The sequence below is a fragment of the Methylobacterium sp. Leaf102 genome, assembly GCF_001422425.1.
Taxonomy (GTDB): domain Bacteria; phylum Pseudomonadota; class Alphaproteobacteria; order Rhizobiales; family Beijerinckiaceae; genus Methylobacterium.
In genome coordinates this window covers 331,764-388,331 of record NZ_LMMX01000037.1, presented here as the reverse complement: position 1 = coordinate 388,331, position 56,568 = coordinate 331,764, and the positions used below count along the sequence as shown (strand labels likewise).

At 64.2% G+C, this 56,568-nt stretch carries 51 protein-coding genes and 1 tRNA gene (1 of these 52 cut by a window edge); 17 read left to right on the top strand and 35 right to left on the bottom strand.

Going from position 1 to position 56,568, the window contains the following annotated elements; all coding sequences use genetic code 11:
• The first annotated feature begins 385 nt into the window (after positions 1-385).
• Positions 386-1,306: a LysR family transcriptional regulator gene (locus ASF27_RS17890; protein ID WP_056266262.1), complete on the top strand. Its 921-nt coding sequence runs from the start codon at positions 386-388 to the stop codon at positions 1,304-1,306.
• Here ASF27_RS17890 and ASF27_RS17885 read toward each other — a convergent pair.
• The 6 genes from ASF27_RS17885 to ASF27_RS17860 form a co-directional block, all read right to left on the bottom strand.
• Positions 1,291-1,542, bottom strand: coding sequence for an SDR family oxidoreductase (locus tag ASF27_RS17885; RefSeq protein WP_056362164.1), 252 nt, complete (start codon positions 1,540-1,542; stop codon positions 1,291-1,293). The genes ASF27_RS17890 and ASF27_RS17885 overlap by 16 nt on opposite strands.
• Positions 1,543-1,588: 46 nt before the next feature.
• A complete protein-coding gene (locus ASF27_RS17880) occupies positions 1,589-4,018 on the bottom strand; it encodes a membrane-bound PQQ-dependent dehydrogenase, glucose/quinate/shikimate family (protein WP_082479278.1) in 2,430 nt (809 codons plus the stop codon).
• Positions 4,019-4,053: 35 nt separating this feature from the next.
• A complete protein-coding gene (locus tag ASF27_RS17875; protein WP_082479276.1) occupies positions 4,054-5,097 on the bottom strand; it encodes an SMP-30/gluconolactonase/LRE family protein in 1,044 nt (347 codons plus the stop codon).
• A complete protein-coding gene (locus ASF27_RS17870) occupies positions 5,094-5,447 on the bottom strand; it encodes a cyclophilin-like fold protein (protein ID WP_056362237.1) in 354 nt (117 codons plus the stop codon). The genes ASF27_RS17875 and ASF27_RS17870 overlap by 4 nt, the downstream gene beginning before the upstream one ends.
• 190 nt (positions 5,448-5,637) lie before the next feature.
• Positions 5,638-6,849: an MFS transporter gene (locus tag ASF27_RS17865; protein ID WP_056362234.1), complete on the bottom strand. Its 1,212-nt coding sequence runs from the start codon at positions 6,847-6,849 to the stop codon at positions 5,638-5,640.
• A 109-nt stretch (positions 6,850-6,958) separates the two neighbouring features.
• Positions 6,959-7,354 carry a cupin domain-containing protein gene (locus ASF27_RS17860; protein ID WP_056266273.1) on the bottom strand — a complete coding sequence of 132 codons (396 nt, stop codon included), beginning with the start codon at positions 7,352-7,354 and terminating at the stop codon, positions 6,959-6,961.
• A gap of 134 nt (positions 7,355-7,488) precedes the next feature.
• Between ASF27_RS17860 and ASF27_RS17855 the strand changes: the two genes are divergently transcribed.
• A complete protein-coding gene (locus ASF27_RS17855; protein ID WP_056362162.1) occupies positions 7,489-8,382 on the top strand; it encodes a LysR family transcriptional regulator in 894 nt (297 codons plus the stop codon).
• Positions 8,383-8,738: 356 nt separating this feature from the next.
• Here the strand turns inward: ASF27_RS17855 and ASF27_RS17850 are convergent, their stop codons facing one another.
• From ASF27_RS17850 to mobV, 10 genes are all read right to left on the bottom strand, one after another.
• On the bottom strand, positions 8,739-9,209 hold the full coding sequence (locus ASF27_RS17850; RefSeq protein WP_056362231.1) for a very short patch repair endonuclease: 471 nt from the start codon (positions 9,207-9,209) through the stop codon (positions 8,739-8,741).
• A complete protein-coding gene (locus ASF27_RS17845) occupies positions 9,202-9,759 on the bottom strand; it encodes a hypothetical protein (RefSeq protein WP_244481041.1) in 558 nt (185 codons plus the stop codon). The genes ASF27_RS17850 and ASF27_RS17845 overlap by 8 nt, the downstream gene beginning before the upstream one ends.
• 20 nt (positions 9,760-9,779) lie before the next feature.
• Positions 9,780-11,279, bottom strand: a complete 1,500-nt coding sequence (locus ASF27_RS17840) for a DNA cytosine methyltransferase (RefSeq protein ID WP_244481040.1) — start codon at positions 11,277-11,279, stop codon at positions 9,780-9,782.
• Positions 11,280-11,833: 554 nt separating this feature from the next.
• Positions 11,834-13,651: an AIPR family protein gene (locus tag ASF27_RS17835; RefSeq protein ID WP_056362157.1), complete on the bottom strand. Its 1,818-nt coding sequence runs from the start codon at positions 13,649-13,651 to the stop codon at positions 11,834-11,836.
• Positions 13,651-14,652 carry a PD-(D/E)XK motif protein gene (locus tag ASF27_RS17830; RefSeq protein WP_210166283.1) on the bottom strand — a complete coding sequence of 334 codons (1,002 nt, stop codon included), beginning with the start codon at positions 14,650-14,652 and terminating at the stop codon, positions 13,651-13,653. The genes ASF27_RS17835 and ASF27_RS17830 overlap by 1 nt, the downstream gene beginning before the upstream one ends.
• Before the next feature lies 1 nt (position 14,653).
• A complete protein-coding gene (locus ASF27_RS17825; protein WP_244481039.1) occupies positions 14,654-17,482 on the bottom strand; it encodes a Z1 domain-containing protein in 2,829 nt (942 codons plus the stop codon).
• The gene (locus tag ASF27_RS21795; protein WP_244481038.1) at positions 17,442-18,875 is read right to left on the bottom strand and encodes an ATP-binding protein; all 1,434 of its coding nucleotides are present in this window, start codon (positions 18,873-18,875) and stop codon (positions 17,442-17,444) included. Before ASF27_RS21795 ends, ASF27_RS17825 begins: the two co-directional genes overlap by 41 nt.
• A gap of 97 nt (positions 18,876-18,972) precedes the next feature.
• Positions 18,973-21,078 (bottom strand): sigma-70 family RNA polymerase sigma factor, encoded by a 2,106-nt coding sequence (locus ASF27_RS21790; protein WP_162238652.1) that lies wholly within the window; start codon positions 21,076-21,078, stop codon positions 18,973-18,975.
• 526 nt (positions 21,079-21,604) lie between these two features.
• Positions 21,605-22,198 (bottom strand): hypothetical protein, encoded by a 594-nt coding sequence (locus ASF27_RS22470; RefSeq protein WP_156467573.1) that lies wholly within the window; start codon positions 22,196-22,198, stop codon positions 21,605-21,607.
• A 162-nt stretch (positions 22,199-22,360) separates the two neighbouring features.
• Positions 22,361-24,226, bottom strand: a complete 1,866-nt coding sequence (gene mobV / locus ASF27_RS17805) for a MobV family relaxase (RefSeq protein WP_056362138.1) — start codon at positions 24,224-24,226, stop codon at positions 22,361-22,363.
• 326 nt (positions 24,227-24,552) lie between these two features.
• On the opposite strand from mobV, the gene ASF27_RS22465 reads away from it, so the two are divergent.
• From ASF27_RS22465 to ASF27_RS21785, 5 genes are all read left to right on the top strand, one after another.
• Positions 24,553-24,846 (top strand): hypothetical protein, encoded by a 294-nt coding sequence (locus ASF27_RS22465; RefSeq protein WP_156467572.1) that lies wholly within the window; start codon positions 24,553-24,555, stop codon positions 24,844-24,846.
• 761 nt (positions 24,847-25,607) lie between these two features.
• On the top strand, positions 25,608-26,525 hold the full coding sequence (locus ASF27_RS17800; protein ID WP_056362135.1) for a hypothetical protein: 918 nt from the start codon (positions 25,608-25,610) through the stop codon (positions 26,523-26,525).
• A 275-nt stretch (positions 26,526-26,800) separates the two neighbouring features.
• Positions 26,801-28,078 (top strand): exodeoxyribonuclease VII large subunit, encoded by a 1,278-nt coding sequence (locus tag ASF27_RS17795; protein ID WP_244481037.1) that lies wholly within the window; start codon positions 26,801-26,803, stop codon positions 28,076-28,078.
• 20 nt (positions 28,079-28,098) lie between these two features.
• The gene (locus tag ASF27_RS17790) at positions 28,099-28,287 is read left to right on the top strand and encodes a hypothetical protein (RefSeq protein ID WP_056362128.1); all 189 of its coding nucleotides are present in this window, start codon (positions 28,099-28,101) and stop codon (positions 28,285-28,287) included.
• 195 nt (positions 28,288-28,482) lie between these two features.
• On the top strand, positions 28,483-28,854 hold the full coding sequence (locus tag ASF27_RS21785; RefSeq protein ID WP_200918881.1) for a DUF3732 domain-containing protein: 372 nt from the start codon (positions 28,483-28,485) through the stop codon (positions 28,852-28,854).
• Positions 28,855-28,943: 89 nt separating this feature from the next.
• Here the strand turns inward: ASF27_RS21785 and ASF27_RS22460 are convergent, their stop codons facing one another.
• Positions 28,944-29,654: a hypothetical protein gene (locus tag ASF27_RS22460; protein ID WP_156467571.1), complete on the bottom strand. Its 711-nt coding sequence runs from the start codon at positions 29,652-29,654 to the stop codon at positions 28,944-28,946.
• 618 nt (positions 29,655-30,272) lie between these two features.
• Between ASF27_RS22460 and ASF27_RS21780 the strand changes: the two genes are divergently transcribed.
• Positions 30,273-31,424, top strand: a complete 1,152-nt coding sequence (locus ASF27_RS21780; RefSeq protein WP_082479266.1) for a site-specific integrase — start codon at positions 30,273-30,275, stop codon at positions 31,422-31,424.
• A gap of 53 nt (positions 31,425-31,477) precedes the next feature.
• Here the strand turns inward: ASF27_RS21780 and ASF27_RS17785 are convergent.
• The 3 genes from ASF27_RS17785 to ASF27_RS17775 form a co-directional block, all read right to left on the bottom strand.
• Positions 31,478-31,553, bottom strand: a tRNA-Ile gene (locus ASF27_RS17785).
• Positions 31,554-31,713: 160 nt separating this feature from the next.
• Positions 31,714-32,598 (bottom strand): NAD(P)H-hydrate dehydratase, encoded by an 885-nt coding sequence (locus tag ASF27_RS17780; protein ID WP_056362126.1) that lies wholly within the window; start codon positions 32,596-32,598, stop codon positions 31,714-31,716.
• A 29-nt stretch (positions 32,599-32,627) separates the two neighbouring features.
• Complete coding sequence (locus ASF27_RS17775; RefSeq protein WP_056174028.1) at positions 32,628-33,389, bottom strand: histidine phosphatase family protein; 762 nt, start codon at positions 33,387-33,389, stop codon at positions 32,628-32,630.
• 348 nt (positions 33,390-33,737) lie between these two features.
• Here ASF27_RS17775 and ASF27_RS17770 point away from each other — a divergent pair, with 348 nt between their 5' ends.
• Positions 33,738-34,247, top strand: a complete 510-nt coding sequence (locus ASF27_RS17770) for a ferritin-like domain-containing protein (protein ID WP_056362122.1) — start codon at positions 33,738-33,740, stop codon at positions 34,245-34,247.
• 307 nt (positions 34,248-34,554) lie between these two features.
• Here the strand turns inward: ASF27_RS17770 and ASF27_RS17765 are convergent, their stop codons facing one another.
• The 4 genes from ASF27_RS17765 to gntA form a co-directional block, all read right to left on the bottom strand.
• Positions 34,555-35,511, bottom strand: a complete 957-nt coding sequence (locus ASF27_RS17765; protein ID WP_082479264.1) for an alpha/beta hydrolase — start codon at positions 35,509-35,511, stop codon at positions 34,555-34,557.
• Between the two features lies 1 nt (position 35,512).
• On the bottom strand, positions 35,513-36,526 hold the full coding sequence (locus ASF27_RS17760) for an SDR family oxidoreductase (RefSeq protein WP_056362119.1): 1,014 nt from the start codon (positions 36,524-36,526) through the stop codon (positions 35,513-35,515).
• 131 nt (positions 36,527-36,657) lie between these two features.
• Positions 36,658-37,269 (bottom strand): urea carboxylase-associated family protein, encoded by a 612-nt coding sequence (locus ASF27_RS17755; protein WP_056362117.1) that lies wholly within the window; start codon positions 37,267-37,269, stop codon positions 36,658-36,660.
• The gene (gntA, locus tag ASF27_RS17750) at positions 37,262-37,963 is read right to left on the bottom strand and encodes a guanitoxin biosynthesis heme-dependent pre-guanitoxin N-hydroxylase GntA (protein ID WP_056362114.1); all 702 of its coding nucleotides are present in this window, start codon (positions 37,961-37,963) and stop codon (positions 37,262-37,264) included. Before gntA ends, ASF27_RS17755 begins: the two co-directional genes overlap by 8 nt.
• 284 nt (positions 37,964-38,247) lie before the next feature.
• Between gntA and ASF27_RS17745 the strand changes: the two genes are divergently transcribed.
• Positions 38,248-38,616 carry a hypothetical protein gene (locus tag ASF27_RS17745; RefSeq protein ID WP_056362111.1) on the top strand — a complete coding sequence of 123 codons (369 nt, stop codon included), beginning with the start codon at positions 38,248-38,250 and terminating at the stop codon, positions 38,614-38,616.
• Positions 38,617-38,762: 146 nt separating this feature from the next.
• Entirely contained in the window at positions 38,763-39,320 is a 558-nt protein-coding gene (locus tag ASF27_RS17740; protein WP_056174015.1) for a metallophosphoesterase, read from the top strand.
• Between the two features lie 65 nt (positions 39,321-39,385).
• Here the strand turns inward: ASF27_RS17740 and ASF27_RS17735 are convergent, their stop codons facing one another.
• The 3 genes from ASF27_RS17735 to ASF27_RS17725 form a co-directional block, all read right to left on the bottom strand.
• On the bottom strand, positions 39,386-39,781 hold the full coding sequence (locus tag ASF27_RS17735) for a hypothetical protein (RefSeq protein ID WP_056174012.1): 396 nt from the start codon (positions 39,779-39,781) through the stop codon (positions 39,386-39,388).
• Positions 39,782-39,922: 141 nt separating this feature from the next.
• Complete coding sequence (locus ASF27_RS17730; RefSeq protein WP_056174007.1) at positions 39,923-40,582, bottom strand: 3-oxoacid CoA-transferase subunit B; 660 nt, start codon at positions 40,580-40,582, stop codon at positions 39,923-39,925.
• A gap of 22 nt (positions 40,583-40,604) precedes the next feature.
• Positions 40,605-41,333, bottom strand: coding sequence for a CoA transferase subunit A (locus ASF27_RS17725; RefSeq protein WP_056174004.1), 729 nt, complete (start codon positions 41,331-41,333; stop codon positions 40,605-40,607).
• Positions 41,334-41,582: 249 nt separating this feature from the next.
• On the opposite strand from ASF27_RS17725, the gene ASF27_RS17720 reads away from it, so the two are divergent.
• Complete coding sequence (locus ASF27_RS17720; RefSeq protein ID WP_244481035.1) at positions 41,583-43,532, top strand: AsmA family protein; 1,950 nt, start codon at positions 41,583-41,585, stop codon at positions 43,530-43,532.
• 60 nt (positions 43,533-43,592) lie between these two features.
• Here the strand turns inward: ASF27_RS17720 and ASF27_RS17715 are convergent, their stop codons facing one another.
• From ASF27_RS17715 to ASF27_RS17700, 4 genes are read right to left on the bottom strand one after another with little or no spacing between them, the layout of a single operon-like run.
• Positions 43,593-44,381 carry an ABC transporter permease subunit gene (locus tag ASF27_RS17715; protein WP_056362107.1) on the bottom strand — a complete coding sequence of 263 codons (789 nt, stop codon included), beginning with the start codon at positions 44,379-44,381 and terminating at the stop codon, positions 43,593-43,595.
• Positions 44,378-45,274 (bottom strand): ABC transporter permease subunit, encoded by an 897-nt coding sequence (locus ASF27_RS17710; protein ID WP_056362103.1) that lies wholly within the window; start codon positions 45,272-45,274, stop codon positions 44,378-44,380. Before ASF27_RS17710 ends, ASF27_RS17715 begins: the two co-directional genes overlap by 4 nt.
• A gap of 13 nt (positions 45,275-45,287) precedes the next feature.
• Positions 45,288-46,376, bottom strand: a complete 1,089-nt coding sequence (locus tag ASF27_RS17705; RefSeq protein WP_056362100.1) for an ABC transporter ATP-binding protein — start codon at positions 46,374-46,376, stop codon at positions 45,288-45,290.
• Between the two features lie 3 nt (positions 46,377-46,379).
• Positions 46,380-47,066, bottom strand: coding sequence for a Crp/Fnr family transcriptional regulator (locus ASF27_RS17700; protein WP_056092281.1), 687 nt, complete (start codon positions 47,064-47,066; stop codon positions 46,380-46,382).
• Positions 47,067-47,360: 294 nt separating this feature from the next.
• Here ASF27_RS17700 and ASF27_RS17695 point away from each other — a divergent pair, with 294 nt between their 5' ends.
• The 3 genes from ASF27_RS17695 to ASF27_RS17685 all read left to right on the top strand — a co-directional run bounded on the left by ASF27_RS17695 (position 47,361) and on the right by ASF27_RS17685 (position 50,825).
• Positions 47,361-49,235 (top strand): ABC-F family ATP-binding cassette domain-containing protein, encoded by a 1,875-nt coding sequence (locus ASF27_RS17695; protein ID WP_056173992.1) that lies wholly within the window; start codon positions 47,361-47,363, stop codon positions 49,233-49,235.
• A 265-nt stretch (positions 49,236-49,500) separates the two neighbouring features.
• Positions 49,501-50,370 carry a tetratricopeptide repeat protein gene (locus ASF27_RS17690; protein WP_056173988.1) on the top strand — a complete coding sequence of 290 codons (870 nt, stop codon included), beginning with the start codon at positions 49,501-49,503 and terminating at the stop codon, positions 50,368-50,370.
• A gap of 188 nt (positions 50,371-50,558) precedes the next feature.
• Positions 50,559-50,825, top strand: a complete 267-nt coding sequence (locus tag ASF27_RS17685) for a YARHG domain-containing protein (protein WP_056173985.1) — start codon at positions 50,559-50,561, stop codon at positions 50,823-50,825.
• A 19-nt stretch (positions 50,826-50,844) separates the two neighbouring features.
• Here the strand turns inward: ASF27_RS17685 and glpX are convergent, their stop codons facing one another.
• From glpX to ASF27_RS17670, 3 genes are all read right to left on the bottom strand, one after another.
• Entirely contained in the window at positions 50,845-51,837 is a 993-nt protein-coding gene (gene glpX / locus ASF27_RS17680) for a class II fructose-bisphosphatase (RefSeq protein ID WP_056173982.1), read from the bottom strand.
• Between the two features lie 113 nt (positions 51,838-51,950).
• Entirely contained in the window at positions 51,951-53,273 is a 1,323-nt protein-coding gene (locus ASF27_RS17675; RefSeq protein WP_056173980.1) for a homoserine dehydrogenase, read from the bottom strand.
• Between the two features lie 151 nt (positions 53,274-53,424).
• Positions 53,425-54,129, bottom strand: coding sequence for a ceramidase domain-containing protein (locus ASF27_RS17670; RefSeq protein ID WP_056173977.1), 705 nt, complete (start codon positions 54,127-54,129; stop codon positions 53,425-53,427).
• 107 nt (positions 54,130-54,236) lie between these two features.
• Here ASF27_RS17670 and xth point away from each other — a divergent pair, with 107 nt between their 5' ends.
• Entirely contained in the window at positions 54,237-55,025 is a 789-nt protein-coding gene (gene xth, locus ASF27_RS17665) for an exodeoxyribonuclease III (RefSeq protein ID WP_056362097.1), read from the top strand.
• A gap of 90 nt (positions 55,026-55,115) precedes the next feature.
• Positions 55,116-55,742: a glutathione S-transferase family protein gene (locus ASF27_RS17660; protein WP_056362094.1), complete on the top strand. Its 627-nt coding sequence runs from the start codon at positions 55,116-55,118 to the stop codon at positions 55,740-55,742.
• Positions 55,743-55,772: 30 nt separating this feature from the next.
• Here the strand turns inward: ASF27_RS17660 and ASF27_RS17655 are convergent, their stop codons facing one another.
• Positions 55,773-56,568, bottom strand: the 3' portion of a protein-coding gene (locus ASF27_RS17655) for a tetratricopeptide repeat protein (RefSeq protein WP_056362091.1). 101 nt of this gene lie beyond the right edge of the window; 796 of the gene's 897 nt are visible here — the last part of the coding sequence; its start codon lies beyond the right edge, outside the window — the gene reads right to left on this strand; the stop codon is at positions 55,773-55,775.

The window sequence follows — 56,568 nt, the reverse complement described above, 5'->3', positions numbered from 1 at the left end:
CGCTGGCCGTTCACCGTCAGCGACACCTTCGCCAGAACGGGCTTGTCGGCGCCAGCGGGTGCGGCGCCCGCCGTAGAGGGAACGGCCGCCAGGGCCGCGGTGGCGGATGCGCCCGCCATCAGATCTCTCCGGTTCAACGCGTAATCTGAAGGACTTCCCATCTCGGTCTCCGAACGGGCTGCAGGGGGACGGCGCGACGGCCGCCCATCGAGGGTGGGATGCCCAGGGCGAGCGGGCACATTTGATCAAATCCAAGGTAGGGATTCCGACCTCGTTGATTAGTGCCGTCCATCGACATAGGGTCATGAGCAGAGCTTATGGATTCGGCCGTTCCGCCACCCCGGCGCCTGTCCGGCTCATCGGACATGCGACGCGGAGACCATCGATGGCGCGTGCGGACCTGACCGACCTGCTGTCCTTCGTGACGGTGTCGCAGGAGGGCAGCTTCACCCGCGCCGCGGTACGCCTGGGCATCACGCAATCGGCCCTGAGCCATGCCCTGAAGGGACTCGAGGCACGACTGGGTGTGCAGCTGCTGAATCGCTCCACCCGGGCGGTCTCGCCGACCGAGGCGGGGCAGCGTCTGTTGCGGAGCGTGGGGCCGCAATTCGAGCAGATCCAGGTCGAGCTCGCCGCCCTGACCGAGTTGCGGGACAAGCCGGCCGGCACCGTTCGCATCACGGCGAGCGAGGACGCGGCGGCGACGGTTCTGTGGCCTGTCCTGACGCGCCTGCTCCCGAGTTACCCCGACATCACGGTCGAGGTCGTCACGGAGCAGGCCCTCATCGATATCGTGGCCGAGCGCTTCGATGCGGGCATACGCATCGGCGAACACGTCGAGAAGGACATGGTCGCGGTGCGGATCGGGCCGGACATGCGCATGGCCGTGGTCGGGGCACCGGGCTACTTCGCCGGCCGACGGAAGCCCAGGCATCCGGCGGACCTCACGGCACACCTGTGCATCAACCTGCGCCGGCCGACGCGCGGCGGGTTCTACCCCTGGGAATTCGAGCGCAAGGGCGAGGCTCTCGACGTGCGCGTCGAAGGCCGGCTCGTGTTCACCAGCCTGCGCCTGATCCGGGAAGGCGCGCTCGCCGGGCTCGGGTTGGCCTACCTGCCGGAGGAGCACGTCGAGCGGGACCTGGCCGAGGGGCGGCTGGTCCGGGTGCTGGAGGGGTGGTGCGAGCCCTTCCCGGGGTACCACCTCTACTATCCGAGCCGCCGTCAGCCCGCCCCCGCCTTCACGGTGCTGGTGGAGGCGCTGCGCCAGCGCGGGGCGGGCGGTGGACGTCAGCCCACCGTCTGACCGCCATCGACCACCATGGCATGCCCGACGACGAAGGCCGCCAGATCCGAGCAAAGGGAGAGCACGGCAGCCGCGATCTCCTCGAGTTCCCGGACACCGTCCTCGGAGATGTCGGCGACCGCGACGGCGGCACCGGCACCGGCTCGGGCGAACGCCAGGGCGGTGGCGCGGCCGATGCCGCTCGTCGCGCCCGTGACGAAGGCGATTTTGCCGGTCAAATCATGCGTCTGCGTCATCGGTCACTCCAGGTCGGATCGTCGGCGGGTTTCAGGAGGACGAGGCTCAACGCGGCAGCGCGTAGGCGACCAGCTTGGTCCCGAGGCTGATCGCCAGCGGCGGCTTTCCACCGGCCGCCACCACCACGAACTGGCGTCCGCTCACCGGGCTGCGGTAGGTCATCGGCGTGGCGTTGCCGCCGCCGGGAAGCCGGGCCTGCCAGAGTTCGCGGCCCGTTGCCGCGTCGAGCGCCCGGAAGGTCCGGTCCATGCTCGCGCCGACGAAGACCAAGCCGCCACGCGTGACCACCGAGCCACCCGAGACCGGGGTCCCAACGGTCAGCGGCAGCATCGACGGGATGCCGAAGGGGCCGGTGTCGCGCGCGGTCCCGAGGGGCTTCGACCACAGCAGGCGGCCGCTCGACAGGTCGACGGCCGCGATCAACCCCCAGGGCGGCGCCGTGCAGGGAATGCCGAGGGGGGACATGAACAGGCCGCCAAAGGCGCCGTAGGGCGTGTTCAGCATCGGCCGGTCGGCGTCGCCGCCGGGGCCTTTCCCGTCGGCGAGCTTGAGCTTGCGCCGCTCCGCCTCGGCGCGGGTGAGGAGCTCGACCCGGTCGGGAAACCGCATCCAGTTCGCCACCATGATCCCGCGGTCGATATCGACGGAGGCGCTGCCCCAGTTCACACCGCCCACCGAGCCCGGATCGATGAGGACCGGCTTGTCCAGGGTGATCGGGGTCAGGTGCCCTTCGTAGCGCGACCGGCGGAACAGGATGCGGCAGACCATCTGGTCGATGGGCGTGGCGCCCCACATGTCGGACTCGCGCAGGGTCGCGCCGCGCAGGGCCGGTAGATCGAGCGAGGCGGGCTGGGTCGGCGCCAGGCGTTCGCCGGCGGCGGTGCCGTCCTGCGGCGCCGACACTTCGGTGACGGGCTTGATCGGCTGGCCGGTCTCGCGGTCGAGCACGAAGATCTCGCCGCGCTTCGTCGGCTGGATCAGGGCCGGCCGAATCCCGTTCGCCGTCGGCATGTCGAGCAGGGTCGGCTGCGAGGGGGTGTCGTAGTCCCAGATGTCGTGGTGCGTCGCCTGGAAGCGCCAGCGCAGGCGGCCCGTCTCGGCGTCGAGGGCGATGACGGCGCTGGAGACCGCCTCGTCGAACGGACGTCGCTGGCCGCCGAAATTGTCCGGCGTGGCATTGCCCATCGGAAGGTAGACCAGCCCCAGCGCTTCGTCGGCACTGATGGGCGCCCAGCTGTTGGGAGAGGACGGGGTGTAGGTCTCCCCCGGCGGCGGTGGGCCGGCCCGGTCGGGCTGGCCAGCATCGAAGGCCCAAGCGAGTTCGCCGGTGCGCGCATCGAAGGCGCGAATCACGCCGGAGGGGCCGCCCCAGAACTGGCCGTCGGGAATGCCGCCTCCGACGACCGCCTTCCCGCGGATGATCTGCGGGGCCGAACTGACGTAGTACTGGCCTTCCGGATACGCGCTGAGGCCTTCGCGCAGGTCGACGCGGCCGGCTTTGCCGAAGTCGGTGCAGGGCGCGCCGGTCGCGGCGTCGAGGGCGATCAGCTCCGGTGTCTGGCTGGCTGCGATGATGCGGGCGGCACAAAGGCCGCTCGCATCCGGCACGCGATAATGGGCGACGCCCCGGCACGGCTTGCCGGAGGGCGGCACGCCGTAGGAGAGGTCGTGGCGCCAGCGCTCGCGCCCGGTCTCGGCTTCCAGGGCGAAGACGCGGTTGTGGCCGTCGCAGAGGTAGAGGGCGTCGCCGACCATGATGGGCGTCGCCTCGAGGGCAGTCGCCGGGCCGGGCGTGTCGGGGCCGGTCTCGGCCTCCCACGCCACCGCGAGCTTGCCGACATTCGCCGGAGTGAGGTCGGCGAGCGGGCTGAAGCGCGTACCGCCCTGGTCGTTGCCGAAGGCCGGCCAATCCTCGTGCGTCACCCGCGCGAGCGGCTGCGCCAGGGGACTCGGAACGCCGTCGGCCATACCGCGGCGCAGGATGGGCTCGGCCGGCGCGCCGGGGCCGGCCGCATGCAGCAGGCCGCCGACGAAGAGGGCCGCCGCCATGATGCCGGTGACGGCCGGCCCTGCCGCGGCACGTGCGGGAGAGGCGTGCCGACCGATCCGGAAGACCGGCGGGAGCAGCAGAGCGAAGCCGAGGACGAAGGGAGCCAGCAGGCGCGGAAGCAACTGCCAGGCGTCGAAGCCGACTTCCCAGATCGCCCACGCCGTCGTCGCGGCCAGCACCGCGACGTAGAGCGCAAGACCACGTTCGTCGCGCCGCCAGATCAGGGCGCCGCTCGCCACGACGGCCAAGCCGGTCAAGAGGTAGTAGGGCGAGCCGCCGTACCAGACGAGCGCCGTTCCGCCGGTGGCGAGCCCGAGGCCGACGAGGAAGAGGAGTGTTGCGACGGCGCGCCGGGTCCAGATCGCCCCGCGGCCGCCCTGCCCGGCGGGTGGGGCGGATCGGGGCATCGAATCGATGCGTGTCATGACGAGACTTTCGCTGTCCGGAGCTGGGCCGGGCGTTACTGGTGCGAGAAGAGGCGCAGTGCCTTCGCGAAGGCGTGCGCTTCGAAGATCGTGGAGCCCCGGCCGCCTGAGCCGTCGTTGGCGACGATGAGCAGGTCTCCGGTGCCGGGCCGCAACGCCATGCTGGTGGACCGGAGGTTGTGGCCCTCGTCCCGACCCGGCAGCAGGACCTGCCCGATGGGGATGCCGTTGCGGTTGAACACGAGCACGCGGCCCTGGCCGTACAGGGCGACGTAGAGGTTTCCGTCGGCATCGGCCCGCATCGAGTCGGGCGCCGGACCGGTGAAGTGGTAGGCCACCGTCGTGCCGAGCGGCGTCGGCGTGGTCGCGTCGGCGAGGTCGACCCTGTGCAGGAGGTTGCGACCGAACTCGGTGACCCACAGGGTCTTGCCGTCCGGACTGAGGGCGACACCGTTGGCCAGCGCGAGGTTCGGCAGGACCGGCGTGACGGTCGTGAGGTCGGGCGCGACGTAGTAGGCACCGCCCTTCGGGTCGGTGGAAGTGCCCCGGAAGTCGGTGAAGTAGAAGCCGCCCTGCGCGTCGAAGACGAGGTCGTTGACCACGTACCCCGCCTCGGCGGGGACGATGGTTCGCAGATCCGAACCGTCCGCCCGCACCGAGACGATGGAGCCAAGCCGGAAGCCGCCGGTGCCGGCGGCGAAGATGCGCCCGTCCTTGTGGATCGCGAGCCCACCGAGGTTCAGGGCATTCGCGGGCACGATTGTGGAGAGGCGCCTGTCCGGCGTGAGGCGGAGAACGCGGCCGGTGCCGGCATCGGTGAACAGCAGGTCGCCCGCCCGGTCGAAGGACGGTCCTTCCAGGGGAACCCCTTCGTCCGAGACCTTGAACCAGGGCTGCGCGACCACGGTCTGAAGGTCTCGTTCCCCCGGTGGGATGGGGACCGGCCCATGGGTCCGCACGTCGTAGGCGAGCGCGCCGGGTGCCGCGTGGGCCAAGGTGCCGCCGGCCGTCCCCGTCAGGCAGGCCAGGATCGGGAATGCCCGGGCGAGGCTTCGCAATCTCGGACGCTGCGTTGTCATGGGGCCGGCTCGATGGTCACCGTGATCGGTCCGGGCTGGCGGAACGCGTCGGGGATGCGGCTCAGCCGACCCAGGCGGACGAGCCCGCGCGAGTACCCGAAATCCTTGTAGAAGATCGCGAGATTGCCCCAGGGTGCGTAGTAGGTGATGTCGCCCGGCTCCGGGTCGATGCCTGCCGGCTCGCCCTGGATCGAGAGCTTCCCGGGCAGGTCGCCGATCTTTTCGGTGGCGTTGTAGTCGGTCAGGTTGAGAGTGAGGGGCAGGAGCGCCCGGAAGGCCCGGGCGGCCTCGCCGGATTCCAGGGTCGCGGTGACGGTTTCGCCGACGAGCCGGATTCGGATACTTTCCATCGCGGGCGTCTTTCTGCCGGGGGATGCGGAGGAGCCCCGCTCCGGGGCCGGTTCGCCGTGGAGCCCGGCAACGCCACCGAGGACGAGGACCATTGCCGCCGCCAGTGATGTCGCGGCGTGTCGTGCGTGCTTCATGGATCGTGTCCTTGATCGGTCACCGGGACGGGGAATGTGGCTGGCGGGATCGTGATCACGCTCGCGAGGTCTGCCGCGAAGCCATGATGGCGACGACCGCGCACGCGACGAGGGCGACCGCGCTGACCGCGAAGGTGCTGCGGTAGCCGCTCGCGTCGTAGGCAAGGCCGCCCAGGGTGGCGCCGAGCGCGATGGCGAGCTGGACGACCGCGACCATGAGCCCGCCACCGGCCTCGGCTTCGTCGGGCAAGACCCGGCTCAGCCACGTCCACCAGGCGACGGGCGCCGCCGTGCCGATCAGCCCCCAGGCGGCCAGCAGCAGCGCCACCGCGACGGGTGTGCCGCCCAACGCCATGAGCGAGACCGCAATGGCCGCCATCCCGAGGGGCATCGCAACCAGGAGGCTGTGGAGCCGCGACCGGAGGAGGAAGCCGATGAGGTAGGTTCCGAGCACGCCGGCGCCGCCGATGAGCATCAGGATCAGGGACAAAGTCGGGACGTCGAGTTTCGTCACCGTCTCGAGGAACGGTCGCAGGTAGGTGTAGAGGGCGAACTGCCCGAGGAAGAACAGCGAGATGGCGAGCATTCCGAGGGGGACTTGGCGGCGCCGAAGGACCCGGAACACCGTGCCGCCACCGGCCGTGCGCGCGGACGGCATCGCCGGAAGGCTCGCGAGGAACCAAGCGAGCGTCAACGCCCCGAGCGGCACGACGAGGAAGAACGCCCCGCGCCAGCCGATGTAGTGTCCGAGGAAGCTGCCCAGGGGCGCGGCCACCGTGGTGGCCAACGCGTTGCCGCCGTTCAACATCCCGAGGCCCCGGGGAACCTGCTCCGCCGGGACCAGGCGCATGACGATGGCGGCGGACATCGACCAGAACCCGCCGATGACCACCCCCACCAGAGCGCGTCCGGCCATGAACACCGCCGCGTTCGGGGCGAGGGCCACCATCAGCCCCGATCCCATCATCAGGATCGTCAGGGCCACCAGGACGGTACGGCGGTCGATGCCGCGCGTGGCGGACGCGATGACGAGGCTCGTCAGGAGCGCGAAGAGCCCCGAGACGGCGATGGCCTGCCCCGCGTGCCCCTCGGTGATGTTGAGGTCGGCGGCGATGGGCGTCAGCAGGCTGACGGGCATGAACTCCGAGGCCACGAGCGTCGTGGAGCAGAGGGTCATGGCGAGCACCGCACCCCATCCGCGCGACGCCCCGACCCCCGTCTCTGGGGCGAGCGATCCACGTTCGATGCAGACTTCCTTCGGATTCATGGGCATCCCGCGCCTTCCCTGTGATTTGTGCTCGCCTGTGATTCATGCGCGCGCAGCCCCGCCCCGGGTCGGGCCCGCGAGAGCTCCGGCAGGGTCCGCGTCGTCGGTGTCAGGCTCCGTATTGTCGGTCGGAGACCTTCTCCATCCAATCGACGGCGCCGCCGTTCAGCGCCTCCTGGATGGCCATGTGGCTCATGGCGGTGGTCGGCCCGGCACCGTGCCAGTGCTTTTCACCCGGTGGGAACCAGACCACGTCGCCGGGGCGGACGTCTTCGATGGGACCGCCGTCGCGCTGGACCCGCCCGCAACCCGCCGTGACGATGAGCGTCTGGCCGAGTGGATGAGTGTGCCACGCCGTGCGGGCGCCGGGCTCGAAGGTCACCAGAGCACCGCTCGCGCGGGCCGGCTCCGTCGCGCCGAACAGCGGGTCGATGCGGACGGTGCCGCTGAACCAGGCGTCCGGCCCCTTGGCCGACGGCTGCGAGCCGACGCGCTTGATCTCCATGAACCATGCTCCAGCGAGAATGACGGCCCGATGCGCTGCGAGCACGCCGAGCCGGGGCGTGTGCGTAACTAGCCCCCGGGATCGGATCGGATTAGGGGCTCGTACCGACATGGGGTCATGAGCGAGGCTTATGGATGCTGCGGGAAAGCCTGAATGACCTCACCGCCTTCCTCGCGGTGGCCCGCCTGGGCAGCTTCACGAAAGCGGCGGCGCAGCTGGGGGTTTCGCAGCCGGCGCTCAGTCAGACCGTGCGAGCCCTCGAGGCACGCCTCGGCATCCGGTTGCTGGCCCGGACGACTCGCAGCGTGTCGGCGACGGAGGCCGGCGAGCGCCTCCTGAAGGCCGTCGGGCCGCGCTTCGACGAAATCGAAGCCGGACTCGTCGCCTTGGCCGAGATGCGCGGCCGGCCTGCGGGGACGCTGCGCATCACCGCCGACGAGCACGCGGCCAAGACGGTCCTCTGGCCGGCCCTCCGGCGTCTCCTGCCGGTCTACCCCGACATCAAGGTCGAGACGAGCATCGATTCCGGCCTGACCGACATCGTCGCCGAGGGGTTCGATGCCGGCATCCGGCTCGGCGGGATGGTGGCCCGGGACATGACCGCGGTCCGGATCGGGCCCGACATGCGCATGGCCGCGGTCGGCGCGCCGGCCTACTTCGCCACGCGTCCGCCCCCGCGCCGGCCGGAGGACCTCACCGAACACGCCTGCATCAACCTACGGCTGCCGACCCTGGGGGCGCTCTACGCCTGGGAGTTCGAGAACGAGGGGCGCGCCCTGCATGTGCGGGTGGAGGGGCAACTCGTCTTCAACTCGGTCACGCTGATCCTCGAAGCGGCGTTGGACGGTTTTGGCATCGCATACCTGCCCCAGGATCAGGTGCAGGGGCATGTCGCGACGGGACGCCTGGTGCCGGTGCTCGCACCGTGGTGTGAGCCGTTCTCCGGCTATCACCTCTATCACGCCAGCCGCCCCCCCCTCACACCGGCCCTCGCCGTGCTCGTGGAGGCGCTTCGGTACGGCGACTAGGACGAAAGTCAGAGGCATTGGTTGAACCGGAAGGCACACGATCCCTTGCGGTTCTCCTGACGAAGGTGGTGGGCCCGGCAGGACGCGAACCTGCAACCAGACCGTTATGAGCGGCGATATCTCACGTAAAAAGTGAACAAAATCAACGACGCCCCTGAATCTCGGCACTGTTTGTTCGTTCTTGGTTCCGCCGTTCCTGTGGGAATTCAGTGGGCGTGATAGCAAGCATGCTCGCTTGCGGATAAAGGTTTCGGGTGGCTGATATATTGTCACGCCGTCTGAAGCCCGAAGGGATCGCGAAATGCGGCGTGAAAATCAAAAACTGTGCTACGGATGTTCGTCGATCAGAAATCCACCTATATTTCAGAGAAACTCAGAGTTCCGACGATATCGCTGTCTTTAGTAGATCCACTAAGAAAGGCGGTGATTGCCAGCCCTAGTTCCTCCTCTGAGATGCGGCCCCGACCGCGGACAGCGCACTCCCAAATGCACATCGTTCTCCAGCCATCAGAGATTAAGCTGGTCTTAGCAATGGCATCACGACGGCGGTTGGTCTCGATCTTCGTTGTCCAGAACTTCGTTCTGGTAGCTGGAACACGGAACAACTGGCATTGGTGACCGTGCCAAAAGCAGCCGTGGACAAAAACTGCCACCCGATGTCGCGGGAGGACAATGTCTGGTGTGCCCGGCAGGTCTCGGCGGTGCAGCCGAAATCGATACCCAAGAGAGTGCAAAATTCGCCTTACAGCTATCTCGGGTGATGTTCCCTTAGAACGCACGCGGCTCATATTGAGCCTTCGTTGCTCGACAGTCAGCCTATCAACCATCGCCACCAACGGCTCGCGCTGGAACTTTGTCCGATTCCGAGATGCAAGAAGGCAGGCCGACCGCGAGGCCAGAAGGAACAGGCGGGAAGGCATCGGCCAGCGCCTCGAACCGGTCGGTGCCGCGCTCAATTATTGCCGTGCTATCGGTAAAGCGTTGGTCGAGGCTGGCGACGATACCGGCATGCAGGAGCCGTTCGCGCTGACGCCCAACGAAGGTCATCAACAAGGGGAGATCACCATCATTCCGGACTACGGTACGGATGAGAACAAAATCTTTGCTATCAAGAAACGCACAAGCCCCTTCTTCGATCCTTCGCCCCCCAAGCCGCCAGTTTTTGCCCACCTTACCTATATGACGCAGCTCTCTGTTCCCATGCAGTCCATAAACGCAGATAACGTCCATTCTGGCATCTTCCGCCGAATAAATTCGCGAGCTGAGCAGTATTCGAGCAGCGGGAGTTGTGAGTGCTATAGCTCGCTGCTTGCTTGTCGCGTATGCGCGATGTGCGGAAAAAATACCAAGATCAGACTCGGCGAGCGAGCGGACCACGATAACTTCTCCGCGGCCGCTCATCGCCTTGCACTCGACGCAAACAGCGGCAAACCCTCTAACTGGCGATTACCGCAAAGCTGGGACATCACAGATGTCGCAACCGCCTTTGCCAGTAGAGGCGGCACCGCGTTACCAATTTGCCGGAATGCGGGGTTCATTGTGCCTGCGAATCGGAATCCATCAGGGAACGACTGCAGTCGTGCTGCCTCTCGCACCGAGATTGGTCTTGCCTGCTCACTATCATAATGGATGTGGCTATAACCATCTTTGCCAAGATGCGCGAGCAGGGTACGCGCAGGCATCGATGATTCCATCTTGCGCCACTTGTTGGGGAATTTACTGTCGTCATATGGCGGCACAAACCGCGCCTCGAGGTCCCTCCACTGCGGTGAGTCAGCCAAAGGGCGCTTTCCAACCTGTGCAAGACGACGAAGTTCGTCCTCGAATAGCTGTCTGGCGTAGCGGCTTGCTTCCGGGTATTGGTCTCCAGGCTTCAACCCGGCGAATATTCGGTAATCCCGCGGCAGGTAGCGGATGACATGATCCCAAACAGTAGCAGTGCCTTCGTAGCCCGGCCACTGACGCATTGCACGGACGTATTCGCTCTGTAGATTATGTCCAGTGTAAGGGATCGCAACGTCCAACTTACGGGCACCCCGACGAAGTTCGCCTGCGGCTAGCAGCTCACGCGCCAGGATCTCTGGCAGATCGCCGATCGCTTGCTCGGCGGTCACCGCGCTCGGAAGATCGCCATCCGGTTTGGGCGCTGCCCTGTACCCTGACAATGTGCCGGCTGGAGCCAGGGCGAGCTTCAATGCGACCGCACGTGAGCCAGTGTATCCAGACGGCAGATCGATCCAGTGTGACGGTTCGGGAAATTCTATATCGTCGGCGACTTCCGACCGGATTGCAATAAGGATCATGCGTTCGCGCATTTGCGGAACGCCATAGAATGCAGCGTTTAGCAGCGTGTAACGTGCCACGTACCCTCTCGTAGTGAGGATATCAGCAATTTCCTCAGCAAGGTTGTGACCGCCATGGTTTAGCATGTCTGGGACGTTCTCTATGACGACTGCCAATGGGGCGCAGGCTTCGACATAGTTCAAATATTCAATGTAGAGACGTGAACGCGGATCGTGACGAAACGCTTCTGGATGCTCGGCCACCTCACGCAGCTTTGACCGGCCAACCCGGGCAAACGCCTGGCAGGGCGGTCCGCCGACAAGAATGTCAAAAGCGCCTGCCGCATCGCCAAGCCCGAGGCCCGCAGTAAGATCTGACGGCGATGTTTTGGTAATGTCATGCGATTTACAGTAGCGTTCGTCGCCGCCATGAAAGTTGATTCCGTGGGACCGCGCCGCGTCAGCCTCGCACTCGACCGCTCCTGCGATCTTGAACCCTGCTGCTTTGAAACCGAGGGAGAGGCCGCCGCATCCAGAGAACAGATCTAGAACTCTCGGACAACCGCCAGCACGCAATCTCTGCAATTTATGCTTGAAGATACGGGAATCGATCACGTGCGACTCGATCCTAACAGTAACTCGATTCGGCCGCACCGCTTGGGCAAATGTTTTATTAATGCCTGCCGGATGGCACAGGCAAACGAGACATCGCTTGCTACACTGAAAGCCTGCATCTGATGGTGAACAAGCCCTGGTAGCACCACCGTCGCTCGGACACATTTCGCGTTCGTTAACATATGCAACTCCCAAACGAAGCCTACACCACCTTTGACCCCTTTGCATCATGCTTACGCATTAAAATTGAATCCCAGCCTACATCTAAGGTAGGCCCCGCATGAGAGGCAAACAACTATGCGACTTTGGTCAAAGATTCGCACAAGTTATAAGCAGGGACATGCCGCTGATCATTATCTGTAAATATCTTGAGTTTTATAGAAATGCTTGATGCAAACGGGCAACAGTATTAATCAAATCGATTTATACTTGCTTAATCGCAATTATTTTCGTAAAGATTTCATTCTAATCCTCACCGCGAAAATTATAAAAAAGATATTTAAGCTTATTTTTAAGGAGGCATGTAAAATTGCATCCATTTTTATAGAACACAATTATACTGTTTCGCGAACGATCGGTGCGCCTGTCCTAATTTCCGGAATTCCGCCGATTGCCTTTGTCACACCCCGTTGGCGCACGGCCATCCAGCACTCTTCCTTCTTAGCCCACTCCGAGACCATGCGCCCATCTGAGGTTGCGTGTAGAGCATTATTTATTTCCGTAGCCCAATCTCGAATCTGCTCCTGCAGCTTCACTGACAGGCTTTGCTCCTGCCAGATCCGATCAAAATCAAGCTCGCTTCGGAGTTCCTCTGCGAGGGTGGCGACAGTGTATGCGGTGACATTGGCCTGGAAGGCGACGAACATCGGGCGGATCAATTTTGTGGCGGTTTTGAAGATCAGGGCTGTCACGATAAAACGTTTGTATTCGACTACGTCTGGAAGCGCACGCGGCGGCTGCCCATTGTCCTCAGCAAATTCAGCCATGAATTTTTCGAAATTTTTCTGCGCACCGAAACTCACTAGATGTGGCTTGCGCTCCCAGGCATTTAGAAATTTTGCGAGGTCTGTTTTTGTTATCTTGCGGGACGCTGGAATATCATTCTTAAGTTTTTTCTGCTTGGCCGGCGTGCCCTCACGAGCAATCATCGTGTTATAGCTGCCAGCTGCCCGCTCGTAGAACCATCGACTAACGCCGTCAGGGCAATAGGTCGATAAGGATAATTGTTCAATCTTGATGTGGAAAGGTTTGTTCGCGGACAAATCAGACATCTTCACGGCATTCTGACTGTTCGCGTATTTTGAGATATCGGCGATGAGGCCCTCCTCATCGGCGGCATCAGCGTTTCGCAAAATGATTACCTTCGCAGGCACTCGAACGCGTGAAAGGCTGGTTAGCGGAAATTTCTTCTTGGTAAAAAATAGAGAGGCCGTTGTCTGGCCACCGTTTACGATCTGCATGCCTTTCAACCAGGAGATCCCAGGTGACCCATCCTGGGTCTGTCCGAGGTGCATTTCGTCCGCGACGAGGACGATGCCATTATTATAAGCCATGAAACGTTCGGGCGCAGTTCTGAGAGTTTCAGCGATACCTTTGTTTACCTTGCCGGCACCGCTCAAAAATGATCGAACGTTTGCTTCCAGAAGACGTGCGCCGAATTTTTCATATAGAAATCTAAGCGCCTCGCCGGGGATAGTGGTGAGCGCGTAATCGTACTCGGTATTCTCGCCTGGAACGAAAATGCAAGGAATGGCTCCGCCGGCAACCTCTTCGAAGTTGACAACCAGTTCGTCGCGCGGTTTTCCCTCGGACAGGTGCCGCCAAAGCCGCTCGATGTCCATTACCTCAAGCTTTACAGTTTTGCCCTGAATTTCGCGCGCCTTGAAACTCTTAGCTTTGGCGACTTTGTCCGTCAGCACGTAAACTCGGATTTGTTCAAGCCCGGAATAGACTTCTGGTATTAATGAGGCCAACTTGTAGGCCTCCATTGTCTTATCCATACTTTTGGCTAGCCGACCCTCAGCGCACCGTTGAAGGAAGCGGAGGCATTGTTCGACGGCCATTTTCGTTTCGGTGTCCGAGACCGGCGTTAGAATGTCTACGTCTCCAAAGAGACTAACAAAGAGGTCGAGCTGGTCAGCTTCTTCAGAAACAGCGTATCCGCTCAGACGGAGGCGGGCATTCCCGGAAGTAGTTTCGTAATGACAGGGCTCTGGATCGAAGGTCATTCCGACGGAGGCCATATGGTCCATCACGACCTCCGCAAATACCACCTCGGCGAACGGGTAGGCGACGCCCGGATCAGCCATGCGGTCGCTAATTGATTCCAGAACTTCAGCTCTTGTCTGAACGAGGAATTCAGCAAGTTCCATCAGATTGTTCCCAGACTTTGAAGAGCGCGCTCTAGTCCAATATCGACGAAGTGCGTTAGGTCGAGTTCGATTTCGTACCGAGCCTTGCCGATGGCTGGATGGACTGACCGGCGAGTGAGGCGAGGGAAGATATCGGATACGGCCAGAACCACGGTTGAGCGGCGCAGGAAACGACGCGTGTAGCGCTGCACCGCCTTCGGCAGCAGGCCTGCCTGAAGCAATCGGATGTCGAAAAGATCTTGAACGCCCCCCTGCTCAGCTAGGCGTGACTTAATACTATCTGCGCGCTCCGGGAGTGTAACGCCGGTGGGATCCAGCGATAATCTGACCGCTGCCAAAAATAAGGGCTGTCTTATGCTGTCGTCGAGCTGTTCAAGCGACGCGATTGACGCAGGAAAGCCGCTTGTTGCGAGCGTCGATTTCACCTCCAGTGCGCCCGTGCCGGGAATAAAGTCTTGGTTGCCGCCAAGAGGCCCCTGCCATGCCTCAACGATCAATCGTGGGTCTGCACCAAGCTCGATTATGTCCCCCAGGATCGTCAGCTCGCCGAAGAGGCCCAGCTCAGCCTCGATCGAGAGCAAACCCTCCCGATGGCGCTCCATAAAGTCCTGCCAAGCTGAAACCCGCGCAAGCAGGCGTGCAACCAGTGCACCGTCAGCAAGATGGGTACTGCCCTCAAGCAGACGGACAAGATCCTCAGACATCATAGCGAAGAGCTCAGGGCTCGCGCCGGCGCGCTTGGCGAGAGCGATCCAGCTTCGTCCGGTCCCGCCCGGGTCGGATAAGAGGCGTAGCACCTCGAAGCCTTGTCCTTGCGGCAAGCGACCCGCGGGTAAAGCACTGAGGCTGCCAAACCCGACCAGCAGAGCCTCCTCATCACTTGGAAGTCGGCGTCCTGCCTGTACGAGACAGCTGGACTTGGTCGCAATGGGAATCGCCTTCCAACCTTCGCGGTCGGTGCCGCCCGCCAGTGCCCGCCAAGCAGCCTGCAGGTCGGCCATCTCAGAAGCCGCCATACTCCTGCTCCCAGTAAACATTGTTAACGCGGTACTTGACTCGCACGCCTGCAGAGCTTGACGGGAAACTTACTCCGAAGCCGATCAGCGGCGGCGCTTCGGCAGGAAGTTTCGCTTTTTCGTCGGCCTTGACTGTATATAAGAGCAGAACCCCTCGCTCCTTCGGCCGAACCAGCCGGATTGCCGGCCCATTTGGTGAATTGGGCTCGCTCCCATCGCTGTTACGGCCTGCGTCTGCGCGGAATGCTTCCTGCGTTTTCTCCAGGGCTCGAACCCAGTCCGCCTCGTCGAGATCCACGGCTTCATCGCGCGGCGACATTAGACGACGGATCGAGTACCGATCGGTGTGCTGGCCATGTTCAGCACGCTTCAGCATCTTTACCGAGTGTCCGGTCTCGAAAGTGTGTTGTTCGTCGCCGCCGCCAATCAGCCCGACACTCCATTGCGTCAGCTCACCCTCCCGATTCAGAGCCGTGACGAACTGCGAGAGCAGTTGGCTGTTAGCTTTCTTAGCCTCGGAATGGCTTTTGTAGTTGTCCAGAAAATTAATTATTGCGTCAGCGGAGACTTCATTCCAATAAAATCCTTGCCAAGTATGGTCCCCGCCCGGACGTGAGCGGATGATGGGACTTTGCTCTGACGTTCCCAGAGAGGATAGCAGGCGCTCAATGGCGCGTATGTTGTGCTGTATAGCCGGCAGATCTTTGCGGAATGTCACAGTTTCGGAAAGGCTACCGCTGAACGAAAGCTCGAGCTCACGAGCGGTCCGCATTTTGATGCTTGACGTGACCATTAGCGTGGGATGCGACTGAACCTTCAATCCGTAATCACGCGGCGTACCGTTGCTGGCCGCCATAAAATCAAACTCCTCTCGGAGTTCTTCAGATGCGTCGGCAATGTGTTCGAACCATTCTGTAAGTTCCCGGGTCGTGTAGAGCCTACAAAGGTCAATGTATCCGGGTCGATACCCGAACCAGCGACCCATTTGCATGAGGGTGTCATACATTTTGGAAGCTCGTAGAAAGTAGCTAATCGTTAAGCCTTCCAGAGTGAGCCCACGGGACAACTTCTCACCACCAATGGCGATTACCTTGAGGCCAGTCTGAGCATTTTCAGCATAGTCAAGCGCATCCTTCGCGCTTCCGTTGATCATACGGACTTGGATGTCCGTCGCCGCGTCTGCAAGTGCGTTGTCGATATCGCTCCAGGGAATTTCTATGTGATTTGAGAGATCTTCGACCTGGACCTCTACCATTTGCTTCGTCGTTGCAACGAAATCGGCCTCCCAAAGATCGCGCAGCGCTGCCAGGATCTCCTCGTGCCCGCCAGTACGACGAAGCAGGCGCTGTCTCGATTGACGCACAAACTCGTCGACTTGGCTGTGGACGTACCGCTGAACGGACGTGAACCGGGTGACGTGGATGAGCATTGAGCAATGCTCCGCCTCCTGGCCACGGACGCGCCGGACCGCACACGCCAAAATAAAAGAGAGGACCGCGTTCTGAAGAGATGGCGGAAGCCTGTCTTCGCCATGGTGACTGGGAACGTGCCCATTCTTGTGACGTGAGGGCATCCAGCTGTCGAAGTCGGAGATGTGACGGACAAGCGGCAGCCCGGCGTCTCGTCCGGATTCGCCGCGGAGCCCGAACACGCGCGCTGGGCCGATGTAATTGGATGGCGCAGCAAGGCTTATGATGAACGAGGAAGGAAATAGATCGGGTCCTTCCTCTTTTGTTGTATTCTGTTCGTGGATAAATATGTTAGCAAATGGGGTTGCTGTGTAACCGACATAAGCCGATCGAGAAAAACTGATTAATAGGCGCCGGATGAGCCTATTAATTGCTGTCGGCTCGTGCTCTTCATCGGGTTTACCATTTTCGTCGAACTCTATTTCTTTAGTATCAACGCTTGCATGGTCGGCTTCGTCGTCGATCAGCAAAAAGGGCAGATTTGTGACTAGCGGGCGACCGGTTTCCTGATCTCGGCCGTTGGCAACATGGTTTTTAATCCAACCCAGGAGGCGCGTTAGAACCGTCTTATTCTTTTTTACTACAAATAGCCACGGGCGCTTCTCGGGTGTAATGCCGAAATTTTTTGCGACACCAGAGTTGAAGTCACCTTTTTCGCTCCGTGTAGTCGCAAAATTGGGGCGGATAGCCGGGTCCGCATCGATTTCTCCCACGCCGATTACAGTGTAGGCTTCTTCGTTAAACGCGGTTGTTTTGTAGCCAAGGAATGCCTCGTCTAGGCGCATTTGGGTCTGGGATCTCAAATTATTGTGCAGACCGGCGAGCACGATAACAATCTTGTAACCCGCATCGGCGGCTTTGCAGACGATCCCGCTGTAGTGCCCCGTCTTGCCGGATTGCACATGCCCGACCACTAGGCCGCGTCGACTCCAGAAGCCATCGCGTTCGGGATCCTCTAAAAGGGCAAGAACCGAATCTGTGGACGCATCAAGTGCGTCCACAGCATCCAACGGCAGGCGTCTTTCGATCCACTCCCGGTAGCGCTGCCAGTATCTCCAGTCCTTCTTTCGTGATGCCGTCAGCCAAGCTTCATGTCCGTTATCGTTCCGAAGCGTCGCGTCTTGACCGATCCAGAAGGCCTCGCGTCTGATGATCTCATCCAGAATGGACCTGATATCGACGCTGTCTCGCCACTTCGGATGCATGCCGAGAACGAGATCGATCTTTTCTGAGATCAGGCCGGGAGTCCTGCTCGTCCTCTCTTCCTCGTCGAGAAGCTCCGAGACAATTTTCACCACCTTCTGTTCAGTTGCTGTCGGCATGTTCACCCCCTGCCGACGGATCATCGGGCAGCGCTGCGACTAGATCCGGAAAGTTGTTAAAAGGCTCCGTTCCCAGAAGCGCCTGCCGTGCCCACTCAGGTGACGCACCTTTGCGTACGACCATGTTGCGGTACATGACGGCTAGCACCTTGCGAACCTCATCCGAGGGCTCGCCTGCGAAGTTTGTTCGCGGTGTCTCCTTGGACTCGGTTGTGTCGAGCCATATCCTCTGCACTGGTACTGTTTCTTCGATGACGCGGAGCATCGCTCGTATCGAAGCGGCCAAGGTGCCGGCGTCCTCAAGCACACCTCGCACCGCCGGGTGGGAGCGATCGATTCGGTATCGGACGCCGCTGGCGAGATGCTCCGCGCGCCACGCCTGAACGACCGGCGGCCCCCCGCTGGCTGCCATGGGCTGTCCTCGGTGCGCAAACACGCGTCTCGCCCGTGCGCGAGTTCCCTCGGCAAGCTTGGTCAACTGGGGGCGAATGCCGACGGGGGGACTCGCCGTCGACTTGCGGATATCGATTTTCCAGGTGGCATCGGCGCTATTTGGAATGTCGAGACGAATGCGGGCGAGCCGATGCGCCTCCTCCTTCGTCCAGGATCGCCCTTGCCCGAGGCCAAGCCAGCTTGCAGCAAGCAGCAGGCGGCGGTTACGGTAAACGTAGAAGCCCTGTTGCGCCGTCCAACCGTGAGGACCCGCAGCCGATGCTTCATTCTGGGCGGCGAGGTGGTCCCGGTGGGGAAGCACGTGGCACTGGACAGCGACGCCTCCCGGGAGACCCTGCACAGGAGAGGACCATGTCGCGGGATTGTTCTTAAGGAAAGGATCCCAAGCCGCTACCGGTCTACCGTTGATTGTAATGCGGAAGGAGGCGGTCTCAGCAAGATAGCGGTGAAACACCATAGCGAGGTGGCTTTCGACCTCATCAACGAGATCGAGGAAATTCTGCTCTGTCGAGCCTGGCGTGACTATCCTATCCAGGAGTTCCCAGAGTATTATTGTTCCACTAGCTACATCGATAAGTGGCTCTAGAAGATGCTCGGATCCTGGGTTGGGACCTTCGAGAAGGTGCCACCCGTCGTTCAAATTCTGGGCGAGAACGTTGAGGTCCCACCTTAGACAGCCGGTGACCGAATTGCGCGCAGAGGCCACAGTGAGCCGTCGGCACTGAGAAAAGGAAGCGGTCTTGAGGCCCAGGCCAAATCGCCCCAGATCGTGCTCCGCACGTGCATCAAGTGGGTTCTTGTCGCCCAGCCGCATCGCGGAATCGAGCTGCGCTTCGTCCATGCCGGAGCCATCATCGAGAACGGACACGAAGCTGCGATCACCTTCCCAGTGGAAGCGGAGCGCGACTGATTTGGCACCGGCTGAGATGCTGTTGTCGATGATGTCGGCGAGGGCAGTCGCCATCGTGTATCCAAGTCCTCGAAGCGCTTCGATCATGGAGGCGGCGCGCGGAGGAGCAGATCTGAAACCGGCAGGGGAGGATGGCATCGTTAGCACTGGCTTAATACGCTCCGCGCAGGTGCTTGCAACGTCCTGGTGATCCAAGCTTCTTCAGCGCTTTCGCTTCGATCTGCCGTATACGCTCGCGCGTCACGTCGTACATCTGGCCTATCTCCTCAAGGGTGTGCTCCTCGCAACCGATCCCGAAGCGAAGACGGACAACACGTTCCGATCGCGGATCCAGCGTCGATAGGAGGCCTGCAGCCGCGCGACGGAGATCGTCCTTATTGCAGTTGTCTTCTGGTCCAAGAGCGGGATCGAGGATCTCGAAAAACTCATCCTCGACATCGGCGGAGCTGATCGGCTCGCGCGTGAGCGTCAAGAGCTTGGCAACTCGTTCCGACGATAGCCCGCACTCCGTGGCGATCTCATCGATCGATGGGTACTGGATGCTCCGTGTTTCCAGCGCCTTAACCGCTTTGTCGACCTTTCCACTCGCCTCCTGGACGTGGACTGGCAGCCTGATGACGCGAGAGGTGTCAGCGGCCGCCCGGTGGATAGCTTGGCGTATCCACCAAACCGCATAGGTCGCGAACTTATTGCCCCTGGTGCCGGAGAACTTGCGCGCTGCCCGGATAAGCCCAAACGTTCCTTCCTGCAGCCTGTCCATCCGGGGAAGGCCACGCCCCCATTTATTGGCGAAGTGAGCGACAAGCCGCAGGTTTTGCTCGACAAGCTGCATCTGGGCGACTTCGGCCACTCGCAAGCCTGCTAGGATAGAAACTCGTGCCTGCGATCCAAGTGGGGTAAAATCGCAGAGTTCGCGAAAGTAACGGTCCCGTAAGCCGGCAACAGTCATGCACTGAGCAAGATACTCTGGATTCCGTTCGGCGCAAGCGCATGCATTAAAAAGCATACGTGCTGTTTCCATGTCGCCGGAGCTTGCCGCGTCGGCAAGTGGTGGATCAATTTCGTTTTCTAAAGCATCATCGTCGGCCGCGTCGTCTTTTATACCGCCATCAACGTCAATCAGGAGACGCAGGGCGATTGTTCCTGAGAGTACATAGTTCAGGTCGTGGCGGAGCTTCGCGATTACGCTTTCGCACGAAGCCAGAGCACGCATCGCCCCAAGAAATCCTTGGTCCCTTTTCTCGGCAAGGGCGGCTTCCTCAGCGCGGGAGAGGCGTTCCTTCGGCATAGTTGCCAGGAAACGGAAATAGGGGTCATCCTTCCCAGCAAGGTGGCGACTGAGATAAGCGACAGCACTATAGGCTGCGTCGCCGTAAGTTTCTTCTTCGGCCTCGTCTGGAAAAACGAGAGGATCCGGTGAATCGGTGTCGTCGACGTGTACGCCCAGATCCCCAAGGATCATCTGTAGCGCGAAGTGGAAATTGTCACGGTTTTCGTCGCCGTCTGCAAGGCTACCCAGCTGGAGGTCGGTCAGTCGGCTCTCGTCTATTCGCCCGTCCCTGAGCGCTTCGACGACCAACAAACGAATATCTTCGCGTTCGCTGGTCTTGAGGCGGATTCCCCTTGGCCGGAAGTCTATTGGGTCCGGAAGATCAATTTCAACCTCGTCCCACCCCTCGTCCGTGTCGATTACGACATGGCGAGTGATGAGCCCATGCAGTGCAACTGAATTTGTGAATATAATTGGGTCATTAACTGGCGTCGGCGCTTCGACATCCTCCTCCCAGCCAGACAGATCCAGGTCGCCTGCGGTATCGAACCCCAATTTGTTCGGCGTAATAAAGAACGCGGCCGGCAAGTTGGATTTATAAATTACCGAAACTGGTGACGGCGCATCGATAAGCTGGATTTCGGCAGCTATCACATTATCGCCAACAACTTCCGTGCTTGTGATATCGCGCTCGGCCTCGGTGGCTGAAACTAGTTGATTGCCTGAATTGAGATGCAGCCAGTTTAAAATAAGCTGCTCGATTTCCAAGTGTCCTCGAGCATGGGCCGTGGATGCAGCATCGTTACCGGATTCATCGCGTATATGAAGACAGGCCCCTTCCTGTAAAAGGAGCCGGCAGACCTCATCATGCCCTCTCGTTGCAGCGAGGATCAGCGGCGTACGCCCCTTTTCGTCGCGGACGTTCACATCCTCGCCTGACTTTAGGTGGATACGAACCGATTCAAACGCGCCTGAAAGCAGAGCCATACGAAAAGTTGGGCTGAGGTGCGACCGAGCGACATGGTGCATAACTCAGCTTTCGCACGTGTCCGGAGCATTCAAAGCGACTCCGTAGCTAATGAACCAAACAGGAATATTGCGTTGATTTAAGCCGTTCGCTGCGGGGACGTTAAGCGGCATGTCCGCTTGACGCCGAAGCGCCCGACCTACGCTATCCAAACGTCGCTCCCCGCCCAAGCCGATTGCATGCGCAAGGTAGCATGAACCACCCAAGCAGTAACCTGTAGTTCGGCCTGCAAATATGATTTCCCGCTCCTGTGTGGCCGCAGGGCTTCGATCAAGCCCAATTCCGACGACCTGACAAGCGTCCGATGCCGACGCCGACAGCACCTGACCGGCTCCACATCACCCAACTCACCCTTAACGAGCCTGGACGCGCGCCGGACTGAACGGGCGAACTCGACACAGACGAGATCGGCATATGCTGAGTGGTGAGGCACAGACACAGCCGTCGTGACGAGTGTCTATGCCGATGAGCGGTCAACACCCTCCTTCACGTAACATTATCTGACATACCCACCACCTCAAGCTTTTTCTCGCGATGCCGCCTCTGCCGCTCCGCCGCTGTCATGGGGCGGAAGCCTATCGGCTTCCTGCCAGGCGATTTACGCAGGGGGACAGCGATCAGGGTGCCGCCGAACGTCTTTCGATATATACGCAGTGTCTGCTGCAGCGACAGATCAGGCTTCGCAATAGAGAGGAAGTGCAAAAGAAGGTCGTGAGCCTCTCGGCGCGACCTTCCCGCGTACTTATTTCGGAACCAAAGTACGCCTTCCAAGCCTAGATCGGCTCGGACCCGTTCATATTGGACGGCAGCGACGCACATCGATCTCCAAAATTTATAAACATCAAGACGCCTCCTAACAAAATCATTCAGGGACTCATCTGGGTTCTTGGAAGCTGCGATTGATGCTAGAGCTTTATCGCGGCTGCATCCATTTCGTTCGATAATAATTCGAATATATCGCGCTGACGCCGGTTCAATGATCTTTTCCCTGACACGGCTATATTCAGCGTTCAAATCGACAGACGCGCGCTCCAGTATAATGAGCGCTGCCGGGGTCGCCAGGATTTGGAACGCATCCATAAGTTCGACTTGTCTGCCGAGCCAACGCGGTGATCTGCCTCTTCTTAACGTGACAGAATTCGTTACGCCACATTTCGTGACGAAATATGTTACCGTTTTTGCGTAACGCAATGCGTTACGCGGATTTCGTGACGCATTGCGTGATGACCTCCAAGCGCCTCGTCAGGAGCTAAGGCCGCCATTGCCGCCTCGGCCCTTGAAGCCAAGCTCATTTTGGCCAGCACGGCGCTCAAGGAATGCGTCCAGCCCAATTTTCCTGATGAGCTGCCATAGCTGGAGAACACCGCGAATCTGCTCACGGACGAGATCCGCCCAGATGGAAAGCCGCTTTAGAACGAGCTTTGCATCCTCTGCTTCTTCTTTCAGAACACGTCGTGGCGATTGATCGGCCACTTCGCTGCCAAAGCCGTCGAACAGCTCTGCACCACGGCTCAGCTCGATCAGCGCCTTTATGTCCTTTGGGCTTCCGCCCCCTACGGCCACGAACGAGACCAGCCGCCGGCCGGGCCTCTCGAGATCAGGAAGCAGCCCGTGTTGCCGTTCACTCAACGCTCGCAGGGCGATCGCTTCGAGAGGCGTTCGCACAAAGACCCGAGCGTCCTGGCCGGCCCCTTCTGGCTTTCCGATATTGAAGCCCCATACGCCCCGTTCGCCGCGGGTCGCGGCGAAGGTGTCTCCGGGATTAGCTCCGAACAGAGCATATCCGATCGGCTTCGCGGTCGTACCCAAGGCTGCTGCGGGCACAAGAGGAAACGCCGCAATGAGTTTTTCGCGAGCCCTGACCGCGCCGATATAATTGCCCTTGATCAAGCTGGTTACGAGCGGACGCGGTAGCGCCTGGGTCTCGGTGAGCCAGCCAGCGATCGCCGCACGATCCGCTTCGGCAGATGACAGCTTCAGCAGCGGCGGCGGGTGAAGCTTCGCCTCGTTGACGGTGATTTGCGCGTGCTCCTCCGCGTTGCTTGCCGCGGTAGCCACCGCACCAACCGCGTCGACGTGTATGGCGAGCCAGCCGACCGCGCCGGCGTAGTCGTACCCCTCGCATTGTTTGACGAGATCGATCGCGCCACGGCCGCCCTTGCCCGTGTCTTTGAAACGAAATTGGTTCGGTTTACCGGACGATTTGCCGGTGTCGAGCGCCCCGGCTGGCCCGATCCAGCCATCGAGCGGACGTGCCGGATCAGGCTTGTAGCCAAGTTTGGGCAGCAGTTCATCGAGCGCAATTGCGCGCAGACGATTCTGTGTAGCCTTGTGCGCCGCCTGCTCTTCCTTGAGTAATTCGGTTCCGCGCATGGCAGCAATCGCGGCCTTGTGGGCGTCCGAATCGGCACGAGTGGTCGCTTGTTTGGCGCGACGTACTTCCCCAGCTTGAGCCTGCAGTTTGAAAATAGTCTCAGGCGTGCCTCCCCCGATCAAGATTGCACGATCTGCGACGGTAAGCTCAACGGGCTCCAGGGAATCGTTCACGGCCTCGTAATAGCGACTGATATGCTCGTGCGTCGCCGTCGATCCCGGGCGGCCGCGCGCAATGCCAAGAGGCGCGAGGGCTTTGCCGTAGGAGGTTTGATATTCTCTCATCTGCTGCGGGCCGAACAGGTCGCGCGCGCTCAAGGTGCCCCGCCGCGTAAGGGGTACGACAATGAGCTGGATGTGGGGGGTGATCTCATCGAGGTGCAGGACGGCCGAGGCGAGGTTGTCGCCGAACTGATTCCTGGCCCAACGCATGCTGGCATCCACAAAGTCGTCAAGGCGGTCCTTCTCGTAGTAGCCCGCCCGACCGGGATCGCTCGGACGGTAATATTCGCCCGTCGCACTTAACACCCCCTCTATGGCAAGCGTCGCGTCCTTGCGTCGCTTTTCCGGCAGGCGGCGCTGAACCTCTGCGGCAACGTCCGGCCCGACCAGAAAGCGGACTTCGCGATTGGGATCCGCGTTGATCGTTTCACGGCTGCGATCCCAATGCCCGGCCATGGCTGCAAGCGCCGCCATCGTTTTGATCTTCTGGAAGCGGAGGACTGCGAAGTTCATGGGAAAGGTCCCAGGGGTGGGCTACGGAGCCCACTTTAGCAGATAAGTGTACTTACTACACATACCCTCCGGGATATTCCGCGCGCCCTGCGGGGCCTCCCCCCAGCAGCGCTCCGCTACCTGCCTAAAGAACTTGAGCGCTCACGCACGTGAGCGCTCGCGATTTCCCCAATGATGACGTGAACGTTCGGCGAACCTTCACCGTGAGCGCTCACGGCGCCGGGTCGTATAGTCCGTCTAGACGATGATGCACGGAAATCTGACGCTTGCTCGTACCGCCGTGAGCACTCACTTAATAGGAACTCTGATCCCGGAGTTCGTTCGCCATGGCCAACGCCCCTTTCAATCCCGCTTCCCCAACGGGGAAAAAGCTGCCGGACATAGACGATGAGAAGGCGCGGCACCGCAAACAGACGCAGCTGCGATCGGCCCGTCATGCTGCCATGAGACGGAAGAACGGGGAGACGCGGATCTCGGTCTGGGTGCCAGCCGAACAAGCCGCAGAGATCCGGCGGAAGATTGAGGAGATGATCTGCGGTCAGTTCGCGACGCGCGATATGACCGGGCCGGAAGAGAATGAATACGACTTCAGCGATCTCGATCTAGAGGCCGAGCACTGAGCGAGTTTACAGCAATTCGGTGCTTGGCGTCGGAACCGCGGCGATCGCGCCCGATCGCCAGATGATTCACATTGCTACCGACACCGCCGATCCATCCTACGGCGTCGCATCCCGCTTAGGAAATCGATCCGGGATCAAGGTGGCATCCGTCCGCTTTAATGAAGGAGGGTAGGTTAGCGGCTCATGGCACGAAGGTACGACTGGTCGCCTTGCGATCGTCGACGCTCCAGGATTGCCGCCAGAGCCGCAGACGACGAGGTTCCGGATCGGATCTGGCCAAGCCCGATCATCCGGAGCAGGCGCTTTATGCGGACCGCACAGCAGCAGCGTTGTTCGTCAAACCGGACAGGATGCCTTACGAGGTTAGACGAAAGCCGTGCTGCCGGATAACTCAGTCACCGAGCTTCCAATGCGTTTTTCCAGCACGACGGTATTACCCAAAGCGGTGTCGCCAGCCGATGTCGATGGCCTACCCGATCAATCGCTTAGACCAACTGAAGGCTGGCTGGTTGGTTGATTGACCGTCCGTGGGTAACGACGGGCGAGGTGATGTTCGGTGGTGAGAGAGCATGAACGGGCAAGTTCCCGCCAGGGCGGCTAACTCGCTGAGGAAGATGGGGATCGAACGGGAAAAGGTTGGCGAAGGTGCCTTCGCTAAAAACCCCTGGAGGACAGGAAACACGGACCGCGGCGCTCGAACAGCGGCCGCGAGACGTCGGTGAGGCGCCTTCGCCCCTCTCCTCAACGATGAAGGTCCTCAAATGACACACCATGACGTGCCCACCGGCGCGGACGCTTCCGCTTGCGCCTTCGAGCCGACCGGCCTCTCTCTCGGAGCGGACGCCAGTCAGCCCCCAGGCCATCCGGGAGCCTGGCTATTTAAGGCGCGCGCCCTCGACAGCTATCGGTCCGGACCGCTCACGCTCTTCGTGCCCGGCCACTTCACCACCCTGATCGAGCAGGCCTCCGGGATGCTGCTGCATCCGGACGATCTCGTCGGGTCCCACACCCTGATGGTGACCCTGACGATGGACCCGGTGCTCGGTCTCACCGTCCGCGTCATCGGCCTCGACAGGGGAATTACGGTGCGGACCTGGGCGAAGGATGATGCCGCCGTCCGGGCCAGCCTGGAAGCGGACGGATCATGGGACGCCCAGCGCGCCCTGCCGGTACCGCGGCAGCTGCGGAGGGTGATCCTGATCGAGCCGGATGACGGCGCACCACATCCGGTCGGGACCCAGCTCGACCGCTGGGCCGAACGCGGCATGCTCGTCGTGCATCGCGAACGCGTCGCCTTCGAGGAGCCGGGGGCGGTGGACTGCCTTCGGCAGGCGTTCGAGCGGGCCAAAGACATGCACGACTGGGTCGCCGTCGATGCGGTGATCCTGACACGGGGATCCGGCTTCGCGTTCCGCGTCCTCTCCGACCGGGACATCGTGCGGATGTGCTGCAGCCTGGGTGTTCCCGTCCTCGTCCAGCGCGGCCGGCTGCCGACGCTGATCGACGAGGCCGCGTGGCGCTCCTTCGATACCGGTGAGGGTCTCAATCAGGCGCTGCTCGAGATCCTGCGCACGGAGGTGAGAGAGGCAAACCTTCCGCGCCTCGAAGCGATCATCGACGAACTGGACCGCGATCAGGCCGGCCCGGCCACAGACCCGCAGGGGTCCCTGTACGACTGAGGCTCACGATCCGGCCGTCCACTTGGACGGTCGGATCATCCACCACCACCAGCCACGCACGGAACGCCCCGTCCGGAACCCGGGCGGGATGCCTTCGTGTGTCCCACGCCATCCCTTCACGAGATCCCGCTCAGACAATCATGAGACATCACAGATTCCATAGCCGGAGCGAGCCGCAATCGCGCTCCCTACCGGGCTGTTTCGAGGGCGCCCCCGGAGCCGGTCGAACGCCATCGCCGGGCGCCTCCTCACACCCGCGCCCTGCGGTCGTCGAGATGGGTGACTTCATCGGCTGGCTGCGGCAGAGGCTTCAGGGCGAGCACGCGGTACGCGCCTGCGTTCTCGGCGTCGAGCCGGCCGGCGGCGACAGCGTCCTGCTCGTCCTGGGCGAGGCAGATCCGACCGGGACAGCCGACCCGCCACGCATCAAGGCCCGCCTCAACCTGGCGGAGCGCTCGGCCATCGCGGAGGAGCGGGGCGGCAGCTTCGATCCGACCGCGCTCGTCAATCGAACCGTGGAGATTCAGCTTAGAACCAGCCTGCGTCAGCGCTTCGGTCGGGGGGCTGGTGTCCAGGCCAAGGTCGTCGGCCTCATCACCGTCGGCGAGATCCCTATCGACGTCGTCCTTCAGCGCGAGGCCGTGCTGCAGCGTCTGCGCTTGGACGGTGTGCCGTTCGGACCGAAGACGTGGCGGGAGCCGGAAGACCCTTACCACGTCGGGCTGATCGTCTCGGAGCACGGCGATGCCCGTCGCGATGTCGAGACTTCGCTCCAGGCTCTGGAGGTCGCGGGTCTCCTGCGCATCCACCGGATCTGGGCGGTGTTCGAAGGCCCCAGCGCCGAACGCTCGCTCGTGGCGGCGATGACCGAGGCGGAGGCCCTGCATGCCGAGCACGGTCTCAGCGCGACCCTGGTTTGTCGCGGCGGCGGGCCGGTCTCGGCGTTCGGCCCGCTGAACAGCTGGGCGGTGGCCGACAAGGCGCGGCGGATCCCGAACCTCGTCTGCGGGCTCGGACACGCCGCGACCCCGCGAACGGCCCTGGACGAGGTGGCATCGCTGTCGGTGGCGACACCCACGGCAGCGGCGGTGCTGATCCGGGACTTGGCATACAGGACGGCCGTCCGTGCCTTGCGTGCCTTGGCCGGCTTCGACCAAGCAGTTCAGGACGACATCGAGAAAGCCGGCCGCATCGCGCTGGCTCGGGCGGCGGCCAGCTTCGAGGAGGCTGTCCGGCTGTGCCTCACCGAGGCCGAGGCTCGCCTTGGCATCGTCGGACGGGAGATCGAACGCAGCCTTCTCAGCGCGATCGCCGGGCTCGCCACGGCCAAGGCCAATGGCGGCGCCCATGCGCATGACCATGAGGCTCCGACAGGCCTGCCCGAGTCCGACGTCGTACCCGAGGAGAATGGGGTCGCTCTGGTGATCGAGGCCGGAACCGGTCTCGTCTTGACCAGCGCGGCCCAGGCCCAGCAGGCATCGCACCTCATGCTGCAGTTCCTGGACGGGGTCGTCACCGTCCAGGTCACTCCCCAATCCCTCACCGCACAATAAAACGCAAAGGACACAGAACCATGACCCAGACCCAAATAACCCCGATGCCATTCCTCGAGGCGCTGAAGCGCATCGAAGAACTGACCCGCATGATCCGCAAGGACGGCCTCGACGCCTTCGAGATGATCGAAGGTGCTTACGGAGAAGTCCGCGAACTGCGCGCCGTGCTCAGTGCACGTGTCGCGGACATGCGTCGCATGACCAGCTGAATTTGAACCCGCAATGTAATATGCTGAACGCGGCTATCGGGTAAGCAGATCCGGGCATGCCCTTAAACGTAGCTATAGGAGGCGACCGTAGAGGTCGCCTCCTACGCACCACGCACGGATGAGCATACAAACCCCAGGAGTACCTCGAACCCACGGCCCGACGCCAAGGTCGCCGGAACAGATCAATTTCTTGGCATGGGTGAATTTCTGCTATGCTGGTTTTGGCGAACAAGATGGAGAAACTGGCCCTTATCCGCCCATTTTGGTCATACAAGTTCCCAGGTCTACCTCCCGTCGGAGGCGAGCTACAAAAGCGTTGGTGGAACCGTTGACGAGATCGAGCAGGGGGACGTTGATCTTGAGACTGTCCGCAGGTTATTCGCCCTGCTTTCGCTGTTCGCAACGGAAGACGCGCCCGGCTTCCAACTGATCGTATCGGAACACGCCAAACTTCGCGACAAGTGGTTCCAGGCCGCTCTTGTGGAAGATCTTTGGACGAAGCCTCCTGCTTTGGTGCCCGACAATTGCGCAGACATCCCCAAAAATCAAATAACAAATTGGAATTAAAGTCGAATTTGAATCGAAAGAACCTTTAATGCGTGCTATATAGAAAAGACATACAGACCTATGTAGATATTTTTGTGGATACTGCAACTCTAGGGCTCAAGGTAAAAAATATCTATCTTTCCATCAATTATGCCATTTTCTTTCAGCCAATTCTTTGCAACTTCGATTATTTTGACATCCGGCGCAACTAAAATTACCTTATCATAAATTCGGCTAAGGCCGACACATCTGACCATCCAATAGTTTAGTGTTCGTTTATAGGCCGCTTCAGTCTCGTATGGGCCCATAGCTATTGCAACAAGAGAAACATGCTTATCGTTTTCTCGTATAAAACGGCAATCTGCGCTCGGATAGTACCAAGGTAGTCGCTTCGATTTTAGAAAGCTGTAGCCATCTAAGCTAAGAGTTCCAGATAGATATTCGGTCAATATTCTTCTGTACTCAACCGTAAGGGCCCGACCTCGCAGTGTAGGTGACAGGCGCGCGCGAGCCTCGCTTTCAGCGGCGGCGATAGCTTCAACCGACGCACCTCTGACAAGGTTGGCCGCCGCCGAAGCTGCCCCCTTGGCGTCATACCCATTCCACTTTTTAATGTGCTCGAGCCCAGCGAGGGGAACGGCTCGCAGATTTAGGCCGGACATTAATGGCGAAACCTCAACCTTCTCAACGAAGTTGAGCATCGCTACGGCGCGACGCAGCGTTTGCGGGCTAACTTCAGCCCTTTCCGCCAGCGTACGAAATCCCTCCTCGCGCCGTCCGTGACTCAGTTTTGCAAGCTCAGGCTTTGCCGTGGCTGCCATGACGGCCCATCGGGCAGGCGAAGCTTGGGTCCGATCCTCCCGTATTTGCTCTGGATCTTTGGGTAGCTGGTCAGTCATGAGATGGATTTAGAATCTCTATCGAGGTGGGGCAATCGCCAAGCTTGTGCGCCATTCGCTCTTTCTGTATGGTATGAATCTCTCAAATGACGTGGCGTCAGATACGATGGCTCACCCGCTTCAGATCACACGACAAATCCGACTCCAATATCTGCCAGGCACGCAAAGGTTCGGCCGCCCAAGACGCCGAATTACATGTTTTTTCAGTCTTCATTATCCAGTCCTGGATGCATAGAAGAGCAATCAAGCTGTCGATATTTGCTCGCCCCCCGGGTGAAGCGAATGAAAATACTTTCGTTTATGCATAATCAGCTCCTGATGAGCGCCGCCGTCAGTAGAAAAATGGGAGATGACTGTGGGGAATGAATTTACAGTCCACTCACCCCTGCGTCTCAGAACCGCTGCAAAGCTGGCGTTCCCGGATGGAAGTATGAATGTTTCGGGTCTGCGTTGCGAAAAACGAAGAGGGCGACTAATCACTTTTAGGGTTGCCGGAAAAGACTATACAACTCTTGCTTATATTACTGAGATGCTTGAAAAATGCCGCGTTCAACAAAAGGGGCCCGACTTTGGTTTAGAGGGCCGCGTTACGACAATAAGACCGGAAAGCTCCGTGAGCGCGGGACCTGGATCATCAGGGACGGCATCGAATTCGTGTCGACGGGATGCGCTCTTGAAGAAATTAGAGCAGCTGAAGAAAAGCTCGCTGCATACATCGCAGGAAAGGCAACAGTCACCAAAAAATCAACGGATATAGAGAAAATTGATGTCGCTGATGTATTAGATTTTTATCTTGAAAAGACTCGTGATCGGCAGTCAAATAAAACCAAGTTAGATGAGCGCATTACCCGCCTCGCAAAATGGTGGGGCGGCAAAATGCTATCCGAGGTTACGGGCGAAACATGTGAGGCATTCACGGCTTTCCGAGGTTCGGACGGCGGTGCGAGGCGTGACCTGCAGGATTTGGCTGCAGCAATCAATTTGCACCGGACTCACGGTCTACATCGGGAGGTTGTTGACGTCTTGTTGCCAAGCCGTGGTCAGTCTCGGGATCGCTGGCTGACGCGGAATGAAGCCGCCCGCCTGTTGTGGGTCTGTTGGCGTCACCGAGAGATTCAAGTTTGGCAGCGCGGCACGCGAGCCGGTAAATCGGTCGTGACGGACAAGCGCCCGCTGCGCCACATTGCCCGTTTCATCCTGATCGGCCTCTACACCGGCACGAGAGCAGGAGCTATCTCGACGGCGTCACCATTCCGAACCACTGGGCACTCCTTCGTCGATCTCGAGGCCGGCCACTTTCACCGTCTTGCTGTTGGAAGGAGAGCAACGAGAAAGCGCCAGCCACTGGTACGCTTACCGTCGCGCTTGTTGGCTCATATGCGCCGCTGGCAGCTGGAGTCCCACTTTATCGAATGGCGGGGCAAGCCGGTGAAATCCGTGAAAACCGGCTTCAAATCGGCAGTTAGGCTCGCGGGATTGGAAGGCAAAGTCCATCCTCACACCCTGCGCCATACCGCTGCGACGTGGATGATGCAGAATGGCGTGGACCTAAATGAGATCGCCGGCTTCCTCGGAATGACGGTGAAGATGCTGAATGATGTTTACGGCCATCACCACCCTGATTTTCAGGACGGCGCAGCCGAATCATTCTCGGTGAAAAATCGGAAGGTGCGCCAAAAAGTGGGTGTTTAAGTGGGTGCGATCACCGAAACTCCGGCAGCCGCATCTCAAGGCATTGAAAAGATTGGTGGGCCCGGCAGGACTCGAACCTGCAACCAGACCGTTATGAGCGGTCGGCTCTAACCATTGAGCTACAGGCCCGACTTATCGGTTCAGCCTATGCCTTCCCATCCGCGCGGGGAACGGGGGCCGATGCTTCTGGCTATCGCGAAGTCGGCCGCTCGGCAAGGCTGGATTGCGTCGGACCGCCGAGACTCGATTGCGCTCCGATCGGCAGGCTTCAGCTCCGCCGATCTCCTACCTAAACGAGCACCTCGGCCAGAATGGACGGGATCTCGTTCGGGATTTCCCGGGCGAGGTAGCCGATCCCGCCATAGCGGCGTCCGAGGCGGCGACCGGCTTCGCCGTGAACGTACACGCTCCACAGGGCGGCCGTTTCCGGTCCGGCGCCGCGGGCGAGCAGACCGACGATGATGCCGGCGAGCGTGTCCCCCGATCCGGAGGTCGCCAATCCCACATGTCCCGTCTCGTAGCACCATGCGCGGCCGTCGGGGGCGACGATGTGAGTCCGGCCGCCCTTCACGATCGTCACCGTTCCGAAGCGCTCCGTCGCTTGGCGTGCCGCGGCGAGGGGATCGGCCTCGATCGCCTCGCGCTCCAGGCCGAGGAGCTGGGCCATCTCGCCGGCATGCGGGGTGATGATCGCAGGTTCCCTACGCGTGCGGGTCAGGTCGGTGTCGGCACGGAGCGCGATCAGGGCACCGGCATCGAGGACGATGGCGACGTCCCTCGCCTTGTGAACGAGCGCGGTGGTCACGGCCTCGGTATCCGCGTCCTCGGCCATGCCGGGTCCGATCAGAACCGCATCGCTGGATGCCGCACGCGATGCGAGGCCGTCGGCGCAGGCCCGGCCGATGCCGCCATCCTCGGTCTGTGGCAGGCCGACCACCAAGGCTTCCGGGACGACGAGTCCCATCGGGATCGCGAGATCGCGGCAGACCGCGAGTTGCAGCTTTCCGGTGCCGGCGCGCAGGGCCGCATTGGCGGCGAGAAGTACCGCGCCGGGAAGGCCGGTGCAGCCCGCCGTGATCAGCACACGACCGCGACTGTCCTTGCTGTCGCCGTCCGGCTCGGGCGGGGCCATGCTCCGGAGCAGGTGCTCGGTGACTGGCGTGACGGCCTGCATGGATCGATCCTCCATCGTCGCCGCGAAAACTATTGCACGGCGTCGGTGTCCGGTTCGGAGGTAACGGGGGCGCCGTCCGCCTCAAGGGGTGCGACGAAGTTGTAGCGCACCAGCGCGAGACCGCTGCCGGGCGCTGCCGACGCCGAGAAGGCGTACTCGGTCACCCCACAATTCGCTACGTCGCCGTCCGCGTCGATGCTGAGGATCCCATCCTCGGTCATCTCCTCGAGAAGATACCGCAAGCACAGCACCACGACCTGATGTGCGACGAGAAGCACCCGGCGGCCATCGTGATGGAGCGAGATCGTATCCAGCGCGCTGCGCAGGCGCAGGATCACGTCGCACCAGCTCTCGCCGCCTGGGGGGCGGTGGTAGAACTTTCCGAGGTCGCTCCGGAGTGCGGCCTGCTCGGGATGGTATCGCTCGATGCCGGCGCGTGTCAGGCGATCGAGGATGCCGAATTCCTTCTCCCGCAGGCGCTCGTCGACGAGAAGCGGTGGTGCCGCCGCCGCGAGGCCGCCCGCCCCCCTGATCGCTTCGGCGGTCTCGACCGCACGACGATAGGGCGAGGCGAGGAGCAGATTCGGGCGCTCGTCCTCGGGCAAGGCCGCGAACCAGCGGCCGACGGCACCGGCCTGCCGATGTCCGAGGGCGCTCAAGGGGACGTCGACATCGCGCTCGGGGATGTCGATCCGGGCTGCGCCCGTCGCCTGTGCGGCATCCCGGGCGACGTTGCCGGAGCTCTCGCCGTGGCGGACGATCCAGAGCCGAAGTGGGTGTCCCTGTGGCACGGAAATCTCCGGAGCGCCGATCGGTTAGACCGAGCGCAACGCCCCGCCAGCGGCCACGTTCCGGTTGGGTGCCGCCCTGGTTCCCGGGCCGCCGGCCTCGTCGCCTCGCAGGGTTGCCCATGGCTTGATGCGCGATGCTCGCGTGGCGGCAGGGGCAAAGTGTCACAAGATCACCAACGGGCAAGATCACCAACGGGATGGAAGGTGCGGCTCAGCGTCATCGTGGTTCTGATCGCGCATACGCAACGGGTTGGCATGAGCAGAGTTGTCGAAGAACCACGTGCCATCAAGGCGCAGTTCACCGCAGTAACTTGGCCATAGCCGCCATCGTCGTAAGGAAAGCGTCCGATGACCAGCGATGCACGAGCGATCTACGTCACGGCCCTCAAGAATACCCACGCCCTGGAGTTGCAGGCGCTCCAGATCATGGAGCGGCAGGTCGAGCGCCTCGAGAACTATCCGGAAATGGAGGTCGCTCTCCGCCGCCACATCGAGGAAACCCATGGCCAACGCGACCGGTTGGAGGAAGCTCTCTCGTCCCTGTCGGAAACGCCGTCTGCCCTGAAGGAGGGATTCCTTGGATTCGTCGGCAACATGATGGCCATCGCTCACGTGCCGGCCCAGGACGAGATCCTCAAGAACACCTTTGCGAACCAAGCCTTCGAGAATTTCGAGATCGCCGCCTATACGTCGCTTCTCACCATCGGCGAGGCTGCCGGCCAGAGCGCGCACAGGTCGGCTTTCACGTTGTCCCTCCAGCAGGAGGAAGGCATGGCCAAGGCCGTCGCCGCCCTCGTGGCGCCGACGACCCAGCGCTACCTCGAACTGACCCTGAGCGGTGCGACTGCGAGCCGGTAGCGCTCGCGCGTGGGGAAGACAGCCTGGCGGCCCGGGTCGACCCGGAGAGGGTCCGGACGTCTCGGAGCGGTGTCTACCGACGTGGGATCGGCCCCGAGCCTTCGAGGCCTTTCCCGTTTCGGGAAATCCGGGTGCCGTGACGATACGTGATGATAACCGAGCCCCGGCATTCTCGCTGCGAGCCAAGTTGCGTACCGGCTCCTGTTGCGTAAGCACGCCCCGTCGACCCGTGATCCGATCGGGCGGCGGGGCTGTCGCGTGATTCGACGGTGCCGTTGCGTCTCGAACCGAGCTTCGTCGGCCGAGATCACCGTGTGCCGAGTTTGGGCGCTGCGCCTGTCCGACCTGTTTGTCCGACGTGGTCACGCTCGATCAGATCTCTCACGGACGCCAGCACGGTGTCCTGGTGAAAATGATGAAGCATATGGCCGGCGCCCGGCACCCAGTCGAAGTGCGCGCGTGGGATCGCTTGCGCCGCCAGAGCGCCGTGGAGGGCGTTGTTGACAACCAAGTCGGCGGTGCCCCCGAGGATATGAACCGGCACCTTGCAGGTTCCGTAAGCGGCCGCGGCGCGGGTCAGCGCCGTCCAGACACTGACGGCATCCTCCCCTTCGGCGATCATCCGCTCCGACCCGCTCGCCAGCGCGAACGGAAAGCGTTCGGCAACCGAGGACGGCATGGCCTGAGGCAGGAAGATCGCGCGCCATAGGAGCGGCAGCAGGGCAGGGTCGGCCGATCCCGCGAGCAATGGCCCCAGAACCTCTCCGAGGCCGGGCGTGAACCGCGGCCCGAAGAGCACCTGTTCCAGACGCATCTCCGGGAAGCACAGCGGCGCGAGGGCGAGGATTCCGGTCGTCTGTTCCGGAAATCGCAGGGCGTGGCACAACGCGACGGTGCCCCCGAAGGAGTGACCGATCAGCAACGGGCGGTCGACGCCGATGGCCGCCATCGCATCCCGGATGATCTCCGCTTGGCGCCAGGGTGAGGCATCGACGAGCCGCCGCCGCGCACTCATCCCATGGCCTGGTCGATCCACCGCGATGACGCGATAGTGCTGGGCCAAGGTCGGCACGAGGGCGAGCCAGGAATCCTCCAGGGCCATCAATGTCCCGTGGATGAGGACGATGGCGGGGCCCTCCCCCGCCTCCGCATAGGCGAGGGTGCGACCCTGGCCCAGGTCGACGACCCGGCGCGCCACAGCCCGGTCGGCCGTCGAAGGTTGAACGGGTGGCGGGGATGGCAGGCGCTGTGCGGTCGCCCTCATCTCAGGACCGTCGGCCGGTGGAACGCGGCGCCACCAGAGCCGTCGCGGCAAGGCCGAGACCGACTGCGCCGGCGATCAGCGCGACCGGGTGAAGGCTGGCACGGGTATAGGCGCTTGTTCGCATGACGTAGCCGGGCTGATCGCCCCTCGCATGACCGGTGTCGTCCTGCTCCGGTCCGTGGAGCGTGCCCGCCGGACGTCTTGGGCGGCCGGGCCGCTGCTGAAAGGCGACGATGGCCGGGGCGAGGAGATCGAACGCGCCGGGCGCGAATTCCTTGCTGGCCGCGAACACCTTGCCGGCGCCACCGACGAAGACGTCGCGCTGCGGATGCACGGCACAGTGCAGGATTGCGTTTGCGACCTCTTCCGGCGGGTAGACCGGCGGGGGCAGCATCGGTTCGCGGTTCATGTAGTTGCGGGCACGCCGTGGCAGGGGCGTGTCGATGGACGTCGGCTTGATCAAGCTTACCGAGACCGGAGTGCCGGCGTGCCGCAATTCCATGCGCAACGCATCGGTAAAGCCTTTCACCGCATGCTTTGTCGCCGAGTACATTCCTTGGAACGGGAAGGCGAGATCGGAGGCGACGCTGCCGACATTGATGAGCGCTCCACCCCGCCGCCCGAGATGCGCGACGGCGACGAGGGAGCCATAGACGGTGCCCCAGAGGTTGGTCTGCACCAGTCGGGCATGATCTGCGTCGGACACCTCCGTCAGCGGACCGTAGATGGTGACGCCGGCGACGTTGACCCAGGTGTCGAAGCCTCCGAACGTCGCGACCGCCACTTCTGCGATCGTCTCGACATCGGACCGCACACCGACATCCGCCACGACGGAGACCGCCCGCCCGCCGCTCGCCTCGATCTCCGACACGATTGCGGCGAGGGCCGTGCCGCTGCGGGCCGCGAGCACGACGCGCGCGCCGCTCTTCACGGCCATGCGGGCCGTGGCGAGGCCGATACCGGACGAGGCGCCGGTGATGACGATCACCTGATCGCGCAGGGCCTTATGCTTCATCTACCGTTCCTCCGCTTCGGTGGGTGCCAGCGAGGGCCCCTATCGGAAGGCCTACGCGCAGGAGTCGGAGGCGTTGCGGACAACGACGTGCTTGCGCGGATTTCACGCGCGCCGGAATGTCCCCCTTCCGCTCATGCACCTGCTGGAGGATCGATTCGGTAATGGATCGGCTTGAAGCTCCCGTTGTTGGATTGCAGGGCCGAACACGCCGTCAGGCCGATGACGAGGTCGGTCTGAGCTTCGAAGGTGATGTGATCTCCCGCTCGGCTCAGGGGCGCCTCCACGCGGATGACACCGGTCGTCGCATCGATGGGCACATTCATGAAGCAGTTGAACGCGATGGGGATCTGATCCGGCTCGATGCCGTAGGGGGCGAGCGCCGCTGCCAGATTGCCGAAGCAGCCGCGATGCGGGTCGGTGTCGCCATAGATGATCCGGAAGGTATCCTTCGAGCACGGGGTCAGCAGGAAGTCGTGGCGCCCGACCGTGTCGGCCACGATGGTGAGCATCACGTTGGAGCGGTTGGAATACAGTGGGTCGCCCGTGGTGAGGTAGATCCGGCTCGCGTAGTCGAGGGTGCGCCCGGAAGAAAGGACTTCACCGGTATCGCGCCGGTTGTAGGCCAACAGATCCGCGACCTGCTCGCCCTTCGGGTCGATGACCGTGAGGCGCTGCCCCCTGTCGAGGGTGAAGGCGACGCCTGAGCGCGGCGCGATCTCTTTGAATGCGTGCGCCTCACACATCGTGTGTTCCGCCTGCTCCGGTCCGGCCCTGGAAGGGGCAGCGCCAAGCCTCGGACACCGCCCGCCCACTGTACTGGCGCGCCTCCGACATTTCCCCGTGGCGGGCCAGCATCGGGTTCACGGACCCGGCCAACGCCGCATCGCGTTCGAGGATCGAGGTCCGCAGCTTCTCGTAACGGTTGGCCGCCCGCAGGGCCTCGAACTGGGCGTGAAGATTGAACACGAGCGCCGGAGAGGAGAAGCGCCGGGCGGGTCGGCTCGCGCGTGGATGCAGGCCGACGATGAAGAAGGCCTCGCCGCCGAAACTCAGGGAGAAATGCGGACTCTCGGGATCGTCGGCTACACGCTGGTCCCATGGCTGGCCAAGCCAGCAATCCTTGTCGGCGAGGGATTGGGCGCGGGCCCAGAGATGGTGTTCGAACTGCTCTTCGCCGAGGTCCCCCGGCCCCTCGAACACCACTGCGAAGCTCTGAAACAGATCAGGCGCCCGCTTGTAGCGCGCCGCGAAGGCCAGGAGGGCGGGATAGATCCGCATGTCGTCCCAGCCGGAGGTGATGTCGCGGGCCACCACGATCTTCATCTGCCCCTTGGACAAGGCCGATTTCGCGCCGACACAGGGGAACGGCGGGTCGCGGATGAAGTCGCGGAACGCGTGGGCCAAAGCGTGATCGCGGTCGTCTCTCGGAAACTGCATACGCACTCGTCACTCAGCCACCCGGTTGCGCAGGAGTGCGGCAGCCGGTGGCGTGGATCTGGGCAACAGGGGGCAGGCGCAGGGTGTTCCGAGGTGGACGAGAAGTCGCGGGACTTGCCAACAGGGGATTCGCTCGTCGGTACGACCCCCGCGTTCAGGCCGTCGGCCCGATCCTCGGCGGGCAGCGTATTCGAGGGCTCGGAACGACGGCGGAACGAACCTTCGGCGCTGGGCTTCTCCTACCAGCCTTGGATCTTGAGCCTTGGACGAGGGAGAATATCACCGTGGACGACAATCGGGTCTGGTCTTTCGAGAAGAGTCTCTGGGTCGGCGATGCCGATCATTATCGCGAACTGGTCGACGGCGAATGCCTGATGGTCCTGCCGCACCCACCCTTCGTGATGAGTGGCAAGCAGGCGATCGAGGCCGTCGCCAATACGCCGCGCTGGTCGAACATCGACATCTCCAACGGCCAGATCTCCCGTCCGCAGGAAGGCCTCATCGTCATCGCCTACAATGCGAAAGCTTCGCGGGACGATGAGATCTACGAAGCCAATTGCACCTCGACGTATCGACGTCTCTCCCACGAGGAGTGGCGTGTCGTGCAGCACCAGCAGACCCCCCCGCTCGCCATTCCGGCGGTCAACGACTGACGGCGCCGGTTCGGCCAGGAAGACGACGGTGTCGGCTCGCCTGAGTCAGCACGTCGCCTTGCTGGCCGCTCGGGCCGCGCCATGTCGGGAACCGCGAGCCCTTTCGCCGTTCTCGAGTCCCGGGGGCGCCCCTCCCGGCAGGATGCATGGCAACCTTCTTCACGGCCGACACCCACTTCGGAGACGCGCCCCTCGTGGAGCGGCGCCGGTCCGCCTTCGGCTCCGTCGAGGGCCATGACGAAGCCCTGATCGACCGCTGGAACGCTGTCGTCGGCCCCCACGACGACGTCTGGCACCTCGGGGACTTCGCCGCAGGGGCCAGTCGCGCGCATTGCGCGTGGGTGTTCGCGCGCCTCAACGGCACCAAACGGCTCATCCGTGGCAATCACGACACCAACCGGGTGCTGGACCTGCCATGGGCGGATCCGCCGGAGGCGAGCGCCCGGATCACCGTGGCGGCATCCGACGGCGCGGCGTGGCGCCTGTTCCTGTCGCACTACCCGCACCGGTCCTGGCCGGGCTTCTGGCGTGGGACGCGGCATCTCTACGGACACACGCATGCGTGCCTGCCCGACACGAGCCGTGCCTGCGATGTCGGCATGGACGCATGGGATTACCGCCCCGTCGATCTCGCGACCGCGCTGGCGCGCCAGGACGCCGCCGAACAGGCGCCGGAGGAAATGGCGCTGCGCGGCCTGCGCTGAGCTCGAACGCGAGGATCTTAGCCCCGAGCGCACGGCTCCGCTGGGAACCGCATGATGCCCTCCGCTCAGGCCGGCTGTTCGAACAGGAAGCCGTCGACGGCCGGGATCGAGACGGCGAGACCGGCGCCGTAGCTCGCCTTGGTGACACGCCAGGGGCGTTCGGGCCGGGCGCGGATCGACTCGGAGGGCCGCAGGCGCCGGAGCGCACCGTCGGTGTCGATCTCCTCGATGGTCAGGAAGCCGTAGACCTGGAGACGGGCGGCGATGAGCTTGGTCTCCCGGTCCCCGGCCGCGACCGCCAGAGTGCCGGTGGCGTAGACCGCATCCATCACCGCGCGCTGGTCGCCGCGCCGGGTCGCGTTGGTGGCCTTGCGCGGAACGCTTCCGGCCGGGGGTGGGGTCGTGGGGGCCGCCCGCCGGAACGGCACGACATTGTCCATCCTTGCCGGAACGTGATCCATCAGCCGATCATCCTCGTCTTACGCAACGCAGGCCGGGAACGCCCGGTCCCCGGCCTGCGCCGACATTTCGACGAGTCGGCTTAACGGGCGCTTAGCCATGCGGGCGCCGTGCCCGGCTTCGGCGTCCCGAAACGAGGCGGCTCAGGCGAGACGCGTCGTGAAGGCCCCTTCGGTCTTCGCCCGGATGTCGTCCTCGGTCACGCCGTCGGCGAGCTCGATCAGGGTCATGCCGCCGTTCCCCTTCTTGTCGATGGTGAAGACCCCGAGATCCGTGATCACGAGGTCGACCACCTGCGTTCCCGTCAGCGGCAGGTCGCAGGCCGAGAGAAGCTTGGGGGATTCGGAGCCGTCCTTGTTGCGGGCGACATGCTCCATCACCACCACGACGCGCTTGACGCCGGCCACGAGGTCCATGGCGCCGCCCATGCCCTTCACCATCTTGCCGGGGATCATCCAGTTGGCGAGATCGCCGTTCTGAGCGACCTGCATGGCGCCGAGGATCGACAGGTTGATGTGCCCGCCCCGCACCATTCCGAACGAGTCGGAGGACGAGAAGTAGCTCGTGGTCGGCAGCTCGGTGATGGTCTGCTTGCCGGCGTTGATGAGGTCGGGGTCCTCCTCGCCCTCGAACGGGAACGGGCCCATGCCGAGCATGCCGTTCTCCGATTGCAGCTGCACCGACATGCCGTCGGGAATGTAGTTCGACACCAGCGTCGGAATGCCGATGCCGAGGTTCACGTAGAAGCCGTCGCGCAGCTCCTTGGCGGCGCGCTCCGCCATCTGTTCGCGGGTCCAGGCCATGGGGGTGTCTCCTGCGTTCTCGTCAGACGGCGGCGGGGGGGATGGCGGGCTCGCCGCGCTTGCGCGTCGTGCGCTGCTCGATGCGTTTCTCGCGGGTCGCCACGTGGATCATCCGCTTGATGAAGATGCCCGGCGTGTGGACCGCGTCACCGTCGATCTCGCCCGGCTGCACGAGGTGCTCGACTTGGGCGACGGTGACCTTGGCGGCCGTGGCCATCATCGGATTGAAGTTGCGCGCCGTCTTCCGGTAGACGAGGTTGCCCTCCGTATCGCCCTTCCAGGCGTGGACGATGGACAGATCGGCGAACAGACCGCGCTCCATCACGTAGTTCTCACCCTCGAACTCACGCACCTCCTTGCCCTCGGCGATGAGGGTGCCGACGCCCGTCTTGGTGAAGAAGGCCGGAATGCCGGCACCGCCCGCGCGGATGCGCTCGGCGAGGGTCCCCTGCGGATTGAACTCGATGGCGAGTTCGCCGCCGAGATACTGCCGGGCGAATTCCTTGTTCTCGCCGACGTAGGACGAAATCATCTTGGCGACCTGCCGGGTCTCGAGCAGCTTGCCGAGGCCGACGCCGTCGATGCCGGCGTTGTTCGAGATCACGGTGAGGTTCTTGACCCCCGACGCGCGGATCGCGTCGATGAGTTCGTCGGGGATCCCGCACAGGCCGAAGCCCCCGGCCATCACCGTCATCCCGTCGGTCAGGAGACCGGCCAGGGCCTCCGTCGCATCCTTGCGTACCTTCTTCATCAACGCCCTCCCCAAAGGTCTCCGGCAACAGGTTTTCCGCCCGCCGTCAGCATCGCGCCTCGCTGCGGTTACGCCAAGCAATTCGTGATGACCAGCGGGGGTTTACCATGCGCCCCGACAGGTCCCCACGGGTGTCATCCGATTCGGACGTCCCCTCCCGCGCCGGCATTGGCCGGTGCACGGCCCCGGGCCCTGGGAGACAAACCGCTCCGGAGGGCGTAGGGATTTGAATCGCATCAGTGTTCGTCGATGGGTGGGGGCGCCCGCGACGATCATCGGCTGGACGCGCCGGAAGGGTCCGGCTCGCGTTCCTCCGCACGGAGTGCCCTGTCGCTGCGACGTCTCGCTTCCCTCCTCGGCCTGGGTGTCCTGGCCGCCGTCCTCGCGGCGGGCTGTCTCCCGTGGGCGGTACCGACCGAGCGCGCGGTCGCCTTTCTCGGCGGCCCGCTCGCGCGTACCTACGGGATCGTCCTGAGCGCCTCCGGCCCCGCGGAATCGGCTCTCCTTCCCCTGCCCCGCCTCAGCCTCGGCGGCGTGCGCCTCACTTCGATGGGCGGCGAGATCCCCCTCGCCGAAGGCGGAGCCCTCAAGCTCCAGTTCAATCTCTTCGCCCTCCTGACTGGCCGCATCGAGGTCACCACCGCCTCCCTCGAGGGCGGGATGGTGAACCTGCCGACCCGCGACGACGATATGCGGTGGGCCGAACCGAGGGCACGGGCCGCGCGTCTGTTGGAGCCGGGCGCGGCCCATCCCCGTCGCCTGACCCTGAGCCGTGTCACCGTGACCGGGCGCGACTTGCGTGACGGACAGACCCAGACCGCGCAGGATGTTGATCTCAACGTCTCCTGGCCGGCCTGGAGCGCGGAGATCGACATCGCGGGCGCGTTCCGCTGGAACGCGGTTCCGGCCCGCTTCACCGTTTCGGGATTACGGGCGGCCGATCTCGCCGCCGGCGCACGCAGCCCGTTCGCGGCGACGGCCGATTGGCCGGCGGGCAGCCTTTCCATCGAGGGAGATGGGTCTTTCACGGCTCAACCGGCGCTCACCGGCAGCGCCAGTCTGCGGACTCGATCCGTGTCCGAGACCCTGGGGTGGATGGGGGGCGATATGGCTCTCTCCCCGGTGATCGAAGCCCTCGCCCTCTCGGGCCGCTTCGAGGTACGCGAGCGGACCCTTCTTTTGCCGAGCGTGCGCCTGAATATCGGCGAGGACCGTTTCGAGGGCGCCGGCTCCGTTTCCCTGGCAGGTGCGCGTCCGTCGATCCAGGCGACCCTGGCGGCCGACACCCTCAACCTCGCGCCCCTCCTCGCCGAAACCCTGCGCCTCTTCGGCCTCGATGCGGACGACCCGCCGGGTCGGACCGGGCGCAGTCTCGCCCTGCGGCCCCTCACGGGGGGAGACCTCGATTTGCGGATCTCGGCCGGCCAGGCCCGCATGGGACCGCTCGCGTTCGAGGACGTGGCCGCGAGCGTCCTGGTGCGCCAGGGCGGTATCGAGGCATCCCTGAATCGCGCGACCCTGCAGGGGGGGCTGGTGAAGGGCCGCCTCGGCCTCACGCCCGGGGTGGACGATCCGGACAAGACCGAGGTCAGGCTCCAGGGCGCGTTCGACCGTCTCGACTTCGGCGCCCTCCTGGTCGATCTCGGCCAGGATCGCTGGGTGTTCGGAGGCGCACGCGGTCAGTTCACCTTCGAGGGCGCTGGAACGACGCCGGACGCCCTCGTGCGCCATATCGATGGACGCGCGAGCGTCGCCATCGATGGTGGTGCCCTGGCGGGGATCGATCTCGCCGATGTCGTCCACCGCAACGGTGCCGTCGCGGCCGGCGCGCTGGCTCGCCGCAACGGCCGGACCGCCTTCGAGCATGCCGGCCTGAGCCTGCGGGTCGTCGATGGCATCGGAGAAATCGTCGACGCCACCCTGCGGACATCGGCGCTGACCGGAGCCTTGAGCGGCGCCGTCGTCCTCCCCGAGCGTCGCATCGAGACGCGGGCGCAGATCCTGCCGCGCGCGGCCCCCGATGGAACCACCCGACCGGGGCCGAGTTATGCCATCACCGGCCCGTGGAACGCCGTCGTGGTCCGCAAGGCCGCCCCGGAGGATGGCGACACCGGCTTCACGGCGACCGGTGCCCTGCGCCACCCTGCGGCAGGCGGGAAGCCGGATCTACCGCCGGCCGCCCGTGCCTACGCGCCCTGATTCTGCTCCGTCGCCCCATCGGTGTAGCGCCAGCCGATGGTCGCCCGCATCGCGCGGCGATCAGACGGATTTCACCGAAGACCGTGCGGGACGTGCCGACAGCCATGAGGCGGTGAGGACGATGGTGGTGACGCCACCGACCAGCAGTGTCGAGGCGGCGTTGATTTCCGGGTTCACCCCGAGGCGGACCTGGCTGTAGAGGCGCATCGGCAGAGTGGTGGCGCCCGGTCCGGTGACGAAGCTCGCAATCACGAGATCGTCGAGGGACAGGGTGAAGGCCAGCAGGAAGCCCGCCGCCACTGCCGGAGCGATGAGCGGCAGGGTGACCGTGGCGAACACACGCAGCGGCCCGGCGCCGAGATCTGCGGCCGCTTCCTCCAGGGCACGGTCGATGCCTTTCAACCGGGCACTGACGATCACCGCGACGAAGCCGAGGCCGAGGGTGGCGTGCGCCACCACGAGGGTGACGAGGCCGCGCTCGAAGCCGGTTCCGACGAACAGCAGCAGCAGGGCCAGCCCGGTGACGACCTCAGGCATGACCATGGGAACGTAGAGAAGGCCGCTGAAGACGGGCCGACCGGGGAAACGTCCGCCGCGATCGAGGGCGAGCGCCGCGAAGGTGCCGAAAAGGGTGGCGAGCGCCGCCGCCGCGACGCCGACGTGCAGGGACACGGTTGCGGCGGCGAGCAACGGCCCATCGGCGAACAGTACGCCGTACCAGCGGGTCGAGAATCCACCCCAGACCGTGACCAGCGCCGAGGCGTTGAACGAGTACGCCACGAGAACGAAGATCGGCCCGTACAGGAAGGCGAGGCCGAGGCTTAAGATGAGGCGGCCGAAGGCGCTCACCGCCCCGCCTCCCCTGGACGCGCGCCGGAGTCGCGCAGGAGAACCAGGGGGACGACCAGGAGGGCGAGCATGAGGATCGCCACCGCGGACGCCAGCGGCCAGTCGCGATTGGAGAAGAACTCGCTCCACAGAACGCGACCGAGCATCAGGGTGTCGGAGCCGCCGAGCAGATCCGGGATGATGAATTCGCCGACCATCGGCACGAAGCACAGGAGCGCTCCGGCCATGAGGCCCGGCCGCGCCAAGGGCAAGGTTACGCTCCAGAAGACCCGCGCCGGCGAGGCGCCGAGGTCCGCCGCGGCCTCGCGCAGATGCGGGTCGAGGCGCGCCATGACGGCGTAGAGCGGCAGCACCATGAACGGCAGATAGGCGTAGGTCAGCCCGATGAGGATCGCCCCTTGCGTGCCGAGGATCTCCAGGGGGCGGTCGACCAGTCCGAGGCGCAGGAGGGCGCCGCTCAGGAGGCCTTCCGGCTTGAGGATCGCGATCCAGGCGTAGATGCGGATGAGGAAGCTCGTCCAGAACGGCACGATGACGAGGGCGACCAGCAGGGGTTGCGCCCGTTCCGGCGCGCGCGCCATGGCATGGGCGATGGGCGTGCCGATCAGCGCCAGGATCAGTGTCGCGAGCCCTGCCAGCGCCAGGGACGACAGGGCGGCGTCCCGGTAGAGGGTATCGCTCAGGAGGGTTTCGAAATTGGTGAAATCGAGGGCTTCGAGGAAGCTGCTCCACCCCTCCAGGCCCGCACTCCAATCGAGCACGGGCAGGTAGGGCGGCTGGGCCGTGGCCGCAGAGGAGAGGCTGATCTTGAGGATGATCAGGCCCGGCAGGAGCACGAAGGCTCCGAGCCACAGGGCCGGTACCAGGGCCAGGAGGCGGGCGGGTCTGATCATGCCGGCAACCGGATCATGGCGGTAGGATCCGGCAGGCCTCGGGGGCGAGGTCGAGGCGGATCGTGTCGCCTGGGCCATGGAGGTCCCGGGCCTGGAGGCCGAATGCATGGCTCGCCGCCGGCGTACTCACCCGCAGGAGCGTACCATCGTTCATGCGGACCTGCCTGCGCACGCGCTCGCCGAGGTAGGTCACCTCCGTGATCGTGCCGGCGGGTCCCTCCGAGGCATCCATGCCGATCCGTTCCGGGCGAAGGGCGAGGGTGACCGCTTCCCCCTCCCCCGGGGCGGATTCGGAGGCAGAGGCGCGCAGCGGGCCGAACCCGGTCTCGACCACGATCCACTCGCCGTCGCGCCCGGTGATCCGGCCGGGAATCAGGTTCACGTCGCCGAGCAGGCCGGCGACGAAGCGGGTCGCGGGACGTTCGTACAGGGTGGTGGCGTCGCCCACCTGCACGAGGCGGCCCCGATCCATCACCCCGATGCGGTCGGCCAGCGCCATCGCCTCGCCGGGATCATGCGTGACCATGACGAAGGTGGTGCCGAGCCGGCGCTGAAGGGCGCGCAACTCGCCTTGCGTCTCCTCGCGAAGGCCCCGATCGAGGGCGCCAAGGGGCTCGTCGAGGAGAAGGACGCCCGGCTCGCGGGCCAGAGCGCGGGCCAAGGCCACGCGCTGACGCTGGCCGCCGGACAGGGTCTCGATCCTGCGGTCTTCGAAGTTCTCCAGGCGCACGCGGGCCAGCAGGGTCTTCACCCGGGCGCTCCTGTCCGTCCGGCTCAGACCATCGAGGCCGTAGGCGATGTTGCCCGCGACGGTCTTGTGCGGGAACAGAGCATAGGATTGGAACATCATGTTCACCGGCCGCCGATGCGGCGGCAGGCCTGCCAGATCCCGACCATCGACCCGGATGAGCCCGGTGCTCGGCGTCTCGAAACCCGCGATCAGACGCAGCAACGTGCTCTTGCCGCAGCCCGATGGCCCAAGCAGGCAGAAGAATTCCCCCGCCGCCAGGGCCAGCGACACATCCGCTACGGCGACCCCGTCGCCGAAACGCTTCGTGACTCCCTCCAGACCGAGGCGGGGCACCGAACCGGTATCGCCCAAGGTTCAGCTGTCCTCCCGCAGAGCCTCGGCCACGCGGGCCTCCAGCAGGTCCGGCCGGCGGATCACGAGGGCGCCGCGGGTGCGGTCGATGAGACCGTCGGCCGCCATGACGGTGAATTCGCGGGTCACCTGCTCGCGCCGGCAGCCGATGCGGGCGGCGAGCACGTGATGATAGGGCGGCGGGGTCACGACGCGCGCGCCGTCCCCGCCCGTGCGCGGCACCGAGAGGCGGAGCAACTCGGCGTAGAGGCGATGACGCAGATCGAGGAGCGCGTGCTCCATGATGCGGGTGTTGAGTTCGCGCACGCGTTTGGCGAGGAGGCGGAACAGCCGGTCGGCGATGGCCTCCGAGGCGAAGATCATCTGGCGGAAGATCGGCGCCGGCACCACGCAGACCTCGCCCCGCGTCAGCGCGGTGACGTTGGCCGAACGGCCGATGCCATCGAGTGCTGCGAGTTCGCCGAAGAACGCGCCGCCGCGCATCTCGCCGAGGATCACTTCCTTGCCGGATTGCGACCGGTTGAGGATGCGAACCTCGCCGGAGGCGAGAAAGTACACGTCGGTTGAGACGTCGTCGTAGTCGACCAGGACCTCGTTCTCGTCGAACCGGCGCCAATGACAGCGCGTCTCGTAGGACGACAACTCGATTCCCGGTTCCTTGAAGAACGGGATTGTCGCCAGCCGACTCATCGAAAAAACTCCTGGTGGCGCCCTGCGCCCGATCCTGACCTCAAGGGGATCGCCGCCGATCCGGCATTCTAGCCCGGCACCTGACAGGTCCTTACCGCGCCGCGATGGTGACCGCCGGGTCTGGAGCGGTCAAGCCGCCGCCTCCCAGATCGGCGTGGATAGGCCCGCCCCGCGCCGATCCCGCCGCCTCGGAACGCATCCGATCCGGCGCGCCGGCGGGGAAACCGTCCGGGAGGGTTCGAAACCGCGGTGCGACGCTTGCCACGGCCGGGGCACGGCGCCAGAACGCCGTCCATGCTGCGCGTCAACGACCTTACCTATCGCATCGGCGAGCGCCTGATCCTCGACGGCGCCACCTTCGTCATTCCGGACCGGGCCCGGGTCGGGCTCGTCGGCCGCAACGGGGCCGGCAAGACCACCCTGTTCCGGGCGATCCTCGGCGAGTTGCCGACGGAGGGCGGAACCGTGTCGATGCCCAAGGGCATGCGCATCGGCGCCGTCGCCCAGGAGGCCCCGGCCGGCCCCGAGACCCTGCACGCCGTCGTGCTCGCGGCCGACACCGAGCGCGCGCGCCTGATGGCGGACGCCGAACACGCCGACGGCCTGCGCCGGGCCGAGATCGAGACCCGGCTCGTGGACATCGAAGCGCATTCGGCACCCGCCCGCGCGGCGGCGATCCTGCACGGCCTCGGGTTCGATGCCGAGGCGCAGGGCCGCCCGTGCTCCGACTTCTCGGGTGGCTGGCGCATGCGCGTGGCCCTCGCCGCAGTGCTGTTCTCCGAGCCCGACCTGCTTCTGCTCGACGAGCCGACCAACTACCTCGACATCGAAGGCACTATCTGGCTGTACGACTACCTCGAACGCTATCCGCGCACGGCGGTGATCATCTCCCACGACCGGGACCTGCTGGACGAGTGCGTCGACCACATCCTGCACCTCGACCGGGGCAAGCTCGCGATCTACCGGGGCGGCTACACCTCGTTCGCCCGCCAGGTCGCCGAGAAGCGCACGCTCCAGGCCAAGGCGAAGGTGAAGCAGGACGCCGAGCGGGCGCATCTCCAGAGCTTCGTCGATCGGTTCAAGGCCAAGGCGACGAAGGCGCGGCAGGCGCAGTCCCGCGTCAAGCGGTTGGCCAAGATGGAAATCATCGCCTCGGTGATCGAGGACGACGTGCCGGCCTTCCGCCTGCCGAGTCCGGAGCGGCCGCTCTCGCCGCCCATCGTCGCCATGGAGCGGGTCCAGGCCGGCTACCCCGACCGCATCGTGCTGTCGGGGCTCAACCTGTCCCTCGCCCCCGACGACCGCGTGGCCCTGCTCGGGGCCAACGGCAACGGCAAGTCGACCTTCTGCAAGCTCATCGGCGGACGCCTGCCACCGTTGAGCGGGGAGATGCGCCGCTCGGGCAAGATGGAGGTCGCCTACTTCGCCCAGCACCAACTCGACGAGTTGCGCCCCGCCGAGAGCGCCTACGCCCATGTCCGAGACCTGATGCCGGACGTGCCGGAATCCAAGGCACGCGCCGCCGCCGCGCGGCTCGGCTTCTCTGGCACGAAATCCGAAACGCCCGTCTCCCAGCTCTCGGGTGGCGAGAAGGCACGGCTCCTCATGGGCCTCGCGGCCTTCAAGGGGCCACACCTGCTCATCCTCGACGAGCCGACGAACCACCTCGATATCGAGAGCCGGCAGGCCCTGGTCGAGGCGATCAACGATTACGAAGGGGCCGTGATCCTCGTGTCCCACGACCGCTTCCTGGTCGAGGCCTGTGCCGATCGGCTCTGGCTCGTCGCCAACGGCAGCGTGAAGGCCTTCGACGGCGACATGGACGATTATCGCCGCTTCGTCCTCGCCGGTCCCGAGCGGCCGGCGGAGAAGGAGGCGTCCGAGGCGGCCGGCGGGGTCAAGGCGGTGGAGCGGCGCTCCAATGCCGAACGCCGGGTGGCCCTCGCTCCCTTGCGCAAGAAGATCGAGGCGGTTGAGGCGCGCATGAAGAAGCTCGCCGAGGCCATGGCCAAGATCGACGCGGCGCTCGCCGATGGTACCGCGTTCCAGGCCAACGCCGCCAAGGCGGGCGAACTCGCGAAGATGCGCTCCGACGCCGCCAGCGCCCTCGAATCGGCCGAGGAGGAGTGGCTCGAGCTCAGCGGCGCCATTGAGGCCGCGGAAGCCTGACGGAGGCCTTGACCTGCGGCTCCGGCACCACACGGCCGAAGCGTTTGACCGGCGCCGGGGCTCCCCGGAGCCCATCGGTGTCACGAGCCATACGTTCGCCACATCGCCGGGCTTGAGGGTCGGGAACGGCGCTTTCTTAAGTGTGCGTTCACCGCGATGCGCGACCGTTCCGGCGCGGGCTCGCGGATCGGGGCGGCCTCAGGTTCGGGCACAAGTTGGTTGGGCGGTACCGTGCAGGGCACGGACGCCCGGGGGGAGCGGGTTCATGACGGTTCTGACGCTGCGGGCATCGAAGGCGGGGCTGATCGGGGCCGCCCTCGTGGCGGTCGCGCTCGGTGGGTGCGAGACCTATGGCAATGCCGGTGCGCCGAAGCAGTTCGCCGTCCTCGAGACCGACACCACGGGCGCCACCAACGTGAACATCGCCTCGCTCAGCGAAGTGATCCAGCGCAACCCGAACGATGCCGCCGCCTATGTCACGCGCGGCGCGGCCTATGCGCGCTCGGGCCAGTTCAACGACGCCATCGGCGATTTCACCAAGGCGGTGCAGATCGATCCGAACTCGGCCTCGGCCTACAACAACCGCGCGCTCGCCAACCGCCAGATCGGCCGCAACGACGCTGCGCTCGGAGATTTCTCCAAGGCCATCGCGGCGGACCCGAACTACGGCCCGGCCTATATCGGCCGCGCCAACGTGCTGCGTGCCCAGGGCGACCTCGAAGGCGCCGGCAACGACCTCAACCAGGCGATCCGCCTGACGCCGGAATCCGCCGAGGCCTATCACGCGCGTGGGCTCGTGCGGCAGAAGCAGAACCAGAACACCCAGGCCATCGGTGATTTCGACGCCGCCATCGACCGCAACCCGTTCGTCGCCGCTCCCTACGCCGCCCGCGGCCAGAGCCTGATTGCCACCAACCAGTTCGACAAGGCCATCGAGGACTACAACGCGGCGCTCAACGTCAACAACAAGGACGCGACGTCCTGGGCCTATCGCGGCGTCGCCTACGAGAAGTCCAACCGCCGCAAGGAGGCGATGGAGAGCTACCAGCGCGCCGCGCAGCTCGACCCCGGCAATCCCATCGCCAAGCAGGGCCTCGGGCGCGTCCAGGGCGGTGTGGGTTCGCTCTTCAACTGACGGCAGCCTCCGCTCGATACCGGGCTCGGCCTGGTCCGGAGCAATCGAGCGGAGTTCTTGGGCCTCGGAGAGCCCCCGCCTGGGAAAGCTTGCCTGCCTCCGGGCAATCTCGGCTCGGAATTTACGGCTGAGGACATGTGCGGCATCGTGAAAACGCGGCAGGATCGCGCATCCATGGGAGCTCTCCGATGCTGCGTCGTCTGATCCTTGTCTGCCTTTTCGTCCCGACTGCCGCACCGGCCTGGGCCGCCTTTCCGTGCGACGCGTTCTGGGGCGAGCGCAATGCCGTCTATGCCGAGGCCGGCTACTGCTTCAAGACGGCCCGCGGCATCAAGGCTTTCGGCAACGCCGATTGCCGCTACGACGAAATCCGCGATGTGCCGCTTTCCGCCCGCGATCGCGCGAAGATTGCCGATATCGTGCGTGAAGAGCAACGGAACGGCTGCCGGGACTGAGTTCCCGGCCGTCCCATCGTCAGCCTTCGAAGGGTCGGGTCCGGCGATGCTCGCCGATGATCCGGCGCACGGTGCCGGTGGCCGAGCGATAGACCACCGTCTCGGTCTCGACGTGCCCTTGCTTGAACCGCACGCCTTTCAGGAGGGCTCCGTCCGTGACCCCCGTGGCCGCCACGATGACGTCGCCGCGCGCCATGTCGTGGAGCTCGTACTTCCGGTTCGGGTCGCTGATGCCCATCCGTGCCGCGCGCTCGCGCTTCTCGTGACTGTCGAGGATGAGCCGGCCCTGCATATGGCCGCCGATGCAGCGCAGCACCCCGGCGGCGATGACACCCTCGGGGGCGGCACCGATGCCGAGGTAGATGTCGGCGCCGGTCTCGTCCGGGCTGGTGGTGTGGATGATGGCGGCGATGTCGCCGTCCGAGATCAGGCGGATACCGGCGCCCGTCGCCCGCACGGCGGCGACCAGGGCCATATGCCGTGGCCGGTCGAGAATGATGGCGGTGATCTGGGCGGGGTCGATCCCCTTGTGGCGCGCCAGGGCGGCGATATTGTCGGCCGGGCTGGCATCGAGATCGACGAGACCCGCCGGATAGCCGGGGCCGATGGCGATCTTCTGCATGTAGACGTCGGGGGCGGCCAGCAAGGACCCGGCCTCGGCCAGCGCCATCACCGCGATGGCGCCGGGCATGTCCTTGGCGCACAGGGTGGTGCCTTCGAGGGGATCGACGGCGATATCGACCTTCGGGCCCGCTCCGGTGCCGAGGCGTTCACCGATGTAGAGCATCGGCGCCTCGTCGCGCTCGCCCTCGCCGATCACCACGGTGCCGTCGATGGGAAGCGTATTCAACTCGACCCGCATGGCATCGACGGCGGCCTGATCCGCCTCCCGTTCCTTGCCCTGGCCGCGCAGATGGGCGGCGGCGATGGCGGCGCGCTCCGTGACCCGTGCCAGTTCCAGGGCCAGGGTACGATCGACCGTACCGCCGGGGGGTGTCTTGCCGTACGCCATGGACCTGTCCGCGCCTCTCGCCGTTCGTGCGCTCTCTATGAACTAAAGTTCGAGAAACACTACTGTTCCGGGCGTTTTCTTCCGGTGTTCCAGCGAAATCTTGCGCCGGGCGCCTATTCCCGCTCGATCCGGATGAGTTGGGGCGCCTCCGCCAGCAGACCATCGGCCGCGATGGCGTCGAGGGCCGCGCGGATGGTTCCTTCGGTGGCCGCGTAGGTGATCAGCACGAGGGGTACGGGCTGGCCCGAGCGGCCGTGCGGGTCCTTGGAGGCCGCGCTCTCCGAACGGCGCTGCAGGATGCTCTCGATGGAGATGTCGCGCTCGGCCATGCGGGTGGCGACACCCGCGGCGACGCCGGGCCGGTCGTGGACCGTGAGGCGGATGTAGTAGCCGCCCTCGTGCCGCTGCATGGCGACGCGCTGGGAGGGGCCGAGATCCGCGTTGGGTCGGCCGAAGGTCGGGCGGTTCACGTTCGCCGCGATGTCGGTGATGTCGGAGACGACCGCCGAGGCCGTGGCCTCGCCGCCGGCACCGGGGCCGATGAGGGTGAGTTCACCGACCGCGTCGGCGTCGATCGTCACCGCGTTGGTGACGCCCATCACCTGGGCGATGGCCGAGGATTTCGGCACCATGGTCGGGTGTACGCGCTGCTCGATCCCGCCCTCGGCGACCTGAGCGACCCCAAGCAGCTTGATGCGGTAGCCCAGCTCCTCCGCCATGGTGAGGTCGAGGGGCTGGATCGCCGAGATGCCCTCCACCGACACGCCCTCGGCGTCGATCTCCACGCCGAAGGCGAGGCTCGTGAGGATGGCGAGCTTGTGGGCGGTGTCGAAGCCCTCGACGTCGAAGGTCGGGTCGGCCTCGGCGTAGCCGAGGGCCTGCGCATCCTTGAGGCAGGCCTCGAAGGTCAGGCCCTCGCGCTCCATCCGCGTGAGGATGTAGTTGCAGGTGCCGTTCATGATCCCGTAGACGCGCGACACGGCGTTGCCCGTGAGCCCCTCGCGCAGGGCCTTGATCACCGGGATGCCGCCGGCGACGGACGCCTCGTAGGCGAGGCTGACGCCCTTCGCTTCCGCCGCCCGGGCCAGGGCGGCGCCGTGCCGCGCCAGCAACGCCTTGTTGGCCGTGACCACGTGCTTGCCGGCCGCGAGTGCCGCTTCCACCGTGGCTTTCGCCGGACCCTCGGCGCCACCGATGAGCTCGACCACGCAATCGATGTCCGGGCTCGCGGCAAGTGCCACGGGGTCGTCGAACCAAGTGACGCCCGTCAAGTCGAGACCGCGGTCTCGGCCTCGATCACGCGACGACACGGCGGCGACCCGGACCTCGCGGCCGCTGGCGGCAGCGAGCGCGTCGGCCCGGCGGGCGACCATGCGGACCACGGCGGCACCGACGGTGCCGAGGCCGGCGACTCCGAGGCGGAGGGGCTGTTTCATGGCGCGCGATCCGTCATCTTCCAGTGGCCCGTCCAGGGCTTGCCCGGCACAGGGCGACCGTCCACGGGGCATTCCGTTCGCCCCGGTCGGGAGCGGCGGGCTCTTCTGCAACGAATTTCCAGGGGGTGCAACAAACCCGCCGACGGCGTGCTCACGCCTTCCGTGCGCCGTGGCGAAGGGCTGTCACGAGGAGCCCGTAGAGGACGCCGGCATTGAGGACATGCCACAGGAAATGCGTGCCCAGAGGTACGCTCGCGCACAGGCTCCGGTCGAGGGTCCGGAAAGCCAGGGAGACGCCAAACAGGGCGGCGATGCCGAGGAGCGCCCGCCCGGCCCCGTGCCGCGCCGGTGCTTGAGGGATTCCGGGCGAGCGGGCGAGACCGGCGCCGACACCGAAGAGCGCCAGGATCGCCGGGACGTAACCGATGGAGCCGTTGCTGACGGCATCGACATCGCTGCCGCTCAAGGCCGTCAACGCCGGTTCCAGACCGAAGCCGACCCCGGCGAACAGCAACGTCAGACCCAGGGCCGGCCCCGACCCGAGATCGAAGAAGCGCCGCAAGGCCAGGAAGAAGTAGGCGTGGATGAACAGCGCGATGGGAATGACATCGGCCAGGAGCGACCAGCGTACCGCCAGGGTATGGAACAGGAACGAGCCGAGGCCGACCAGGGCGACGAGTCCGGCCAGCATTCGCACGGGAGCGTCGGGTCGCCTGCCCCTCCCCTCGTGCCGCATCACCGCGAACGCGGCCGCCAGGAAGGACGCGTTCGAGACCGCGTTGATGGGCTCGGCCCAGAATGTCGCGTCGGTTCGCTCGCAATAGGCCTGGAGCGGCGCGAACCACGTGTCGGGCATATCCTTTTTCCCGGTCCATCTTCGACTTCGCGATCGCCCCGACGGCTTGCCACCGCTGCGCGAAGCCCCGATGACGGGCGACGCCGAGGTTCAGGACATCAAGCCCCATGCGGATCGTCACGTGGAACGTCAATTCCATCAAGCAGCGGGTCGGCCACCTCGTGGCGTTTCTCGACGAGGCCAAGCCCGATGTGGTCTGCCTCCAGGAACTGAAATGCCAGGACGAGGCATTCCCGCGCGCCGAGATCGAAGGGGCGGGGTATGCCGTCGAGACCCTGGGGCAGAAGGCCTATAACGGCGTCGCCCTGCTGGTGCGGGCCCCCCTCGTGCTGAGCGAGGTCCGGCGCGGCTTGCCCGGCGACGAGACCGACGAGCAGGCCCGGTACATCGAAGGCCTGATCACGGGGGACGATACGGCACCCGTGCGGGTCGCCTCGCTCTACCTGCCCAACGGCAATCCCGTCGACAGCCCGAAATACCCCTACAAGCTCGCGTTCCTGGAGCGCCTGCGGCACCACGCCCGCGATCTCCTGACCAGCGAGGAAGCCGTGGTGCTCGCAGGCGACTACAACGTCATCCCAGAGCCCGAGGACGCGTCCGATCCGGCGGCCTGGGTGAATGACGCGCTCTTCCTGCCCCAGACCCGTGCGGCTTTCCGCACGCTCCTGGCCGAGGGCTACACCGAGGCTTTACGGGCCTGCGATCCGAAGCCCGGCCTCTACACGTTCTGGGATTATCAGGCCGGTGCCTGGAACCGGAATGCCGGCATTCGCATCGATCACCTCCTGCTCTCGCCCCGGGCCGCCGATCGCCTGGTCTCGGCCTCGGTACAAAAGCATCTGCGCGGGCTGGAAAAACCGTCCGACCACGTACCGGTGACGGCGGAACTCGCCTGACCTTCATCCCGCTCGGGTCGGTTTTTCCTGAACCAAGGGGCCGGTGGCGGGTTGCTACGCCGCGTCCCTCTGGAACAGGAGCCTTCCCACGTGAAACTCTACGGTACCGGCTACTCCCCTTACGTCCGCAAGGTCCTCGTGGCGCTTGCCGAGAAGGGTCAGAGCGCCGAGCACATTCCCTTGTTCTTCCACGATCCCGACGCCGACTTTCAGTCCGCCAGCCCGCTCGGCAAGATCCCGGCCATGGACGACGACGGTTTCCTCCTCGCGGATTCGTCCGCAATCCTGTTCTACATCGAGGCGAAACATCCGACTCCGCCGCTGTTGCCAACGGAAGCCAAGGCACGCGGCCGGGCGATCTGGTTCGACAAGTTCGGCGATACGGAAATGTTTCCAGTGATCATCGCCCCCTTCGCCAACCGGGTCGTGAAGCCCAAATTGCTGGGCCAGCCGGGCGACGAAGCCGCTGTCACGAAGGCGCTTAACGAGGATCTGCCGAAGATCTACGATTACCTCGAAGCGCAGATCGACGGGCCGTACCTCGTGGGCGACGCTTTCAGCATCGCGGATATCTCGGTGGTGACCGGCTTCCACAACCTGCACCTGGCCGACGAGAAGGTCGATGCCGCGCGTTGGCCCAAGCTCGCCCGCTACGTCGCCACGACCCTGGAGCGTCCGTCCTTCATCACGGCGCTCGCGGCGCGCACGAACCCGTAGGCCGGACGGCCCGACGCTGCGGCCTGGACCTCAGCGTCGGCGCCGGGCCGATCCGGTGACCTGAGCCTGCGCCTGGAGGGCCTGTGCCTGGGCGGTCAGGCGGTCGTCCTCGCTCGCGGCCGTCCAGGCCTTGTCGTACAGGGTGACGATCCAGTCGTCCTTACGGCCCTGCGCGGCCTCGCGCGCCAGGGAGAGCCACATCAGACCGCGGGCGCGCTGCTTCGGCACGCCCTGGCCGTTGATGAGGAGTTCGCCGAGGAGCGCCTGAGCCGGGGCGTGGCCCTTCTCGGCCGCGAGGTTGAACCACCGCGCGGCCTGGCGCGGATCGGCCTCGACGCCGGTGCCGTCGAGGTAGAGCCGGGCGAGGTTGTACTGGGCGTTCGGGTCGCCGAAATACGACGCCGCGTAGTTGAACATGTCGTAGGCGCGCTCGGGGTTGGGGCGCACGTATGTGCCCTTGATCCCGTCGAGGAAGTAGGCGCCCAAAGCCGTGAAGGCGCTGGCCATCACGCCCGAATTCTGAGCGTCGGGCCCGTCGTCGGTGGTGTCGTCGGCGATGCGCGAGAAGAACTCGAACGCCTTGAGGTCGTCGTGGGGCACGCCGTCGCCCTCGGCGTACATGCGGCCGAGCTTCCACAGGGCGAGGGCGTGGCCCTGGCCGGCAGCATATTCGAGGGCACGCGCGGCGCCTTCCTTGTCGCCGGCGTTGTAGTCGCGCACGCCCGAGCGCAGGGCCTCGCGGGCGGTGCGATAGCCCGCCGGGGGCACAGGTGTGCGTGCAGTGGCGTCGAGCGCCTCCACGGGCATTCCGCACAGGAACAGGAGC

Coding starts and splice junctions, on each gene's coding strand:
- ASF27_RS17835 (WP_056362157.1), bottom strand. CDS start 13,651: ATGGAACTTGCTGAATTCCTCGTTCAGACAAGAGCTGAAGTTCTGGAA.
- ASF27_RS17740 (WP_056174015.1), top strand. CDS start 38,763: ATGGCAACCTTCTTCACGGCCGACACCCACTTCGGAGACGCGCCCCTC.
- ASF27_RS17755 (WP_056362117.1), bottom strand. CDS start 37,269: ATGTGTGAGGCGCACGCATTCAAAGAGATCGCGCCGCGCTCAGGCGTC.
- ASF27_RS17830 (WP_210166283.1), bottom strand. CDS start 14,652: ATGGCCGACCTGCAGGCTGCTTGGCGGGCACTGGCGGGCGGCACCGAC.
- ASF27_RS17735 (WP_056174012.1), bottom strand. CDS start 39,781: ATGGATCACGTTCCGGCAAGGATGGACAATGTCGTGCCGTTCCGGCGG.
- ASF27_RS22465 (WP_156467572.1), top strand. CDS start 24,553: ATGGCCAACGCCCCTTTCAATCCCGCTTCCCCAACGGGGAAAAAGCTG.
- ASF27_RS22460 (WP_156467571.1), bottom strand. CDS start 29,654: ATGGCAGCCACGGCAAAGCCTGAGCTTGCAAAACTGAGTCACGGACGG.
- ASF27_RS17685 (WP_056173985.1), top strand. CDS start 50,559: ATGCTGCGTCGTCTGATCCTTGTCTGCCTTTTCGTCCCGACTGCCGCA.
- ASF27_RS17695 (WP_056173992.1), top strand. CDS start 47,361: ATGCTGCGCGTCAACGACCTTACCTATCGCATCGGCGAGCGCCTGATC.
- ASF27_RS21785 (WP_200918881.1), top strand. CDS start 28,483: ATGGGTGAATTTCTGCTATGCTGGTTTTGGCGAACAAGATGGAGAAAC.
- ASF27_RS17860 (WP_056266273.1), bottom strand. CDS start 7,354: ATGGAGATCAAGCGCGTCGGCTCGCAGCCGTCGGCCAAGGGGCCGGAC.
- ASF27_RS17825 (WP_244481039.1), bottom strand. CDS start 17,482: ATGATCCGTCGGCAGGGGGTGAACATGCCGACAGCAACTGAACAGAAG.
- ASF27_RS17780 (WP_056362126.1), bottom strand. CDS start 32,598: ATGCAGGCCGTCACGCCAGTCACCGAGCACCTGCTCCGGAGCATGGCC.
- ASF27_RS17800 (WP_056362135.1), top strand. CDS start 25,608: ATGACACACCATGACGTGCCCACCGGCGCGGACGCTTCCGCTTGCGCC.
- ASF27_RS17850 (WP_056362231.1), bottom strand. CDS start 9,209: ATGGTTGATAGGCTGACTGTCGAGCAACGAAGGCTCAATATGAGCCGC.
- glpX (WP_056173982.1), bottom strand. CDS start 51,837: ATGGCGTACGGCAAGACACCCCCCGGCGGTACGGTCGATCGTACCCTG.
- ASF27_RS17725 (WP_056174004.1), bottom strand. CDS start 41,333: ATGAAGAAGGTACGCAAGGATGCGACGGAGGCCCTGGCCGGTCTCCTG.
- ASF27_RS17710 (WP_056362103.1), bottom strand. CDS start 45,274: ATGATCAGACCCGCCCGCCTCCTGGCCCTGGTACCGGCCCTGTGGCTC.
- xth (WP_056362097.1), top strand. CDS start 54,237: ATGCGGATCGTCACGTGGAACGTCAATTCCATCAAGCAGCGGGTCGGC.
- mobV (WP_056362138.1), bottom strand. CDS start 24,226: ATGAACTTCGCAGTCCTCCGCTTCCAGAAGATCAAAACGATGGCGGCG.
- ASF27_RS17730 (WP_056174007.1), bottom strand. CDS start 40,582: ATGGCCTGGACCCGCGAACAGATGGCGGAGCGCGCCGCCAAGGAGCTG.
- ASF27_RS17720 (WP_244481035.1), top strand. CDS start 41,583: ATGGGTGGGGGCGCCCGCGACGATCATCGGCTGGACGCGCCGGAAGGG.
- ASF27_RS17690 (WP_056173988.1), top strand. CDS start 49,501: ATGACGGTTCTGACGCTGCGGGCATCGAAGGCGGGGCTGATCGGGGCC.
- ASF27_RS17765 (WP_082479264.1), bottom strand. CDS start 35,511: ATGAGGGCGACCGCACAGCGCCTGCCATCCCCGCCACCCGTTCAACCT.
- ASF27_RS17875 (WP_082479276.1), bottom strand. CDS start 5,097: ATGACAACGCAGCGTCCGAGATTGCGAAGCCTCGCCCGGGCATTCCCG.
- ASF27_RS17885 (WP_056362164.1), bottom strand. CDS start 1,542: ATGACGCAGACGCATGATTTGACCGGCAAAATCGCCTTCGTCACGGGC.
- ASF27_RS22470 (WP_156467573.1), bottom strand. CDS start 22,198: ATGGATGCGTTCCAAATCCTGGCGACCCCGGCAGCGCTCATTATACTG.
- ASF27_RS17795 (WP_244481037.1), top strand. CDS start 26,801: ATGGGTGACTTCATCGGCTGGCTGCGGCAGAGGCTTCAGGGCGAGCAC.
- ASF27_RS21790 (WP_162238652.1), bottom strand. CDS start 21,078: ATGGCTCTGCTTTCAGGCGCGTTTGAATCGGTTCGTATCCACCTAAAG.
- gntA (WP_056362114.1), bottom strand. CDS start 37,963: ATGCAGTTTCCGAGAGACGACCGCGATCACGCTTTGGCCCACGCGTTC.
- ASF27_RS17670 (WP_056173977.1), bottom strand. CDS start 54,129: ATGCCCGACACGTGGTTCGCGCCGCTCCAGGCCTATTGCGAGCGAACC.
- ASF27_RS17675 (WP_056173980.1), bottom strand. CDS start 53,273: ATGAAACAGCCCCTCCGCCTCGGAGTCGCCGGCCTCGGCACCGTCGGT.
- ASF27_RS17890 (WP_056266262.1), top strand. CDS start 386: ATGGCGCGTGCGGACCTGACCGACCTGCTGTCCTTCGTGACGGTGTCG.
- ASF27_RS17880 (WP_082479278.1), bottom strand. CDS start 4,018: ATGACACGCATCGATTCGATGCCCCGATCCGCCCCACCCGCCGGGCAG.
- ASF27_RS17855 (WP_056362162.1), top strand. CDS start 7,489: ATGCTGCGGGAAAGCCTGAATGACCTCACCGCCTTCCTCGCGGTGGCC.
- ASF27_RS17870 (WP_056362237.1), bottom strand. CDS start 5,447: ATGGAAAGTATCCGAATCCGGCTCGTCGGCGAAACCGTCACCGCGACC.
- ASF27_RS17790 (WP_056362128.1), top strand. CDS start 28,099: ATGACCCAGACCCAAATAACCCCGATGCCATTCCTCGAGGCGCTGAAG.
- ASF27_RS21795 (WP_244481038.1), bottom strand. CDS start 18,875: ATGGCGACTGCCCTCGCCGACATCATCGACAACAGCATCTCAGCCGGT.
- ASF27_RS17770 (WP_056362122.1), top strand. CDS start 33,738: ATGACCAGCGATGCACGAGCGATCTACGTCACGGCCCTCAAGAATACC.
- ASF27_RS17865 (WP_056362234.1), bottom strand. CDS start 6,849: ATGAATCCGAAGGAAGTCTGCATCGAACGTGGATCGCTCGCCCCAGAG.
- ASF27_RS17700 (WP_056092281.1), bottom strand. CDS start 47,066: ATGAGTCGGCTGGCGACAATCCCGTTCTTCAAGGAACCGGGAATCGAG.
- ASF27_RS17760 (WP_056362119.1), bottom strand. CDS start 36,526: ATGAAGCATAAGGCCCTGCGCGATCAGGTGATCGTCATCACCGGCGCC.
- ASF27_RS21780 (WP_082479266.1), top strand. CDS start 30,273: ATGCCGCGTTCAACAAAAGGGGCCCGACTTTGGTTTAGAGGGCCGCGT.